Annotated in this window: 57 protein-coding genes (1 of these 57 cut by a window edge); 25 read left to right on the top strand and 32 right to left on the bottom strand. The window is 59.1% G+C overall.

Annotation, left to right across the window (positions count from 1 at the left end; translation table 11 throughout):
• Window positions 1–57 precede the first annotated feature (57 nt).
• From AN476_RS06040 to hpaD, 3 genes are all read right to left on the bottom strand, one after another.
• On the bottom strand, window positions 58–1233 hold the full coding sequence (locus tag AN476_RS06040; protein WP_054460085.1) for a substrate-binding domain-containing protein: 1176 nt from the start codon (window positions 1231–1233) through the stop codon (window positions 58–60).
• Window positions 1234–1425: 192 nt separating this feature from the next.
• Window positions 1426–2835, bottom strand: a complete 1410-nt coding sequence (locus AN476_RS06035) for a pyridoxal-dependent decarboxylase (RefSeq protein WP_054460084.1) — start codon at window positions 2833–2835, stop codon at window positions 1426–1428.
• Between the two features lie 72 nt (window positions 2836–2907).
• On the bottom strand, window positions 2908–3888 hold the full coding sequence (gene hpaD / locus AN476_RS06030) for a 3,4-dihydroxyphenylacetate 2,3-dioxygenase (RefSeq protein ID WP_054460083.1): 981 nt from the start codon (window positions 3886–3888) through the stop codon (window positions 2908–2910).
• A gap of 146 nt (window positions 3889–4034) precedes the next feature.
• On the opposite strand from hpaD, the gene hpaR reads away from it, so the two are divergent.
• A complete protein-coding gene (hpaR, locus tag AN476_RS06025; protein ID WP_054460196.1) occupies window positions 4035–4469 on the top strand; it encodes a homoprotocatechuate degradation operon regulator HpaR in 435 nt (144 codons plus the stop codon).
• Between the two features lie 9 nt (window positions 4470–4478).
• Here the strand turns inward: hpaR and AN476_RS06020 are convergent, their stop codons facing one another.
• Entirely contained in the window at window positions 4479–5741 is a 1263-nt protein-coding gene (locus tag AN476_RS06020; protein ID WP_054460082.1) for a glycerate kinase, read from the bottom strand.
• Between the two features lie 118 nt (window positions 5742–5859).
• Window positions 5860–7416: an alkaline phosphatase family protein gene (locus AN476_RS06015; RefSeq protein ID WP_054460081.1), complete on the bottom strand. Its 1557-nt coding sequence runs from the start codon at window positions 7414–7416 to the stop codon at window positions 5860–5862.
• A 197-nt stretch (window positions 7417–7613) separates the two neighbouring features.
• Between AN476_RS06015 and AN476_RS06010 the strand changes: the two genes are divergently transcribed.
• The 7 genes from AN476_RS06010 to AN476_RS05980 all read left to right on the top strand — a co-directional run bounded on the left by AN476_RS06010 (window position 7614) and on the right by AN476_RS05980 (window position 15929).
• Window positions 7614–8420 carry a DeoR/GlpR family DNA-binding transcription regulator gene (locus AN476_RS06010; RefSeq protein ID WP_054460080.1) on the top strand — a complete coding sequence of 269 codons (807 nt, stop codon included), beginning with the start codon at window positions 7614–7616 and terminating at the stop codon, window positions 8418–8420.
• Between the two features lies 1 nt (window position 8421).
• Window positions 8422–10101: a Na/Pi cotransporter family protein gene (locus tag AN476_RS06005; protein ID WP_054460079.1), complete on the top strand. Its 1680-nt coding sequence runs from the start codon at window positions 8422–8424 to the stop codon at window positions 10099–10101.
• 58 nt (window positions 10102–10159) lie between these two features.
• Window positions 10160–10999, top strand: coding sequence for an EamA family transporter (locus AN476_RS06000; RefSeq protein WP_054460078.1), 840 nt, complete (start codon window positions 10160–10162; stop codon window positions 10997–10999).
• A gap of 321 nt (window positions 11000–11320) precedes the next feature.
• Window positions 11321–12445: an extracellular solute-binding protein gene (locus AN476_RS05995; protein WP_054460077.1), complete on the top strand. Its 1125-nt coding sequence runs from the start codon at window positions 11321–11323 to the stop codon at window positions 12443–12445.
• A gap of 165 nt (window positions 12446–12610) precedes the next feature.
• Window positions 12611–13723 carry an ABC transporter ATP-binding protein gene (locus tag AN476_RS05990; protein ID WP_054460076.1) on the top strand — a complete coding sequence of 371 codons (1113 nt, stop codon included), beginning with the start codon at window positions 12611–12613 and terminating at the stop codon, window positions 13721–13723.
• Window positions 13724–13734: 11 nt separating this feature from the next.
• On the top strand, window positions 13735–14655 hold the full coding sequence (locus AN476_RS05985) for an ABC transporter permease (RefSeq protein WP_054460075.1): 921 nt from the start codon (window positions 13735–13737) through the stop codon (window positions 14653–14655).
• Window positions 14652–15929, top strand: a complete 1278-nt coding sequence (locus tag AN476_RS05980) for an ABC transporter permease (RefSeq protein ID WP_054460074.1) — start codon at window positions 14652–14654, stop codon at window positions 15927–15929. Before AN476_RS05985 ends, AN476_RS05980 begins: the two co-directional genes overlap by 4 nt.
• Before the next feature lie 83 nt (window positions 15930–16012).
• On the opposite strand, the gene AN476_RS05975 is transcribed toward AN476_RS05980, so the two are convergent.
• Window positions 16013–16771, bottom strand: a complete 759-nt coding sequence (locus AN476_RS05975) for an aspartate/glutamate racemase family protein (protein WP_054460073.1) — start codon at window positions 16769–16771, stop codon at window positions 16013–16015.
• A 301-nt stretch (window positions 16772–17072) separates the two neighbouring features.
• On the opposite strand from AN476_RS05975, the gene AN476_RS05965 reads away from it, so the two are divergent.
• Entirely contained in the window at window positions 17073–19235 is a 2163-nt protein-coding gene (locus AN476_RS05965; protein ID WP_054460071.1) for a Hint domain-containing protein, read from the top strand.
• An 87-nt stretch (window positions 19236–19322) separates the two neighbouring features.
• Complete coding sequence (locus AN476_RS05960) at window positions 19323–20246, top strand: DMT family transporter (RefSeq protein WP_054460070.1); 924 nt, start codon at window positions 19323–19325, stop codon at window positions 20244–20246.
• A gap of 7 nt (window positions 20247–20253) precedes the next feature.
• Here the strand turns inward: AN476_RS05960 and maiA are convergent, their stop codons facing one another.
• The 7 genes from maiA to hmgA all read right to left on the bottom strand — a co-directional run bounded on the left by maiA (window position 20254) and on the right by hmgA (window position 27258).
• On the bottom strand, window positions 20254–20895 hold the full coding sequence (gene maiA / locus AN476_RS05955; protein WP_054460069.1) for a maleylacetoacetate isomerase: 642 nt from the start codon (window positions 20893–20895) through the stop codon (window positions 20254–20256).
• 105 nt (window positions 20896–21000) lie between these two features.
• Window positions 21001–21543: a VOC family protein gene (locus AN476_RS05950; protein WP_054460068.1), complete on the bottom strand. Its 543-nt coding sequence runs from the start codon at window positions 21541–21543 to the stop codon at window positions 21001–21003.
• The gene (locus AN476_RS05945) at window positions 21540–21749 is read right to left on the bottom strand and encodes a DUF2783 domain-containing protein (RefSeq protein WP_054460067.1); all 210 of its coding nucleotides are present in this window, start codon (window positions 21747–21749) and stop codon (window positions 21540–21542) included. Before AN476_RS05945 ends, AN476_RS05950 begins: the two co-directional genes overlap by 4 nt.
• Window positions 21750–21755: 6 nt before the next feature.
• Window positions 21756–23378: an FAD-dependent oxidoreductase gene (locus AN476_RS05940; RefSeq protein WP_054460066.1), complete on the bottom strand. Its 1623-nt coding sequence runs from the start codon at window positions 23376–23378 to the stop codon at window positions 21756–21758.
• Between the two features lie 134 nt (window positions 23379–23512).
• Window positions 23513–24463 carry an MBL fold metallo-hydrolase gene (locus tag AN476_RS05935; protein ID WP_009809788.1) on the bottom strand — a complete coding sequence of 317 codons (951 nt, stop codon included), beginning with the start codon at window positions 24461–24463 and terminating at the stop codon, window positions 23513–23515.
• 61 nt (window positions 24464–24524) lie between these two features.
• Window positions 24525–25784: a fumarylacetoacetase gene (fahA, locus tag AN476_RS05930; protein ID WP_054460065.1), complete on the bottom strand. Its 1260-nt coding sequence runs from the start codon at window positions 25782–25784 to the stop codon at window positions 24525–24527.
• Between the two features lie 118 nt (window positions 25785–25902).
• Window positions 25903–27258: a homogentisate 1,2-dioxygenase gene (hmgA, locus tag AN476_RS05925; protein WP_054460064.1), complete on the bottom strand. Its 1356-nt coding sequence runs from the start codon at window positions 27256–27258 to the stop codon at window positions 25903–25905.
• A gap of 70 nt (window positions 27259–27328) precedes the next feature.
• On the opposite strand from hmgA, the gene AN476_RS05920 reads away from it, so the two are divergent.
• Both AN476_RS05920 and AN476_RS05915 read left to right on the top strand, forming a co-directional pair.
• Window positions 27329–27781: a MarR family winged helix-turn-helix transcriptional regulator gene (locus tag AN476_RS05920; protein WP_054460063.1), complete on the top strand. Its 453-nt coding sequence runs from the start codon at window positions 27329–27331 to the stop codon at window positions 27779–27781.
• 55 nt (window positions 27782–27836) lie between these two features.
• The gene (locus AN476_RS05915; protein WP_054460062.1) at window positions 27837–29087 is read left to right on the top strand and encodes an adenylate/guanylate cyclase domain-containing protein; all 1251 of its coding nucleotides are present in this window, start codon (window positions 27837–27839) and stop codon (window positions 29085–29087) included.
• Between the two features lie 39 nt (window positions 29088–29126).
• On the opposite strand, the gene AN476_RS05910 is transcribed toward AN476_RS05915, so the two are convergent.
• The 5 genes from AN476_RS05910 to trmD form a co-directional block, all read right to left on the bottom strand.
• Window positions 29127–29936 (bottom strand): division plane positioning ATPase MipZ, encoded by an 810-nt coding sequence (locus AN476_RS05910; protein ID WP_054460061.1) that lies wholly within the window; start codon window positions 29934–29936, stop codon window positions 29127–29129.
• A gap of 223 nt (window positions 29937–30159) precedes the next feature.
• Window positions 30160–30381 (bottom strand): 50S ribosomal protein L31, encoded by a 222-nt coding sequence (gene rpmE, locus AN476_RS05905; protein ID WP_009810716.1) that lies wholly within the window; start codon window positions 30379–30381, stop codon window positions 30160–30162.
• 11 nt (window positions 30382–30392) lie between these two features.
• Window positions 30393–30767: a 50S ribosomal protein L19 gene (rplS, locus tag AN476_RS05900; RefSeq protein ID WP_054460060.1), complete on the bottom strand. Its 375-nt coding sequence runs from the start codon at window positions 30765–30767 to the stop codon at window positions 30393–30395.
• A 281-nt stretch (window positions 30768–31048) separates the two neighbouring features.
• Entirely contained in the window at window positions 31049–32506 is a 1458-nt protein-coding gene (locus tag AN476_RS05895) for a M20 family peptidase (protein ID WP_054460059.1), read from the bottom strand.
• A gap of 123 nt (window positions 32507–32629) precedes the next feature.
• Entirely contained in the window at window positions 32630–33463 is an 834-nt protein-coding gene (gene trmD, locus AN476_RS05890) for a tRNA (guanosine(37)-N1)-methyltransferase TrmD (RefSeq protein WP_054460058.1), read from the bottom strand.
• Window positions 33464–33519: 56 nt separating this feature from the next.
• Between trmD and AN476_RS05885 the strand changes: the two genes are divergently transcribed.
• The gene (locus AN476_RS05885; protein ID WP_054460057.1) at window positions 33520–34554 is read left to right on the top strand and encodes a phosphotransferase; all 1035 of its coding nucleotides are present in this window, start codon (window positions 33520–33522) and stop codon (window positions 34552–34554) included.
• A 42-nt stretch (window positions 34555–34596) separates the two neighbouring features.
• On the opposite strand, the gene rimM is transcribed toward AN476_RS05885, so the two are convergent.
• From rimM to ffh, 9 genes are read right to left on the bottom strand one after another with little or no spacing between them, the layout of a single operon-like run.
• Window positions 34597–35100 (bottom strand): ribosome maturation factor RimM, encoded by a 504-nt coding sequence (gene rimM, locus AN476_RS05880; protein WP_054460056.1) that lies wholly within the window; start codon window positions 35098–35100, stop codon window positions 34597–34599.
• Window positions 35101–35104: 4 nt separating this feature from the next.
• Complete coding sequence (locus tag AN476_RS23055; RefSeq protein ID WP_172684799.1) at window positions 35105–35245, bottom strand: hypothetical protein; 141 nt, start codon at window positions 35243–35245, stop codon at window positions 35105–35107.
• A gap of 6 nt (window positions 35246–35251) precedes the next feature.
• A complete protein-coding gene (gene bluB / locus AN476_RS05875) occupies window positions 35252–35929 on the bottom strand; it encodes a 5,6-dimethylbenzimidazole synthase (protein ID WP_054460055.1) in 678 nt (225 codons plus the stop codon).
• A 4-nt stretch (window positions 35930–35933) separates the two neighbouring features.
• A complete protein-coding gene (rpsP, locus tag AN476_RS05870; protein WP_054460054.1) occupies window positions 35934–36296 on the bottom strand; it encodes a 30S ribosomal protein S16 in 363 nt (120 codons plus the stop codon).
• Window positions 36297–36337: 41 nt separating this feature from the next.
• Window positions 36338–36664 carry a chorismate mutase gene (locus AN476_RS05865; RefSeq protein ID WP_054460195.1) on the bottom strand — a complete coding sequence of 109 codons (327 nt, stop codon included), beginning with the start codon at window positions 36662–36664 and terminating at the stop codon, window positions 36338–36340.
• Complete coding sequence (locus AN476_RS05860) at window positions 36657–37259, bottom strand: GNAT family N-acetyltransferase (protein WP_054460053.1); 603 nt, start codon at window positions 37257–37259, stop codon at window positions 36657–36659. Before AN476_RS05860 ends, AN476_RS05865 begins: the two co-directional genes overlap by 8 nt.
• A complete protein-coding gene (locus tag AN476_RS05855) occupies window positions 37256–37783 on the bottom strand; it encodes a GNAT family N-acetyltransferase (protein ID WP_054460052.1) in 528 nt (175 codons plus the stop codon). The genes AN476_RS05860 and AN476_RS05855 overlap by 4 nt, the downstream gene beginning before the upstream one ends.
• A complete protein-coding gene (locus tag AN476_RS05850) occupies window positions 37780–38322 on the bottom strand; it encodes a GNAT family N-acetyltransferase (protein ID WP_054460051.1) in 543 nt (180 codons plus the stop codon). The genes AN476_RS05855 and AN476_RS05850 overlap by 4 nt, the downstream gene beginning before the upstream one ends.
• Window position 38323: 1 nt before the next feature.
• Window positions 38324–39853, bottom strand: a complete 1530-nt coding sequence (ffh, locus tag AN476_RS05845; protein WP_054460050.1) for a signal recognition particle protein — start codon at window positions 39851–39853, stop codon at window positions 38324–38326.
• Window positions 39854–40380: 527 nt separating this feature from the next.
• Here ffh and AN476_RS05840 point away from each other — a divergent pair.
• Window positions 40381–42291 carry an elongation factor G gene (locus AN476_RS05840; RefSeq protein WP_054460049.1) on the top strand — a complete coding sequence of 637 codons (1911 nt, stop codon included), beginning with the start codon at window positions 40381–40383 and terminating at the stop codon, window positions 42289–42291.
• A 119-nt stretch (window positions 42292–42410) separates the two neighbouring features.
• Window positions 42411–42938 carry a prolyl-tRNA synthetase associated domain-containing protein gene (locus tag AN476_RS05835; protein ID WP_054460048.1) on the top strand — a complete coding sequence of 176 codons (528 nt, stop codon included), beginning with the start codon at window positions 42411–42413 and terminating at the stop codon, window positions 42936–42938.
• 161 nt (window positions 42939–43099) lie between these two features.
• Here AN476_RS05835 and AN476_RS05830 read toward each other — a convergent pair whose 3' ends face one another.
• Window positions 43100–43681 carry an FMN-dependent NADH-azoreductase gene (locus AN476_RS05830; RefSeq protein ID WP_054460047.1) on the bottom strand — a complete coding sequence of 194 codons (582 nt, stop codon included), beginning with the start codon at window positions 43679–43681 and terminating at the stop codon, window positions 43100–43102.
• Between the two features lie 150 nt (window positions 43682–43831).
• Here AN476_RS05830 and AN476_RS05825 point away from each other — a divergent pair, with 150 nt between their 5' ends.
• Both AN476_RS05825 and AN476_RS05820 read left to right on the top strand, forming a co-directional pair.
• Entirely contained in the window at window positions 43832–44710 is an 879-nt protein-coding gene (locus AN476_RS05825) for a LysR family transcriptional regulator (protein WP_054460046.1), read from the top strand.
• 26 nt (window positions 44711–44736) lie between these two features.
• Window positions 44737–45612 carry a DMT family transporter gene (locus AN476_RS05820; protein ID WP_157063690.1) on the top strand — a complete coding sequence of 292 codons (876 nt, stop codon included), beginning with the start codon at window positions 44737–44739 and terminating at the stop codon, window positions 45610–45612.
• A gap of 10 nt (window positions 45613–45622) precedes the next feature.
• On the opposite strand, the gene AN476_RS05815 is transcribed toward AN476_RS05820, so the two are convergent.
• Together AN476_RS05815 and AN476_RS05810 are read right to left on the bottom strand one after the other, a co-directional pair.
• A complete protein-coding gene (locus AN476_RS05815) occupies window positions 45623–45976 on the bottom strand; it encodes a helix-turn-helix transcriptional regulator (protein ID WP_054460045.1) in 354 nt (117 codons plus the stop codon).
• Between the two features lie 70 nt (window positions 45977–46046).
• On the bottom strand, window positions 46047–46760 hold the full coding sequence (locus AN476_RS05810; protein ID WP_172684798.1) for a sulfite exporter TauE/SafE family protein: 714 nt from the start codon (window positions 46758–46760) through the stop codon (window positions 46047–46049).
• A 325-nt stretch (window positions 46761–47085) separates the two neighbouring features.
• On the opposite strand from AN476_RS05810, the gene AN476_RS05805 reads away from it, so the two are divergent.
• The 5 genes from AN476_RS05805 (at window position 47086) to AN476_RS05785 (ending at window position 49792) form a co-directional block, all read left to right on the top strand.
• Window positions 47086–47430, top strand: coding sequence for an AtpZ/AtpI family protein (locus AN476_RS05805; protein WP_172684797.1), 345 nt, complete (start codon window positions 47086–47088; stop codon window positions 47428–47430).
• Between the two features lie 38 nt (window positions 47431–47468).
• Window positions 47469–48269 carry a F0F1 ATP synthase subunit A gene (locus AN476_RS05800; RefSeq protein WP_054460043.1) on the top strand — a complete coding sequence of 267 codons (801 nt, stop codon included), beginning with the start codon at window positions 47469–47471 and terminating at the stop codon, window positions 48267–48269.
• Between the two features lie 85 nt (window positions 48270–48354).
• Complete coding sequence (locus AN476_RS05795; RefSeq protein WP_008205040.1) at window positions 48355–48591, top strand: F0F1 ATP synthase subunit C; 237 nt, start codon at window positions 48355–48357, stop codon at window positions 48589–48591.
• 87 nt (window positions 48592–48678) lie between these two features.
• Window positions 48679–49227: a F0F1 ATP synthase subunit B' gene (locus tag AN476_RS05790; protein WP_054460042.1), complete on the top strand. Its 549-nt coding sequence runs from the start codon at window positions 48679–48681 to the stop codon at window positions 49225–49227.
• A 4-nt stretch (window positions 49228–49231) separates the two neighbouring features.
• Entirely contained in the window at window positions 49232–49792 is a 561-nt protein-coding gene (locus AN476_RS05785) for a F0F1 ATP synthase subunit B (RefSeq protein WP_054460041.1), read from the top strand.
• Between the two features lie 323 nt (window positions 49793–50115).
• Here AN476_RS05785 and AN476_RS05780 read toward each other — a convergent pair whose 3' ends face one another.
• Both AN476_RS05780 and AN476_RS05775 read right to left on the bottom strand, forming a co-directional pair.
• Window positions 50116–50871 carry an SDR family oxidoreductase gene (locus AN476_RS05780; RefSeq protein WP_054460040.1) on the bottom strand — a complete coding sequence of 252 codons (756 nt, stop codon included), beginning with the start codon at window positions 50869–50871 and terminating at the stop codon, window positions 50116–50118.
• Window positions 50872–51099: 228 nt separating this feature from the next.
• A complete protein-coding gene (locus AN476_RS05775) occupies window positions 51100–51870 on the bottom strand; it encodes a FadR/GntR family transcriptional regulator (protein ID WP_054460039.1) in 771 nt (256 codons plus the stop codon).
• A 213-nt stretch (window positions 51871–52083) separates the two neighbouring features.
• Here AN476_RS05775 and AN476_RS05770 point away from each other — a divergent pair, with 213 nt between their 5' ends.
• The 3 genes from AN476_RS05770 to AN476_RS05760 all read left to right on the top strand — a co-directional run.
• On the top strand, window positions 52084–53283 hold the full coding sequence (locus tag AN476_RS05770) for a PLP-dependent aminotransferase family protein (protein WP_054460038.1): 1200 nt from the start codon (window positions 52084–52086) through the stop codon (window positions 53281–53283).
• Between the two features lie 73 nt (window positions 53284–53356).
• Window positions 53357–53728 (top strand): hypothetical protein, encoded by a 372-nt coding sequence (locus AN476_RS05765; RefSeq protein WP_253279838.1) that lies wholly within the window; start codon window positions 53357–53359, stop codon window positions 53726–53728.
• Window positions 53729–53881: 153 nt separating this feature from the next.
• Window positions 53882–54816, top strand: partial view of a chromosome segregation SMC family protein gene (locus AN476_RS05760; protein ID WP_054460037.1) — the 5' portion only. 2521 nt of this gene lie beyond the right edge of the window; 935 of the gene's 3456 nt are visible here — the first part of the coding sequence; the start codon lies at window positions 53882–53884; the stop codon falls past the right edge of the window.

Genomic DNA, 54816 nt, shown 5'->3' with positions numbered 1-54816 from the left:
AAAACCATGGCCCAAAGACTGTGATCCTTGGGCCATGGGCATTGGGTCGAGACAGGCTTACTGGTTGCGGATCGGGATCGGCATCTCATCGATCGAGAGTTCGCGCACCAGCTCTGGCACCGCCCATTCCACGCCGTCCTGCACCGTCAGCTTGAAGTGGTACATGGTCTGCAACGCCTGGTGATCCTCGGCGCGGAACCGCATGGTGCCCTTGGGGGTCTCCCATTCCATGCCTTCCATGGCGGTGATCAGCGCTTCGGTATCGGTGGAACCTGCCTTGCGGATCGCCTCAACCGCGGCGATGCCTGCAGCCATGCCCCCTGCGGTGAAGAAATCCGGAGGGCTGTCAAAGCGCTCAAAATGGGTTTTCACCAGCCAGTCGTTCACGTCGTTGTCGGGCAGCTCATAGTAGTAATAGGTGCCGCCTTCCATGCCTTCATAGTCTTTGAAACCTTTGAGGGCTGCGAGGATATTACCAACGCCGGCAAATTCGATGCCAAAGCGGCCGGGATCCATGGCGTGGATCTTGCCCAGCGGGTTGCCACCACCGGCCCAGATCACAAAGAGCTTCTTGGGGCCGTCCAGATCTTTCATCGCATTAAAAATGCGTTCGCCTGCGGCAGTGAAATCGGTGGTATCGGTGGGGGCGTATTCCTCGTGGACGATCTCGATCCCCTGGGTTGCCAGCGCCTCGCGGAAGGCAGCGATCCCGTCGCGACCAAAGGCATAGTCCTGCGCCAGGGTGGCGATCTTGACGTTGTCACCGGCCAGCGCGATGGCGCTCGACACAGCGTCCTGCGACGAGTTGCGCGAGGTGCGGAAGATATAGCGGTTCCAGTTGGAGCCGGTGATGCTGTCGGCCACGGCGGGCTCGACAATCAGGATCTTCTCATATTCTTCAGCAACCGGCAGCATCGCCAGAGCCACGCCAGAACTGACCGGACCAATCGCCAGGTCGACTTCGTCGTCGCCATAGGCTTCTTCGAGCAGCGCTTTGCCGTTTTCCGGCTTCAGCTGAGTGTCTTTTTCAATCATCACGATCGGCTCACCATTGATCTCCATGGTGCCGCCGGTGGCATATTCCAGCCCCAGCATCAGACCGTCGTGACTCTGTTTGGCATAGGCCTCAAACGGGCCGGTCTTGCCATAGATATGGGCAATTTTGATATCTGCGGCGGCGGCAGAAGCCAGCGCCAATGCAGAGACCATTCCTGCAAGCAAAGTGCGTTTCATGTCGTTCCTCCCTGAGGGCGCGCCAATTTATAGGGCTGGCGCAGTCTCGCTCCTGTGCCTTCAGGCTAACGGCGGCCTCACGTTTTGGTCAATTGCAGGGAAATACGTATGTCGCAGCTCTCCCACAGCGAGAGGCTTACTTTGCCTCTCCCCCCGCTGCAAGGTGCCGCGAGGGGAGGGTGGGGAAGGCCGTCAGAGAGTGGCGGCGATTTCTGTGATGACCGCATGGGCCATCATCACGTCGGCTTCGGTGGTTTCAAACTGGCCCGCCTGGAAGCGGATCACCAGATCGCCGTCAACCCGTGTCTGGGTCAGATAAATGCGCCCGTCATCATTGATGGCATTGACCAACCGCAGGTTCAGATCATCCAGATCCGTCGCGCCCTCGGGGGCAAAGCGGAAGGTCCAAAGCGACCACATCGGTGGGGTTATGATCTCAAAATCAGGCTCTAATGCAAGCCTATCATGCAGCTTATTGGACCAATTGATGTGATTGCGCAGCCGTTCGCGCAGGCCCTCCAGGCCATAGGTGCGGATCAGGAACCAGATCTTCAGCGCCCGAAAACGTCGCCCCAGCGGCACCGACCATTCCGAGTAGTTGATGATCCCATCCTTGCCGTGGGTCTTCAGGTATTCCGGGCTGATCGCGAGTGTTTGCACCAGATCATCGGGGTTCTTCAGGAAATGTGCCGAGCAATCAAATTGCACGCCCAACCATTTATGCGGGTTGAAGACGATGCTGTCGGCGCGCTCAACCCCCGGCCAATAGTGGCGATACTCAGGACAGATCATTGCCGATCCGGCCCAAGCGGCGTCGATATGGCTGTAAAGCCCGTATTCTTCGGCGATCTGCAGGCATTCATCCACTGGATCCGTGGCGCCGGTCCCGGTGCCACCAACACAAAGGATCAGCCCGGCAGGCTGCAATCCGGCGGCGATATCCGCTTCGATGGCGCTGCGCAGGGCCGCAGGGTCCATGCCGCGCCAGGTGCCTTTGATCGGCACCCGCACCAGATTCTGCTGGCCGATGCCCGCGACCCAGATGGCGCGATCCACCGAGGTATGGACCTCAGAGGAGCAATAGATCCGCAGGGGTTTCTGTGCGAACAGCCCCTGTTGGTTGCCCTGCCAGTTCAGGGCCTTTTCGCGCATGGTCAGTACCGCTGCCAGCGTGGCTGAGGAGGCCGAATCCTGTATGACGCCCTGGAATTCACCGGGCAGGTCCAACGCCTGACGCAGCCAATCCATCATCCGGGTTTCCATTTCGGTCGCCGCCGGAGAGGTCTGCCAGAGCATGCATTGCGGCGCGATGGCCGAGGTCAGGAATTCCGCCAGGACCGAGGGCGCGGCGGCATTTGAGGTGAAATAGGCAAAGAAGCGTGGGTGTTGCCAATGGGTGATCCCCGGCATCACGATCTCTTCAAAATCGGCAAAGATCGCCTCCATACCCTCACCACCTTCGGGCGGCATGGCGGGCAGGGCATTCAGCACATCGCCGGGTTCGGTAGTGGCGCGGACCGGTTTGTCACCAACGGTCAGATGGTAGTCCTGCGCCCAGTCGGCCACGCGGCGGCCCCAGTCCGAGAATTCATCCCATTTCATTTTCAAAACTCCAGTGTTCGGGCCTTGGCCCGGACAGCCCCCTCCCCACGGGGGGGCTGTCCTATGGTCATGTTAGGGTGCAATAATCGGCTGCGCCTTGAGCGCGCTTTCCTGCGGCTCTGCCCCTTCAAAGGTCGAGCCATGCTCAAACCAACTGCGCGGCGCAGGTTCGCCCCAAAGGGTCTGGCGCTGCGGGTCCGTGAGGGACCACTTGATTGCTTCTAGGTCGGGGTCAACGGTCTGATAGTCGGAACAATAGATCTCGATCCGGTGACCATCGGGGTCCAACACATAGAGGAAAAAGGCGTTGGAGATACCGTGGCGACCGGGGCCGCGCTCGATATTGGCGACATAGCCGGTGGTGGACATCAGATCGAGCAGGTCAATGATGTTGAGCGGCGTCGGTACCCAGAAAGCCGAGTGATGCAGGCGTGGCCCGGTGCCATTGGTAAAGGCCACATCATGCACGCCGCCCTTGCGGTGCATCCAAGCCGCCCAGACCTTACCGCTCTCGTCGTCCTCGGTGTATTCCGTCACTCGGAAACCGATCTCGTTGTAAAAGGCGACAGAGGCATCCACATCCGCCGAGAACATGTTGAAATGGTCGATACGCAGAGGTTTTACCCCGTTATAGAGCCTGTATTTCTGGTGGATCGGCTCCAACCGGTCCATCTTGACGTAGAATTCCAGCGGAATCCCCCAGGGATCGCGGGTGCGCAGGGTCCGGCCCATATGGGGGCGTTCAACCCAGTCCACTGGCAGGCCCTTGGCGGCAAAGAAGTCTGCTGCTTTGTCGAGATCGGGATCGTCATAAAGTTTGAAACCCAACACCCCGACCTCGGCCTTTTCAGCCTGTACCAGCACGATGCAGTGATGGCCACGTTCCTCCATGGCGCGCAGGTAGATGTGGCTGTCGTCCTCCTGTGTGACCTGCAGCCCCAGAGTGTCGACATAGAACCTGCGCGAGGCTGCCAGGTCGGTGACGCGGTATTCCACATGGGACAGCCGGACGATGTTGAACGGCGGATAGAGCACGGGGGCGGGAACGGGCATGGGCAGGCTCCTTAGTGATGAGGGGACTGGAGATTGGGGAAACGCACTGTTATTAACATGTTTAGCTTTTCGTGAAAGCTCTGTCAAATGGTGAAAAATCACCGCCGCAATTGCCTTTGGGCAGGAATATGGGTGATAAACGGGATATGAAAAACAGATTGCCCTCGACTGCCCGTTCTTTGCCAATTGCCCTGCTCCGTGCGCGCGAGCGTGTCATGGGGCCGATCCGCAAGCTGCTAAGCGATGTGGATCTGACGGAACAGCAATGGCGGGTTTTGCGGGTGGTGCAGGAAAGCGACGGCATTGATCCCACCGAGATTGCCGATCAGGCCTGCCTGCTGCTGCCCAGCCTGACCCGCATTCTGCAAAAGCTGGACGAAAAAGGTCTGATCAGCCGGGAACGCGACAAGGTGGACAGGCGCCGCCAGATCATCCGTATCACCGCAGCGGGAGAGAAAATCATCGAGGCCAATATCGCCGCGAGCATTGCCATCGTTGACCGCACCCGCGAGAAAATGGGCGAGGAGCGCTATGAGGCGCTCTTGGATCTGCTGAATGATCTGGACGAAATCGAGCTCTAGCCCTGCGCGTTATCCGGCCCGGCGCAAAAACACCTGCACATCAGCCACATTGGTTCCGGTGCCACCGCAGACCAGCAGGGCCTTTGCGGCTTTGAGCGCAGCATAGCTGTCATTATTGGCCAGCAGGGCTTTGGGATCTGCGCCGGTCTTTGCGATATCTGTCCAGGTTGTGGGGCTCGCAAAGGCACCTGCGGCCTCGGTTGGCCCGTCACGCCCATCTGTTCCGCCAGACAGGAACAACCAGTCCCCACTTAGCTCTGTCGCTCCACGCTGGGCCAGGCGCAGGGCCAGCTCTTGATTGCGCCCCCCACGCCCGTCGCCCTCTAGGCGCACGGTGGTCTCGCCGCCAAAAATTAGAGCCAAAGGCTGATCTGCCGACGCAGCTTTGACCGCTTGCAGGATTTCCTCAACCGCCGCCGCCACATCACCAACCAAATGGTCGCTGACCAGTTCCGGCTGCCAGCCCAGAATGCGGGCGTGGTCCATCATCGCAGCCAGACTGTGCCGGTTAGAGCCGATGAGTGTGTTTTGCACCTCGGGCAGAGGGGGGGCATTGGGTGTGGTTGTCAGATGGGTCTGGACCGAAGTGGGAAGGCCTTCCCAGATCCCGGCCTGTTGCAATATGGCACGCGCTGCGGTCCGGTCGCCCAGGGCCGAAACCGTCGGCCCCGATGCAATGGCTCGTAGATCGTCGCCAATGACATCCGACAGAATATAGGCCTGCACCGGTGCCGGTGCCGCATGGCGCAGCACCCCGCCGCCTTTCAACTCAGAAAGCTGCTGCCGCACCAGGTTCATCTCGTTAATGTCGAGCCCGGAAGCAAGCAGCGCCTGACCAACCTGGGCTTTGTCCGCCAGAGTGAGCCCGGCAGCCGGTGCAACCATCAGCGCTGAGCCGCCCCCTGACACCAGCACTGTGACCCGGTCTCGAGCCGTGGTCTGTGCTAGGAAATCAATCACTGCTGCGCCGGCATTAGCGCTTTCCTGATCCGGGACCGGGTGCGATCCGGCCAGAACCTGCGCGCCGGTAAGTTCTGTCAGATTTTCGGGATTGGTAATGACCAGCGCGCGATGTGGGTTGGGGACATGGGTCAGCATCTCGCGCATCATAGGTACGGCAGCCTTGCCCAGGGCCAGCAGGAAATGCCTGCCGTCTGCGTCCAGTGGCTGCACCGGAGAGGACTGAAGCGCCTGACGCAGCGCCATCTGCGGATTGGCACGGGCCACGGCGGCATCAAACAGGGCGGTGGCATCTTGCAAAAGGCTGGTCATCCGGGTCTCCGACTCGCAGTATCACAGGGCGAGGTCTCGCCCTGTTATCGCTAAAGGTGTCGCGGTTGTGCCCGATGCCAGAGGCAGAGGTCAAGGGGGAGGTCTTTCAGAGAGGCGTCTAGCCTCCGGGCCGGGCGCGCTGCTTGAGGTGGGGGCCCTCTGGCGTGATGCTGTAAAGTGACAGGCTGTGATCTGCATTGCGCATCCGGTGGCGTAGCATCTGCCGGCTGAGTCGGGCCAGGTCCGCCTGAAATTCGCCTATTAGAGCCAGATTCTCCATCTCGCCCGCGCCTCTATGATCAAACAAGAGCGGCGGCAAATCAGCGGCAAACTCCACCAGGCTAAACCGGCCATCTCGCAGGATGGCGAGGTTTGATTCAGAGGTGGAGGTGCCCAGCATCTCCTGCCAGAGCGTCGGCACCTCAGGGTCGCCAAAATCCAACTCGGAAAAGGAATAGTCTCGCCAGTCTGCTGGGGTCTCGCCGTGCAGCAGCGGCAGCAGCGAGGCGCCGTCCATCGCATTGGGGATTTCCTGACCGACCCAGTCGAGAATGGTGGGGGTGAGGTCGATGGATTCGGTGATCTCGCGCACCACAGATCCCGCACGCGCCGCATTGCCAGGCATGCGGATGATCAAAGGTGTCTTATATGCAGCATCAAAGACCGTGAACTTACCCCAACTGTGGCGATCGCCCAGCATTTCGCCATGATCGGCGCTCAGAACAACCAGGGTGTTTTCCTCCTGACCGCTGTCTTTCAGGAATTGCATGACCCGGCCGATATGGGCGTCAACCTCGCTTGCCAGCCCCAGATAGAGCGCCCGCAGGGTCTGGATGTTGTCATCCGTTGGTTCCAGGTCCGGAAACCCCAGGACGGCAGAGGCCGGGGTATAGGCCTGGGTTGTGGGGGAGAAAAACGGATGCATGTCGCATTCATCGGCAACTGTCCCGCGCCGGCTGGGCAGTGGCAGATCAGCAGGATCATAGAGGCTGTTAAAGGGGGCTGGGGCCACCAGCGGGGGGTGGGGGCGAATATAGGTGAGATGGGCGAACCAGCTTTGGTCTTGATAGGCCGGGAGTGTGGCCAGAAACTTGTCGGTCAGAAAGGCGGTGTCGCTGTCTTCTGCCCGGTAGGGGGCGGGATCATTCAGTTTGGCCTTGTCGCCAGTCGGCGAGACGGGTTTGTGCAGATCCCAATAGTCGTCGAACTTATATCCTTTGGTGATCAGATCGGAGCGCCACGGGAAGGACATCTCCAGCCGCATTTCCAGCATCTCCTGGAAGCCGTCCATGTGCTGCTCATAGGTGCGAATGGCCGGATCATTGGGGTGATGCACGCGTGGATCGCGCGCGGTATCCGTGTAGCCAAAAAGCATCGGCGTATAGCCTGCCTTGCGCATTTCACCGGGCAGCGTGGGGGTATCATGGCGCAGCGGGGTGCCATTGCGCACCGAGCGGTGGTTCATCGCATATTGGCCGGTCAGGATCGAGGCGCGCGAAGGACCGCAGGGGTTCACCACGGTATAGTTCTGCTCAAATGTCACCGCCTCGGCCATCAGTGCCCGCAGATTTGGCAGGGCGACGTGTTCTGCCAGGGCGCCGCTCAGACAGTCCGCCCGCAGCTGGTCGATCAGAATGAACAATACGTTCTTTTGCTGGGCCGTATCTTTGCTCATGTGCTGACTTCCTTTGACAGATCTGGTGCCTTGTTGGCCACAGATAAGCCTGTGGCTCGTGATTTGGGAAGAGGCATTTCCACCCCGCATGACCGAAATTGACCGCTTTGTTGGAAGTTTGTGGATTATGACTTGCCTTGTGGGCGATAACGCGGCAGTTTGTGCGATGTTTTTGTCATATTGTGGAGTTTTGCCCGATGCCGCGCCCTGCTACGCCATCTCACCGGGAGGTTGAGCTGTTGGAAACCCTGCGGCGGCTGGGGGGATCTGGGCGTAGTGCTGAGCTGGCCTTGATGCTGGATGTCTCAGAGGAAACCGTGCGCCGCACCATCAAGACACTGGCCAAGGCCGGATCGGTGGAGCGGGTACACGGTGGGGCCTATCTGGTGGGGCCGCGCAGCTCTGGTGAAACAGGCCCTAGTTTTTTCCGGCGCATGGGCGAGAACCCGGATGAGAAAGCCCAGATTGCAGCAGCGGTTTTACCAAAGATCGCGGATGGCATGACGGTGTTCCTCGATGTGGGCTCCACCACCTCTTTTGTGGCCGAGGCGCTGCGGCAACGCCGTAATCTGACGGTGGTGACAAACTCTATCGGTGTGGCGCAGCTATTGGCCAATCACAATGGCAACAGGCTGCACCTGCTGGGCGGTGAAATGTGCAGCGATGATCGTGGCACCTTTGGTCCGGTGGCCGAGGCGCAGGCGGGGCGGTTTGCCTTTGATGTGGTGGTCCTGTCCGCCGACGCGCTGTCGCCCAAATATGGATTGCTGTTCCACAATCCAGCCGAGGCAGAGCTGACGCTTGCCGTCACCGCCGCTGCTGAGCAGGTAATCGTGGTAACCACCCATTCCAAATTTTCTGAAAGCGCCCCGCATCGCGGCCCTGCACCGCAGCATTTGAGCCTCCTGGTCAGTGACCGGGAGCCGGGCAAGAAGCTGGCGCGGGCTTTGACGGACTGGGGAGTCGCTTTTGCCCTGGCCAGCCCAGCAGCCGAGGAGGCGTGACATGGCCATTCTGACCTTTCTCATCAGCCTCGCCGGGGCCACGATGTTTCTGCTTTTTGCGGTGCGGATGGTGCGCACCGGTATCGAACGCAGCTATGGGGCTTCGTTTCAACGTCTGCTGACCGGCACCGGCAGTCAGCTGCAGGCCAGTGGCGTCGGGCTGGGGTTGGCGCTGGTACTGCAAAGCTCGGCGGCGGTGACGCTGCTGGTGACGGGGTTTGCCTCCGGTGGCTATCTCGCCTTTCCCACGGGTCTGGCCATTGTGCTGGGGGGGGATCTGGGCTCGGCGCTGATCATCCAAATCCTGTCGTTCAAGTTGGACTGGCTGGTGCCGGTGCTCTTGGCTGTGGGGGGCTATCTCTTTGTCAAAACCGACGGAAAGAAGACCCGGCAGGCGGGACGTATCCTGATGGGCATCGCCTTTATTCTGATTTCACTGCGGTTCCTGCGCGAGGCGATGGATCCGATCCGCGACAGCGCCTTTCTGCCTGCCGTCGCGGGCTATCTGGCGCGCGACTACATCACCGCTTTTCTGGTGGGGGCTGGGCTTGCCTTTGTCATGCATTCTTCAGTGGCGGCAATTTTGATGTGTGTGACCCTGGTACAGATCGGTGCCATCCCGTTTGAGGCCGGGTTATCGCTGGTTTTGGGGGCCAATTTTGGATCGGGGTTCATTCCTGTTTGGCTCAGCCGTGGTATGTGCCAGAGCGCCCGGCGCATTCCCTATGCCAACCTTGGGTTGCGTGGTGCCTGGGCGGTGATTTGCCTTTTGCTGCTCAATACCCCGGTCTCTGGCGATCTGTTGGGCGAGCTGTTTGGCGCCCAGGCGGGTGGCCAAATGCTGGTCTATGTGCATCTGGCCTTCAATAGTTCGCTCTTGGTGTTGGCACTGCCAATCTGCGCGCGGATCGAGCCCCTGATGCGGCATCTGATGCCTGAAACCCCCGCGCCGGACCCCGGTCTGACGGGCAGGCCTGCAAGCGCCTTGGAGCCGGGCATCTATGGTCCTTCGGCGCAGGTTTTGGCCAACCTCAAACGAGAGCTGCTCAGGATGAGCGATCTGGTGGAGACGATGTTTCGCCCGCTGGCCGATCTGTATCAAAGCGGGGACCCGGAGCAGATCAAGGCGCTGCAGGCTCTGGACCTCGAAGTGGACAGCTGCCTGTCAGGAATACGCGCCTATGTGGCAGAGATCCCCGCCGAAGGGTTCAGCCAAGGTGAGTTGAAGCAGGCGCGCGAAATGGTGGAATATGCCATCCGTCTGGAAACGGCCGGCGATGTCGCGGCACGGCGGCTGGCGGTACTGGCGGCACGGTTGAACAAAAAGAACCTGCGGTTCTCAAGCGAGGGCTGGACGGAGATTTTGCATATGCATGAAGCGATCATGGCCAATCTGCGGCTGGCATCGAATGTGCTGATCTCCAATGATTTGGAAAGCGCGCGATTGCTCAACCTGGAAAAAACCGAGTTGAAACGGATGGAGCGCGACAGCCGCAAGCGGCACCTGAAGCGGCTGCAAAACAATAAGCGCCACAGCTTTGACACCTCGGATATTCATCTGGAAACCCTGCGGGCGCTGCGCGAGTTCAACAGCCATGTGGCAGCGGTCTCTTATCCTTTACTCTATCAGAATGGCCAGCTGTTGGAGACCCGATTGATCGAAGAAATGGAAGCCAGCTGATCCAAATTCAGGCTCTAAATAGGCCGAATGACGCCATAACAGAAAGGTTTTCCAAAATATGACGCCCTTTGTCGTCGCGATTATTCTGTCTGCTGCCATGCTGCACGCGGTGTGGAATGCCATTGTTAAAACCGCCTCGGATCGCACCACGACCCTGGGGCTGGTGGCGCTGGGTCATGTGATCCCCGGGGCCGTCATGGTGGCCTATCTGCCGCTGCCCGAACTGGAAAGCCTGGGCTATGTGGCGCTGTCGACACTGATCCATTTTGGCTATTTCTACATGCTGGGGCAGGCCTACAAACACGGTGATCTGAGCGTCGTCTACCCGATTGCGCGCGGCATCGTACCGGCGCTGGTGGCGCTTTGGGCGATGGTCTTTGCCGGTGAGTTTTTGCCTCTGCAGGCCTGGGTGGGCATTGCGCTGATCGGTCTGGGTATCCAGCTGAGCAGCTGGCGGGCGCTGCGCTCTGGGGTGGGGCGCACGGCGCTCTATTATGCGCTGGGCACCGGGTTTTGCATCTCGCTTTACTCGCTGGTCGATGGGCTGGGGGTGCGCCTGTCGGGCAATACGCTCAGCTATTGGGCCTGGGGGGCCTTTGGGCATCTGTTTGTTGCCGGATTTATCGGGCTGCGCAAACGCCAGCAGTTGCATCAGATTCCTGTACGCAGCTGGGCAATTGGTATTGCCGGTGGTTTTGTTTCAATGACGGCCTATGGGTTGGTGCTCTTTGCCAAGAACTTTGCACCGCTTGGGGCGGTCTCTGCCCTGCGGGAAACTTCGGTGATTTTTGCCGCCTTGATTGGGTTTGTTTTTTTGCGGGAAGGCAACTGGATGCGCCGTCTTGGAGCAGCTGTTGTTATGGCCTTCGGCGTGGCTCTGATCGGACTGTCCGTTTGAGCTGCTGGCCAGAGCAGGGTTTTCAGGCTGATGGTTTGGCAGGCATTTTCCCTTGGCCTGCTATCCTGTTGATCTGTTTACATTGACGGAATGGATCTAGGGGCGCACACTCCTGTTACAACACCTCCTTATTCTCCCAGGGTTGAGGGGAATCGAGCGGTGTTGTTCACAAACTGGAGCCATGTTTTGCGATGTTGCGGCATTTTGGCCTTATCAGTTTTTGAAACTGTCACTGTTTGTTGGGCGCAATGCCCCGCACTCTTTTGAGACTAAAAACAATAATAAACGTCACCAACAAACCCAACTGGGAGAAATTTGAATATGACTACCAAATCTAGCGTCACGCGCCGGACCCTGCTGAAAAGTGCCGGTGCGGCTGCTCTTGCGGCACCTCTGTATTCCAAGAGCGCACTGGCGTCTTCGGGTGAAATCAACATTCTGATGTGGTCGGACTACCTGCCACCAGCCTTCATCGAAGGCTTTGAAGCCAAGACCGGCATCAAGGTGAACTACACTGGTATTGGCTCGAACGAGGAAATCATCAACAAGATGAAGGCCACCAAGGGCCAGGGCTTTGACATTGTCTCGCCCACCAACAACCGTTCGCTGCAGTGGGGGCCGCTGGAGCTGCTGAAGCCCTTTGACATGAGCAAGGTCAACATCGACGCGGTGAACCCTGCGATGGCCAAGATCGGCACGGATGCGTGGAACTTTGAAGGGTCCGGCGTGCATTGGCTGCCACATATCTGGGGTACCGAAGGCATTGCTTATCGTACCGACAAATGGCTGCCAGCGGGCGATGCGCCTTCTTACGGTGATGTTTGGTCCGAAGAAAACGCCGGCAAAACCATGGGTCGCGCTCATTCGATGATGTTGGGTGCCGGTCTTTACATGGAAGCCTCTGGCGAGATGGATCAGGGATCTGTCTGGGCGGCCTATGGTGACGAAGACACCATGCGCGAAGTCTGGGGCAAAATCACCGATTGGTGCATGGCGCGCAAAGACCGCATCAAACTGATCTGGAACGATGCTGATACGCAGAAAAACGGCCTGCTGAACGAAGGTGTTGTTGTTGGCCAGACCTGGGATGGTCCGCCACTGGCTCTGAAAGCCGCCGGTGAGCCCGTGCATTATCAAGCCCCTGTTGAGGGTGCGATGGCCTGGGTTGACGGGATGTCCATGCCGGTTGGCGCCAAGAACGAAGAGCAGATCTATGCCTTCATCGACTATGCCTTCCAGCAGGAACCTGCGGGCAAAGCGATCGACAGCCATGGCTATAACTCGCCGGTTCTGGGGGCCGATAGCTTCTCGGGCGACGTCTACAAAAAGAACTTTGCCGAAGCCTATCCTGGCAGCAGCCTGGCCAACCTGAACCCATGGCCTGCTGAAGCGCCCTGGTACGCCGAGGTGCGGACTGAGTTCGTCAACAAATTCAAAAGCGCCTGATCCGTTTTTGACATCAAACTGGTTCCCGGATCTTCCGGGGGCCAGCCTGGGCGCCATGCCATGGATCATGGGGCGCGTGAACACATCTGAATGAACAGAAACAGCCTGTTTGCGCCGGGGGTATTCTCCACCGGGCACGAGAGCTGTGAGCTGAGGAGAGACCACATGAGTGCTGGGGTCGGCGTAGATCTTGAAAACCTCTGGATCCGCTTTGGAGATTTTGTCGCCGTGCGCGACGCAAATGTGCATATCAAGGGGGGCGATTTCTTTTCCTTCCTTGGACCTTCGGGCTGCGGCAAGACCACGATCTTGCGGGCTGTGTCCGGCTTTCTGGACCCCAGTGAAGGCCAGGTGCTGATCGGCGGGAATGACATGAAGGGCATCGGCCCGAACAAACGTCCTACCGCGCTGATTTTTCAGAACCTGGCGCTGTTTCCGCTGATGAAGGTCTGGGAAAACATCACCTTCTCGATGGAGATCAAGGGCGCCTCTGCCAAGGAGCGTCGCAAGCGCGCCGATGAGCTGCTGGACATGATCGCTCTGCCGGGGCAGGGCGATAAGCTGCCTTCCGAGCTCTCCGGCGGCCAGCGTCAGCGGGTTGCGATCGCCCGTGCGCTTTGTGCGGAACCGGATGTTTTGCTGCTGGATGAGCCGCTTTCGGCTTTGGATCTGAAACTGCGCCAGCATATGCGTACCGAGCTACGCGAGATCCAGCAGCGGGTGGGCATTACCTTTATCTATATCACCCATGACCAGGGTGAGGCCCTGACCATGTCGGACAATATCGCGGTGATGCGCGCCGGGGTGATCGACCAGATCGGCGATGGCAAGACCATCTACAACGATCCTTCAACTGCTTTTGCCGCCTCCTTTGTTGGCGAAAACAACGTCTTCCGCGGCACGGTCAAACAGGTGCAGGGCGATACCGCGATGATCTCGACCAATCGTTCGGGTGATTTGCTGGCGCGGATTTCCTCGGCCAACAAGGGCAAGATGAAGCCGGGCGATGACGCCATGATGTTCATCCGCCCCGAGGCCTTTGCGCTGGCCCCCGTTGGCACCGAGGGCGATCACTTTGTCACCGCCACCGTCACCAATGAGGAATTTGAAGGCAATACCTTCAATATCTTCATGGAAGGAGAGGGCGGCAAGGAGATGAAAGTGTCCTTGCCAAATCTTGGGCAGTCTTTTGACAGCCACAAGGGGGAACCGATGACCCTGCAATATGATGTCCAGAACGCTGTGGCCCTGCCCGCTGGCGATCTGGCCACCGAATAGGAGGTGCGGCAATGCCTCGTTTCCTAAAAGAGTTCTTTGACCGCAACGGCTTTGGTATCGGGTCGCTGATGCTGGGGCTGGTGCTGTTCTGGACCGTCGGTCTGATCATCCTGCCGCAGCTGTCGATGCTGGATTTCTCCTTTAGACCCAACCTGCCGCCGCCTGAGATCGGTGGGCCAAAAGACGTCTACACGATGGAGAATTACAAATATCTGGTCTTTGGCCCCGAAGGCGGCAGCCAGGACTACAACGCGGTTGATCTCAAGGTGTTCTACCGCACCCTGATCGCGGCGGTTTTTGTCACCATCTTCAACCTGATCCTATGCTACCCGATCGCCTATTACCTGGCCCAGACCAAGGGCAATCACATCCGCATTTTTGCGCTGATGCTGATCATTCCCTACTGGATCAACGAGATCCTGCGGGCCTTTGCGCTGCGCATCATCTTTGGTGAAACCGGGGTGCTCAACAATCTGCTGGTGGCGGCTGGAATATTCGACACGCCCTTTGACTTTGTCCGCAACGATATCGCGCTTTATGCGGGTCTGGGCTATGCCTATATCCTGTTGATGATCTTTCCGATCTACAACGTCATCGAAAGCCTGGATCGCAACCAGATCGAGGCGGCGCGTGACATGGGGGCCAGCTGGCCCATGATCCATCGTCGGGTGGTCATCCCCTATGCCAAACCGGGGATCAGCTCCGGCTGTACCATGGTGTTTATGCTCTCGGCTGGGGCACTGGCGGCACCGCAGATCCTGGGCGGTCCTTCGTCGCTTTGGTTTACCCAGCTGATCTATCAGCAATTCAACGACAACTCTGACTGGCCACAGGGCGCGGCCTATGCCGTGGTGCTGCTGGTGACCTGTATCCTCTTGGTGCTTGCACTGATGCGAGTCTTCAAGGTGAACATGGGGGATATCGGCAAATGAAGAACCTCTCATTTATGCGTCTGAGCATCTGGATCTATTTGGCGGTCTTCTTTGCCTATCTGCTTGGGCCTCTGGTGATCATGTCTGTTACCGCCTTCAACTCGCCAGAGTTCCCGCGGGCGACGCCCTGGGAATGCCTGACCTTTGAATGGTTCTCGGCGCTGTTTCAGGATGAGCGGATCCTGAACGGTATCAAGAACTCAATCCTTGTTGGGGCTGGCACTGTTGTCTTGTCGGTGGCGATGGGTCTGGCTGGGGCGCTGATGCTGACCCAGATCTGGCCCAAACTGCGGGCGACCTATTACACCATCATCATTGCACCGATCCTGGTGCCGGGTGTGGTCATTGGTATCTCGACACTGGTGTTCTGGGACCGGATCAACCGTATGGTTGGACTGGGGGCAGACAGTTTCCTGTCCAACGGCTTGTTCCTGACGGTGATTGGCCAGTCCACCTTTATTGCCAGCTACTGCATGCTGGTGCTGGTGGCGCGTCTGCAGCGCTATGACACAGCCCTGACCGAGGCGGCACTGGACTTGGGCGCGACCCATGCCCAGGCCTTTCGCAAGGTGCTTTTGCCCTTCATGAAGCCCGCCATCGCCTCGGCTGCGGTGCTGGCCTTCCTGGCGAGCTTTGAAAACTACAACACCACCACCTTCACCTTTGGGGAATACCCAACCCTTACCATCGAACTGGCCCAAAAGGTCCGCTACGGCATCACTCCTGCGATTTCGGCTCTGGCCTTTATCATTGTGTTGCTCACGGTCTTTGCCGCCCTGTTCAACGAGGCCAATATCCGCCGCAAAGAACTGGTGGCCGAGGCCCGCAAAGAGGCCACGGTGGAAGAGCTGAGCTCAGGTCAGTTCAAACTGCCAGGGTTCCTTAGCTCCAACTGGGCGGCTGTTGCCCTGGTGATTGTGGCCTGTGCGACGGTTGCGGTGGTGGGCACAGCCAGTGTCTATAGTCCGCAGCAGTGCATCGCCGATGTTCAGGAGCAAAAGCGCCTGGAGACGGAGCTGCGCATTCAGGAGTTGCAACGCCAGCGTGAACTGCGCCGCCAGCAGCAAGAGGCAGAGCAGGGCAGCAGTACCGCCCCGGGCCAGTCTCAGCCTGCGGATAACAACTCAGGTTTTGGTGGGGTCTTTGCTCCAACCAATCTTGAAGGCGAAGCAGAGACAGAAGCCGAAGACACAGGGAATAACTCTGGTTTTGGTGGTGTCTTTGCGCCCAACAGCCTGAACAGTGAAGAGGAAAGCGAGGGCGCGGGCAACTGATCCTGCACCACCTTTGACCACAAGAAAAACCCCGCCCTGCAGAGATGCCGGGCGGGGTTTGCTATTGCAGATTGTCTGTTGATCTAGGCCGTCAGAGGCTTGGAAAACAAAAGACCCGGTGCATCCTCCGCCAGGGGGGCACCAGAGAGTCGCGCCATATGCCAGGCCAGCGCCTGATTGCTGCTGACCACCGGTTTACCCAGACGTTGCTCCAGATCTGCAATGATGTCCAGCGTGCGCAGATTGGTACAACTGAGGAACACCGCCTCGACCTCTGGGTTTGATCCGACCTCCAGTGCTGCTGCGTGGATCGAGGCGGGATCTATCCGCGCCACATTGGCTTCGACCTCTTCACCAAAGGAGACCATGGCAGGAACGCCATAGCCCGCGGCCTCGAATGTGCGCTGCATGGGGCCTGAAACAGTGTCTATATAGGGCGAAACCAGCCCGATTTTAGAGATTTCAAGCGCCGCAAAAGCCGCGAGTGTGGCGCTGAGCGGTTGGGCAACATGCCGGGTATTCACGGCGCCCTGAACCAATTCGCGTACCCGGTCCACACCGATCAGCGTAGTGCCCGAGGTACAGCCGTAGGCCACGGCGTCAAACTCGGCAGCCTGCGGCAGGAGGGCGGCAGCCGCAGGCAGGTCGCGCCCCATCTGGGCAATGGTATCGGGGGTGAGCTCTGCCCCCGAAGGGATGCGGTTGATATAGAGCGCCACATCCTGCGCCACAAAGAGGCGGCGGAAATCCTGTTCGATGGTCTCGTCCACCTGCAGGGCGATCAGCCCCAGTGTGGCTGCAGAACCGATCGGGCCGGTCAGACGATAGGGGAAATGGCTCATGCTTCGGGCTCCTCAGCGGGGTAGTTGCCAGACAGTTGCCGACAATCTGTGGCTCTGCAAGAGGCAAGCCACCCTGACCCAAATGCCGCTGCAGATCTACGGGGCCCGAGGGGCGCGGGTACTGCGCTTTGCTACAACTTTGGGGAAAAGCCACAGTTTTGCCCTCAGCTGCCTTGTCTTCACCGCAGTTGGGCCGAGTCGTTAACGCTTTCCTATGTCAGGTCTAGCGAATTGAAGCGGATTCCCGGCAAGGCCTGGCACTGGCCCAACGCCGCATTCGCAGGTTAGGGACAAAGTCTTCATGGCTGTTTTGGATAATGCTATCTGGTTGACCGGGGTCAACAGTACTGCTGAAAGCGGGAGTACAACCCTCGTGGAGGCTGGCCATAGCACCACCGTCACCGGCACTTTTACCGAAAAAGCCTGGGACGCCAGCCAGTCAGGCTATGGGGTCTCCGATTTTGGCGCCTTTGGCATTAGCGAACCGATCACGGCGCGCTACGACTTTTCCAATCCGGTGACCTCCCTGTCCTTTGATCTGCAACATGTGAATTCCTCTGGCAGCAGCCATGATGACAAATTCACCCTGCGCATTCTGGATGCCTCTGGCGCTTTGATCCCGGCCGAGCGGGTAATCGCCGGCCTGACCGGCCTGACCCATCAGAGCGTAACGATAAACGCCGATGGCACCGTCACAATCGAAGCCGAGGGCGGCTCTGCCGATACCATTGGTGTCAGTATCGCCGGACCAGTATCACAGCTTTCTGTGACCTACGACAATGGCGGCGACGCTGCTTTGTCTGGGGGGGCGGGGATTTCGGATCTCAGTTTTACGATCCCACCTGCGCTAAACTACATTGTAGAGGGCACCGGCGGCGATGATCTGATTGATGTCAACTATCTGGGCGACCCCGAAGGCGACCAGGTCGACAACAGCGACGCGCTGGACGGGTCGCAGGACGATGTGATCGAAGCCGGGGACGGCAATGACACCGTGCTGGCGGGCGAGGGCAATGATTCAATCGAGGCCGGGGACGGCGATGATTATGTTGAGGGTGGCGAGGGCGATGACACCCTGCGCGGTGGTTGGGGCGACGACACCCTGTATGGCGGCGATGGCAACGACCAGCTCGAGGGCCTCTATGGCAATGATCTGATCTATGCGGGTGCCGGGGATGATCATGTCTTTGGCCGTGATCAGGATGATCTGATCTATGGCGAAGAGGGCAACGATACCCTGATCGGTAGCATGGGCACCGATACGGTCTGGGGCGGCGAAGGCAATGACCTCCTGGCCGGCAGTCAAGGCAATGATGAAATCCACGGTGGCGCTGGCAATGACCTCGCCTTTATCGGCGTCCATGAGGGGTCGGACAGTATCTACCTGGATGAGGGCAATGACTTCCTCGATGGTGGCTCGGCGGGTTCTTCCTTTTATGGCGAGGGCGGCAGTGGCGATGACCGAATGAACAGCGGTGTTGGCGATGACACTCTGTTTGGCGACAGTGGCCGCGACACGCTGCACGGCGGCAGTGGCGCGGATGCGCTGGACGGGGGCAGCGAAGCCGATAGTATTGAGGGCGGCAGCGGGAATGATACGCTGACCGGGGGAACCGGGGCCGATACCCTGTCAGGTGGCGATGACCGCGACCTGTTTCATGGGGGCGCGGGCGATAGCGTTGATGGTGGCGAAGGCGGCGATGACCACGACGTGCTTGATCTGCGCGGAGCGGGGCGCAGCAGAGTCACCTATGACCCGGATGATGGTGAGGCCGGAACGGTCGATTTCCTCGATGATGACGGCACTGTCACCGGTACGCTGACCTTTGAAAACATTGAAGAAGTGATCGAGGAAACCGTAGCCTGCTTTACCCCCGGTGCGATGATCCTGACGCCGCAGGGCGAGGTTGCGGTGGAAGAGATCGAGGTCGGGGATCAGGTGATGACCCTGGATCACGGCGCCCAAACGGTGCGCTGGATTGGCACGCGGCAGTTGCAAGCCGCCGATCTGGCGGCGCGCCCAGCCTTTAATCCCGTGCAAATCGCGGCTGGCGCCTTGGGCGAGGGGCTGCCGAAGCAGGACCTGCTGGTCTCGCCGCAGCATAGAATGCTGCTGAGCAGTGCTCATGCGGAAATGCTGTTTGGTGAGCCAGAGGTGCTGGCCGCCGCCGTCAATCTGGTGAACGAGCGGAGCGTTCGGCGCGCCTACCCGCAGGCGGTCACCTATATCCATCTGATGTTTGACTGCCACGAAATTATCCGAGCCAATGGTGCCTGGACCGAGAGTTTTCAACCCGGTGATCTCACCCTGTCCGGCATGGGGGTTGCTCAGCGGGAAGAGCTGCTGGCCCTGTTTCCTGAGGCGGAGATTTCAGCGCAGGGCTTTGCTGCCGCACGACCTGCGCTGAAAGCCTATGAGACGGAAATCTTGCTGGAGATGGCAGTGGGCACCAGCGGGTCTTGAGGGCAGCCTCCAGGATATGCGCATGAAACGGGTCGTCTATAAGACGGCACTGATCTAGGACAGGGGTACTGTTTCAAGGAGCCCTCCATGGCCGTCCCCTCTTCGCCTGCAATCGATCTTTCCTCCGGCCTGCTTTTGGCAGCTCTGGCGCTTGTCTGGGGGGGATCGTTCTTTTTTGCCGAGGTCGCCCTGCGGGAGCTGCCGCCCCTGACCATCACCCTGTTTCGCGTGGCGCTGGCGCTGCCTGTGTTGTTTCTGGTGGTGCGGCTTAAAGGTATTGCCATTCCGCGTGGTGCCACGATCTGGGGGGCTTACCTTGGCATGGGGGCATTGAACAACGCCCTTCCCTTTTCACTGATCTTTTGGGGGCAGACCCAGATCGAAAGCGGGTTGGCCTCAATCCTCAACGGGACCACTGCGATGTTTGGGGCTGTAGTGGCGGGGCTGCTGCTCAAGGATGAGCCACTGACGCCGCAAAAGCTAGTGGGGGCAGGCCTGGGGTTTCTGGGGGTTGCGGTGATCATGGGGCCAGCGGCGCTGACCTCGCTGGATCCGCGCAATCTGGCACAGCTGGCGGTGCTGGCGGCGGCCTTTTCCTATGCCCTGGCCAGCGTCTGGGGAAAGCTGTTCCTAGGGGGCCAGCCACCCTTGATGAATGCGCTGGGGATGGTGACTGGCAGTACGGTGCTGATGTTGCCGCTGGTGCTCTATATCGATGGCGTGCCGCGCTTTGAACTATCCATTGACGTTTGGGGCGCCTTGCTTGGCATTGCTGTGTTGTCGACTGCCCTGGCCTATCTGATGTATTTTGAGATCCTGCGTCGGGCGGGCTCGGCCAACCTGATGCTGGTGACTCTGCTGATCCCGCCAGTGGCTGTTGCTCTGGGGGCAGGGTTCCTGGGCGAGCAGCTGGGCACCGAGGCCTTTACCGGCTTTGTGATTATCGGGCTGGGACTGGTTGTGACCGATGGCCGCCTGCCCAGATTGTTGCTGGGCAAGCGGTCGGCCTGATCTTGGTTCAGGCGCCTGGGTTCACCGCATCGGGGTGAGCCTTGGCAAAGGCCGGATGTGCGGCGCAGGCTGTCTCAACAGCAGTGATGCGTGGCATGTCCGAAAAATCAGCCCCCCAGCGCCGCGCGTTGTACAGCTGCGGCATCAGGCAGATATCCGCCAGACCGGGCGTATCGCCAGTGCAATAGGGGTTCTGGTCATAGCCCGCCAACAGGGCTTCAAATGCCTGAAGGCCGGGACGGATGAAATGCACCATCCAATTGCCTGGCATGCCCTCTGCACCACCAGAGAGCTGGGTGGCCTGTTTCGCCACCTGCAGGTTGCAGACCGGGTGCAGATCCACCGCAATGGCATGGGCCAGAGCCTGAACCTGAACCCGCGCGGCAGGGTCCTTTGGCAACAGACCCAGGTCGCGGGTCTGATCCAGGTAGTCCAGAATGGCCAGAGATTGCGTCATGCGCAGCCCGTCGATATCGAGCACCGGCACAAAACCCTGCGGATTGCGGGCCAGATGTTCGGGGCTTTTGTGCTCGCCCTTGACCAGATCAATGCTGATGGACTGGTAGTCGATGCCAGCCAGATTAAGCGCAATGCGCAGGCGGTAGCTGGCGGAGGAACGCCAATAGTCGAAGAGAACGGTGTCGTGCATCACTGATCTTTCATGAAAAGGGTCTAACATTGGGAAAATGGGCAACCGAAGCCTCTCCGGTTGCCCATTTTCTGTCAATTCATTTGCCGGTGTGCGGGCCCGGTATCAGACGTCGCTCAGCTCTTTGGCATGCAGCCAATCGGCGTGTTTGGGCGCTTTTTTGGTCTTGGACCATTCTTCCAGCATCTCCCATTTCACCGCGTCCAGCTTCTCTAGCAGCGCCTCTTCCTTTGGATCGGGGCAGGCCAGCTCGACCCGGTGACCGTTGGGATCAAAGAAGTAGATCGAGTGGAAGATCGAATGATCGGTCACACCCAGCACCTCGACGCCATTGGCTTCCAGGTGGTCTTTGAATTCGATCAGCGTCTCACGGTCTTTCACCTTGAAGGCAATGTGCTGCACCCAGATGGGGGTGTTGGGATCACGGCCCATTTCCGGCTTGGTGGGCAGCTCAAAAAACGCCAACACGTTGCCATTGCCTGCATCCATAAAGATGTGCATGTAGGGGTCGGGCTCATGGGTCGATGGGACGTGATCCTCGGCAATCGCCAGGACAAAATCCATCTTGAGCATCTGGTTGTACCACTCGACGGTCTGTTTGGCGTCTTTGCAGCGATAGGCGACGTGGTGGATTTGTTCGATCTTCATGCGGATGTCTCCTCAGTCTTGAGCGCGGCCGCAGCCAGCGCCTGTTTCAGGATCGCGCGGTCTCCAATGTGGTTCGCCAGCACCAGCACCAGACGCGCGTTGAGCGCCTGGCTGTCCTCGTCAGAGAGGCCTTCGTGGGTGGCAATCAGTTCGGCGTAAAAGTCGTCAACGCCATTGATGTTTGCGGTCAGGATCAGATCAGACATGCTCGGTTACTCCTTGCCGGTTGCGCGGCGGATGGCAGCGCGGACCTGGGTCTCGTCAAAGGTTTCACGGCGCGCAGCCACGTGCTGATCTGGGCGGATCAGATAGATGCCTGAGGCGGCCTCGCCGAGATAGCGCTCTTTCAGGAGCATGGAATGATCATCCTTGGTCGAGAGAGCGAGGCGCTTGACGGTGACGCCATCTTCCTCGACTTCCTCGGGGGCGTCTGCGTCAATCGTCAGCAGGATGAAATCATTGCCCAGTTTGGAGAGCAGGAATTCATCGCCCAGCGGCACATCGGGGCAGGGGGAGCCCGGCCGGGTGCGGGCGGGGCCGTCCAGCGCATCGGCGGAGTTCAGCGGCGAGCCATCATAGGTGCAGGGCACTGAAAGGCGACCCGAGTTCACCATCGGACGGGCAAACTCATAGTGTTCGGACAGGGCCAGAACCGAATCCCGCAGAAGGGTCGACATCTTTGATTTTGGCGTGATGAAATCAGTCGAACGGGTGGAATTCAGGATGTTCTCATCGGCACCATGGATGCGCTCGTAATTGTAGCTGTCTAGCAGGCTGTCGGGGGCCTTTCCGGCCATCACCAGCCCCAGCTTCCAGCCCAGGTTGTCCACATCCTGGATGCCCGAGTTGGCACCGCGAGCGCCAAAGGGGGAAACCTGATGCGCAGCATCGCCAGCAAAGAAGACGCGACCATGGCGGAAGCTCTCCATGCGTTTGCACTGGAAGGTATAGATCGAGGACCAGACCATGTCATATTCGACGCCCTTCAGAAAAGCATCAAGACGACGGCGGATGTTTTCCTCTTTCATCTCTTCCTTGCGGTCCACATCCCAGCCGATCTGGAAGTCGACACGCCAGACATCGTCAGGCTGGCGGTGCAACAACATGGAGGCGCCTTCACCATGCGAGGGTTCAAACCAGAACCAGCGCTCAGTCGGGAAATCGACATCGCCCTTCATCTTGATATCGGCAATCAGGAAGCTGTCCTGGAAAACCTTGCCGGTGAAATCATAGCCCAGCATCTCGCGCAGCGGCGAGGAGGCACCATCACAGCCCACCAGCCAGTCGGCTTCCAGCTTGTATGCGCCATCTGGGGTCGAGATCGTCAACACAACGTGGTCGTCTTTTACCTCGACATTGTCGATGCGGTTCTTGCCGCGGATCTCGATGGGGGCACCCTGGGCCTGCAGCTCTTCAAAGCGGTCCAGCTGGAAGCTCTCGTAATAGGGCTGCTGCATGTTGATAAAGGCGGGGTACTTGTGGCCCTCTTCGGGCAGTAGGTTGAACTCAAAGACCTGATCGTCCTTGTGAAAGACCTTGCCGACATTCCAGACAACACCCTTGTCCAACATCGGCTCGCCGCAGCCATAGCGGTCAGCAACCTCAAGGCAGCGCTTGGCAAAACAAATGGCGCGCGACCCCATGCCGACACCTTCGTGGTCATCCAGCACAAGAGTCGGAATGCCCTGCAACCCCAGGTCCAGCGCGGTGGCAATGCCAATTGGGCCGCCGCCCATCACCACGACGGGGTGGCGCACTGGGGTGCTGGTGTCCTGATCGGGGGATTTCTTGTAGGGGTAGCGTTTGTAAGCGAGCGTGTAGCGATCGTCAAACATGGGGTCATCTCCTCCTGATTTCGGGCGCAGGTATCGAAACCACTGCCTCGAGTAGCGCCAATGCAGTCCAATTAAGTGTGTTCTGGCCCCTGTGCGCCTTGTTCTAGATCAGCACACAGGGGGATCAGAGGCAGTTAGCCTTGCAGGGCGGCCCACATCTCCAGATCGCGCTCGGCGGTCCAGATGCGCGGATGGGCAATGCCACGGGCCTCGTCATAGGCGCGGGCGACGTTGAAGGGCAGGCAGTGCTCGTAGATGGCATAGTCCGCAAACTTGGGGTCGCATTCGGCGCGCACCGCATCCCAGGCTTCTTTCAGCGAACCACCACGTGCAGCCACACGGGCGGCGGGCAGATAGGTGCTCTGCACAAAGTCACGGGTGCTCTCGATGGCGCGGTTCACCGCTTCTTTGCCCACCAGGGCACCACCACGACCCGGCGCAATCGCGTCCACGTCATAGGCTTTGATGTTGTCCAGGGTATTACCCCAATCGGCAAAATGCCCATCGCCACAATAGCAGGCCGAGTGATCTTCGACGATATCGCCAGTAAACATGACGTTCTGATCCGGCACATGGATCACCGCGTCCCCAGCCGTATGGGCGCGACCGATCTGCTTGATGTTCACCCGGCGTTTGCCCAGGAACACGGTCATTTCATCGCTGAAAGTGGTGGTCGGCATGGTCAGGCCGGGAATGCTCTCATGGCCCTCAAATAGGCGCGGGAAACGCTGAAATTCGCTGTCCCAGTCTTCCTGGCCACGTTCCAGCACCATGTTATAGGCGGCGTTTGACATGATCACCTGCTGCGCGTTGAAGGCCGAGGCCCCAAGAACACGCACGGCATGGTAGTGGGTCAGCACCACATGGGTGATCGGCTTATCCGTGACGGAACGCACGCATTCGATCACCTTGTTGGCCAGACGCGGTGTCGCCTGGGCCTCAACGATCATCACAGAATCATCACCGATGATCACACCAGAGTTGGGATCGCCTTCAGCTGTAAAGGCATACAGCCCCTCACCGATCTCATCAAAGGTGATTTTCTTTTCGCTCATGTCCCCTTGGGACGCAAATGCCTTGGCCATGTCTCTATCCTTTTGTCGGGTCGAAGGGGGCAGCGCCCCCTTGATAATCAGTGTCTGTTGCTTACTTTGCGGGCCAGGTTTTGGCGGGCAGGATCTTGCCCACACAATCGCCAAAGCCGATGGTGAAACCATCTCCGCGCGCATTGCCGCGCAGCGTCAGGGTATCGCCATCCTCAATGAAGCCACGGCTCTCGCCAGTATCGAGCGTAAAGGGCTCACGTCCGGCCCAGCTCAGCTCCATCAGGGAGCCATATTCAGAGCGCTCCGCCCCGGAAATGGTGCCCGAGCCCAAAAGATCCCCGGTGTTCATCTCACAGCCGCCAATGGCGTGGTGGCACAGCTGCTCAGCCGCAGAATAATACATCCGGTTGTAGTTGGTCTTGGAGACTGAGGTGGCCGCAGGCGCCCCTTCAGGCTGCATCAGAACTTCCAACTCGATGTCATACAATCCGTCCTTGCTGCCATCCAGATAGGGCAGCAGTTCTTTTTCACGCGCAGGGGTTGGCGCCCGAAAGCTTTCCAGCGCCGCAGCGGTCACGATCCAGGGAGAGATTGAGGTGCCAAAGGCCTTGCCCTGAAACGGCCCCAGGGGCTGATATTCCCAGCCCTGGATGTCGCGGGCCGACCAGTCATTCAGCAGCACATAGCCAAAGATCATGGCATCGGCTTCATCCACGGTGATCGGCTGGCCAAACTCGGACCCGGTGCCGACAATTGCGCCCATCTCCAGCTCGATATCCAGACGTTTTGTCGGACCAAAGGATGGCATCTCAGCATCCGGCGCCTTGGTCTGCCCATTGGGGCGATGGATCTCGGTGCCCGAGACCACAACCGAAGAGGCGCGGCCATTATAACCGATCGGTATATGCAGCCAGTTGGCTGGCAGATCCGGCGAGCCACGCAGGATTGCGCCCATGTTTTTAGCGTGCTGCATGCCGGCATAGAAGTCGGTGTATTCTGCCACGGCCATTGGCATGTGCAACTCGGCATTCGCCTGGGCAACCAACAGGGGCTCTACCTTGGCCTGCTCAGCAGCACCTTCAGCCAGCAACGCTGTCAAACGGGCGCGCAGGGCGGCCCAAACTGCAGGGCCCTCTTCCATCATTTCGTTCCAAAACGGCACTTCAAACAGCGGGTAATCCGCCAGCTGCAAAAGGCCTGCTTCTTCAGCGGCCTGACAGTCCAGGATCATATCGCCAATCGCCACACCACAGCGCGGATCGCTGTCGTCGGTGGAGAAAACCCCATAGGGCAGGTTGTTCAGCGGAAAAGGATGTGCGGCGTCATTGGCCGAAGCAACCCAGGATTTCAGAAGCGGCATAGTGCCTCCAATCATGCGAGGCACTTGCGGCCTCATTATCATCTTTCCGGAAAATATTCCGGGGGTGAATGGGCCATTTGAGGCCCAGAGGGGGCAGCGCCCCCGTCTTATCTCTTTGTTATTTCATACCAGGTGTGCCGTCGAACTTCTTCTCGATGTCACTCCAGCAATCGATATAGTCATCCTGCAGCGGCGCCTCCTTGGCGGCAAATTCGGTCAGGTGCTGCGGGAACCGGGTCTCGAACATGAAGGACATGGTGTTTTCCAACTTCTCCGGCCCGAGGTTCGAATTCGATGCCCCCTCAAAGGCATTCTTGTCGGGTCCATGCGGGATCATCATATTGTGCAGTGACATGCCACCAGGCACAAACCCCTTTGGCTTGGCATCATATTGCCCATAGATATTGCCCATCATCTCGGACATGATGTTCTTGTGATACCAGGGCGGGCGGAAGGTGTTTTCTGCCACCATCCAACGATCACGAAACAGCACAAAGTCGATATTGGCGGTGCCCGGCACGCCGGAGGGCGCCGTGAGCACGGTAAAGATCGAAGGATCCGGGTGGTCAAACAGGATGGCCCCAACCGGACAATAGGTCTTTAGGTCATATTTGTAGGGCGCGTAATTGCCGTGCCAGGCCACAACATCCAGCGGCGACTGATCAATCTTGGTCTCATGGAACTGTCCACACCATTTGACGGTCACGGTTGAGGGCACTTCGCGATCCTCATAGGCCGCCACGGGGGCCTTGAAGTCGCGCGGATTGGCCATGCAATTGGCGCCGATGGGGCCACGGCCCGGCAACTCAAACTTTTGACCGTAGTTTTCGCAGACGAAGCCACGGGCGGGACCTTCCAGAACCTCAACCCGGTAGACAAGGCCACGGGGGATAATGGCAATCTCCTGTGGCTCCAGATCAATGATACCCAGCTCGGTAGCAAAGCGTAGGCGGCCTTCCTGTGGCACCACCAGCAGTTCCGAATCAGCCGAGAAGAAATAGGCGTCCTGCATGCTCTCTGTCACCAGATAGACATGGCTGGCCATACCCACCTGAGTATTCACATCGCCCGCGGTGGTCATGGTCTTCATGCCGGTGAGCCAGGTCAGAGCGGCGCCATCATGAGCTACCGGATCCCAGCGATACTGGCCGAGGCTGGCGACATCTGGATCGACGTGGGGCGCGGATTTCCAATAGGGCAGGTCGATCTTGGTATAGCGATGCGAATGTTTTACGCTGGGGCGGATGCGGTAGCACCAGGTACGTTCGGGGGGATCGGCGGTAAAGGCGGTGCCGGAGAGCTGCTCGCCGTAAAGACCGTAGTTACATTTCTGCGGGCTATTCATGCCCTGCGGCATGGCCCCTGGCAGCACCTCGGATTCAAAGTCATTGCCAAAGCCGGGCATATAGCCTTCGTGCGGGCCGGCAAGAGAGGGGGCCTGGATCATTTCCTGTGGATCAGCAGCTTTGTTCATATCGCGCGCTCCTTTTCTGCTTGCGGAATTAATAGTTGATTTTGTAACTAACAAGGAAAAGGAGAGCCCCATGACTGAAAAAGATGATTTTTCGCTGCAGGATTTTTTGCCCTTTTTATTGAACCGCGCAGCCGAGGATTCCTCGCTGGAGTTTCAGGCCCATTACAAGAATCGCTATGGTATGCTGCGCAACGAGTGGCGGGTGCTGTTTCATTTGGGGATCTTTGGCCAGATGACAGCCAAAGATATTGGCGATCGGGCCAAGATCCACAAAACCAAAATCAGCCGAGCTGTGGCCAAATTGGCGGAACGCCGATTCGTTTCGCGCAGCCGTGATGAAAAGGACCGGCGTTCAGAACATTTGCGGCTTACCCCGGCCGGCGAAGCCGCCTATCGTGATCTGCGAAGCCAGGCGCAGAGCTATGATGCGCAGATTGTAGAGCGCTTTACGCCGGAAGAAGTGGCGATGCTGCGCCGAATGCTGCGACAGCTGGCAGGAATAGAAGAGCCCGCATCTAGGTGACTGGACCAGGGCTGAGAAAGGTGCCCAGGGTCGGGGCAGGAAAGGCAGGGCAGAGATGGAATGCATGGACGCAAGAGCGGCGGCGCTGGTTCCCTGGCTTATTGACAAAGGGCTGCGCAGCACTGGGCGTCAGGATCTGCTCAACACCTTCTGTGAAAAGCTGGTTGAAATGGGGGTGCCGCTTTGGCGGTTTCATCTGGCGCAACGGGCCTTTCATCCCAAATTTGGTGGCATCGGCTACAACTGGACACGCTCTGACGGCATCAGTCACGAGCATTACGAGCGCCGTGAAACCCCGCGGGAGGCCTGGCTCAGAAGTCCATTTTACCAGATGCTCGAGCAGGGGTTAGACCGCCTACAGCTGGATCTTACTGGGAACGAGCCGCTGCGGTTTCCGCTGCTGGAAGAGCTGAGAGAGCGTGGAGCCACAGAGTATTTTGCGCTGACGCTGCGCTTTACCGATGATGATTCTGCTGTTGACCCCAATGCCCCCTCCGAGGGAGTTCTGACCTCCTGGACCTCGGATAGCCCGACAGGGTTCTCGGCCGAAGATCGCGCCCTCATTCAGTCGCTCTATCCGATTTTGGGCCTGGCGCTTAAATCCATGTCGAACCGGCAGATGGCCAGTGATCTGCTGCAAACCTACCTGGGGCGAGACCCCGGACAGCGGGTGCTATCTGGAGAATTCCAGCGCGGTTCGTCGACCGAGATTGACGCGGTGATTGGCCTGTTTGACCTCAAGGGCTTTACCAGCCTCGCCGGAGATCTGCCGGGGCAAGAGCTGATCGAGATGCTGAACGACTACTTTGGCATCGCCGTGGCCGCCACCCAGGACCATGGCGGCAATATCCTTAAATTCCTTGGCGATGGCATGTTGGTGATGTTCAATCTGGGCAGTATCGAAAGGGACGCCCAAGCGGCCCTTGCAGCTGCGGCTGAGCTTTGCCGCAACATCGGATTGCGCAACGAAGAGCGCCGGGCTCAGGGGCTGCCCGTCACCGATTGGACATTGGCCCTGCATGCGGGGCCGATCCTCTATGGCAATATCGGGGCTGAGAACCGGCTGGATTTCACCGTGATCGGCCCGGCGGTGAACCAGACAGCGCGGATTGCCGGGATGCATCGGTCAGTTGGGCAGAACCTGATCTTCTCCCAGATCGTGCAACAGGCCATCGTGGGGGATGCGCATGACATCGTGTCCTTGGGGCGCTACATGCTGCGCGGCGTGGCTGAGCCGCTTGAGCTTTACACTGTCTATCGGCCCCATGGAATGTCGCCAGATCTCACCCCTTATGCCGAGGATTAGAGCCTAAAACCCCATGGGATTTGATCCGCGAGGCTGGGGCTAGATGTCGATTTCGACGCCAGGAAGGTTGAGCGCCTTCATCATGTCGCGCAGCTCCTGACGGGCGGCGATATTGGAGATGTTCAGCTGCTTGATGCCGATATCCTTGAGGTCCAGCAGGGTCAGTCCGCGGGGGAACAGTTCGCGGAAAATCACTCGCTCAGAGAAGCCGGGGGCGACACGAAAGCCAATGCGCTTGGACAGCATGTTGATGGCGCGTTCCATCTTTTCCTTGTTGACCATGCGCTGGGTGCCGACCCGGTTGCGGATCACTACCCAGTCGATGGGTTTCAGTCCCGCTTGGGCGCGCAGCTGGCGGGCGTTCCAGACCATCTCAGAATAGACTGAGGGGCCGGTGATTTTCTCGCCCTTCTGATCGGTATGGGCCAGCAGGTCAAAATCGACAAAACTGTCGTTCAGCGGCGTGATCAATGTGTCGGCCAGTGAATGCGCCACCTGGCTGAGGCGGGTATGTGAACCGGGACAGTCAATCAGGATGAAGTCATTGTCCGGCTCCAGGCTGGAGACGGCGGCAGACAGCCGGTGGTCATAGATGTTTTCACCGGGCTGCAGGCTGTCGGGATCAATTTCGGGCAGTTCATGCAGGTCGATCAGGGGCAGATCAAGTGCGGCCTTCCCCATGAACTCCTTGCGGTTTTCAATATAGCGCCCCAGCGAGCGCTGCCGCAGATCCAGATCCAGCACGGCGATCTTGTGGCCAAGCCGGGCCAGGGTTGTCGCCACATGGATCGAGACGGTGGATTTCCCTGCGCCGCCCTTTTCGTTGCCGACGACTATGATATGCGCCATCTTATGGTCCCTTTGGTTCGCTGCGCTGCTCGCGCCCTTCGTTGAGGCCGACTATAGAGACGGCGCGAATCAATGAAAAGCATGCAAATTGCCGGATTGGCCCAAGTTAGGCTCTGTATCAGTTGCATTTGACAGGCCCGCTGCTTGCCTGACGATCCCAAGCCCACAACAAAAAATGCCGCCCCCGAGGGAGCGGCATTTCGAAACCACAAGGGTGGGATGCTTAGAAGCCCAGGCCTTCGTATTTCTTTTTGAACTTGGAGACGCGGCCGCCGGCATCCATCAGACGGGTGTTACCACCGGTCCAGGCAGGGTGCACTGTGGGGTCGATGTCCAGCGCCATCTGGTCGCCTTCTTTGCCCCAGGTGGAGCGCATCTTCAGAACGGTGCCATCGGTCATTTTGACGTCGATGAAGTGATAATCGGGGTGAATATCCTTTTTCATGATACCGCTCCTTAGGCTTTTTTGGCTTTGTAGTTTGCATCTTCACGGATACGTGCGGACTTACCGCGCAGGGCGCGCAGGTAGTACAGCTTGGCGCGACGCACGCGGCCACGACGCACAACGGTGATGCTGTCGATATTGGTGGAATGCAGTGGGAACACACGTTCCACGCCTTCACCAAAAGAAATCTTGCGAACGGTGAAGGAACCCGAGATGCTCGAGCCGTTTTTACGGCTGATGCAGACGCCTTCGTAGTTCTGAACGCGCGAACGCGAACCTTCGGTTACTTTAAAGCCAACACGGATGGTGTCACCGGCTTTGAAGTCGGGGATGTCTTTCCCCAGGGCGGCAACTTGTTCCGCCTCCAGCTGTGCGATCAGGTCCATCTGATCTTCTCCTATTTTGCTCGTGGTTTTCCACGACGTATTTGCGCGTCCTCAGAGCTCTTGGTCTTCACCGGGTCCCGCATCTGCAGCCCGCCAGAGGTTAGGTCGTCTGTTCATTAAGCCGTTGGTTTGGCCCGCGCTGCGATGGCCGAAGAAGGCCGGGCAGGGGTCTGCGGTTCAATACCCAACACCTCGGAAACACAAAATGCGAATCCAAGTAGGCGGTCTGTAGGGGAAATGCGCGCCCGGATCAAGAGGCCTGGGCGCGCTGGAGCTCTTTGTTACTGCTTTTGCAGCAGGGCGCCAAAGAAATTGATGCCGGTCTCCAGGTTTTCGATCGATAGGCGCTCATTGGTGCCGTGAAAGCGCGCCAGATCCGAGCCTTCGATCTTGAAGGGATTGATGCGATAGGCGTTCTTGGCGGCTTTGCCATAGTGGCGCGCGTCTGTTGCGGCAATGGTCAGGCCGGGCACTGTGGCAAGGGGGCCAAAGGCATCCAGGATCGAGGTCTTGATATCGCCATAGCCTGCCGCCGTGGAGGAGGAAACTGGCGAAGCCGGGTTGGCCAGGCTTTCATCATAGCGAATTTCAATTTCCGGATCGTCGATGGTTTTGCGCACATGTTCCACGATATCGGCCACGGTATCGCGGGGGTGGATGCGGAAGTTGATCTTGGCTGAGGCTTCCGCTGCCAGCACATTTTCCTTGCTGGAGCCCGTCAGCATTGTCGGAGCCGTCGTGGTGCGTAGCATGGCATCCGTGGTCGGCGAGCTGGCCAGGATGGATTCCAGCAGCGGCTTGAACAGCCAGCGGTTGGCAAAGACCACCCGTTGACCAAAGGAGAAATGCCGACCCAGCGAGTCAAAGAACTCTTCGGACAGTCCGCTCAAACCGCCGGGCACCGGGGTGTCCTGCAGCCGGGCCACAGCCTTTGAGATCCGACCAACGGCCGTGACCCGAGGCGGCATTGACGAATGCCCACCGGTGGATTTGGCCACCAGTTCGAGCGTCACATAGCCCTTTTCCGACAGGTTGATACTGGCCACGGGCTGATCCAGCCCTGGGATGACCCGGTCCAGCACAAAGGAGCCTTCGTCCAGCATCCAGTCCAATTCGATGCCCAGTTTATTGAAATGCACGGCGACAGCCATGGCACCGAGGCCGCCGACCTCCTCATCGCCACCAAAGCTGAAATAGACGGTGCGTTTGGGGGTGAAACCATCGGCGATCATTTTCTCCGCCGCCGTTAGCATGGCAATGACAGCGCCCTTGTCATCCAGGGTGCCACGCCCCCAGACAAACTCCTCGTCGATGACGCCGGCAAAAGGCTCATGCTCCCAGAGATCATGCGAACCAGGAGCAATGGGCACAACGTCATAATGTCCGGCCAGCAAGATAGGGGCCAGACTTTCGTCGCTGCCTTTCCACATATAGAGCGGCGTTTGCCGCGCCAGCACTTCGCGGCTCATGGTGCTGTGGACCAGCGGGTAGGTCTCTTCCAGGAAAGTCAGGAAGGCGGCAAAATCTGGGTGCTCTAGATCGGTCGAAACGGTGCGGAATTTGACGGCCGCCGACAGATCTCTGGTGGCCTGTTCGATATCAGCGTTCAGATCATAGGGCGTGCCGGTGTCAGCCACGGGCTCTGGCGTGTAGCGCATTGTGTTGAACAGCAGCACGCAAACCAGCCCCACAACCAGCAACAGAAATCCCGCCAAAAGGCGTAGCAATACACGACCCATCAATTCTCTCCCCAGTCTGACCGGCCCTTTGAGGCATCTCAAGAGGGGCAGGCTCAGCCACTATGCAAAATGATTTTTCGCATGATGCATAGAAGACCGGGGACTGTCGTGGCTAACTCTGCGTCACTTCTTTTTGCGCTTTGGGCCTGGGGCCGGGCGGCTTGCCTCATAGGCTTGCCACAGATCAGGGCGGCGGGTCTTGGTGATTTCTTCCGCCATCTCCTGGCGCCACTCGGCCACCTTGCCATGGTGGCCCGACATCAGCACATCCGGAATCTTGCGCCCCTGCCATTCCGCTGGCCGGGTATATTGCGGATGTTCCAACAGGCCGGAGGAGAAGCTCTCTTCCTCGGTCGAGGCCTGGTTGCCCAGCACCCCGGGGATCAGTCGCACGGTGGCATCGATCAAGGCCTGGGCGGCCAGCTCCCCGCCGGTCATGACAAAATCTCCCAGGGAAACTTCCTGAATGTTGTAGTGCTCCAACACGCGTTCATCGACGCCTTCAAAACGACCACAAAGCAGCGTCATGCCATCACAGCGCGCCAGGTTCTGCATCATGGCCTGATCCATGCGCCGCCCGCGCGGTGTAAGATAGATCAGAGGCCAGTTGCCGCCACCTGGTGCGGTGGTGTTTTGCATGGCGTGATCAATGGCATTGCCCAGAACATCGGCGCGCAACACCATACCGGCCCCGCCCCCTGCGGGGGTGTCATCGACATTGCGGTGTTTGCCGACGCCAAATTCGCGCAGATCCACGGTTTCCAGCTGCCACAGTCCCTCCTGCAACGCTTTCCCTGTCAGGCTTTCGCCCAGAACGCCGGGGAAGGCGGTGGGGAAGAGCGTCAGGATCTGGGCCTTCCAGACGCCAGCCAGATCGGGCGTCGGCGTCATCAGCTCGCGCGGTTTCAGGGTCGGGCGGATGGCCTTACGGCCATGGGATTTGTTTGGTGTTGTCATGGCTCCCTTGTTTAGTTCAGATAGAATTACACGCAATACAAAGCTGTGGGGATTGGATGGAAATAGAGCCGGCTGCTGGCGGCACAGGTGAGCAGGCCCAGGCCCAGGCCAAGGCGCTGTGGCCGAAGATTGCAGCAGAACTGGACCTGCCCATCGCAGGTGCCCGGTTTCGCCCCCTGCAGGTCAACAGCCGCAGGCAAGACTGGCGCAGCGTTCTGCTGATCACGCTGCCGCAGGGCGATCGGTTTGTGCTGCGGGCTGATTTTGGCCAGAGCCCCTCGGCCCATTTTTCCGCAAATTTGGACCGGCACAGGGCGGCCGCCTCTGGTTTGCAGGCCCTGCCCGGCGTCTCAGCGCCTGCGATTCTGTGGCAGCATCTCGAACGCCCTATCTATCTGATGGCCTTTGCTCCAGGGGACACGGCGTTTCGCGCTCTGGAGGCCACCACTTTTGGGTTTGGCGACAGGGCCACGGTGCTGCGCCGGATTAGTGCGGCGGTTGCGGCCCTTCACCAGGTCTCTGGGGTTGGGGAGCGTCAATTCTGGCCCAAACCCTTTCTCGTGCGTGTTTCTGAGCGTGCGCAGGCGCTGCGGGACAGGCAAATTGCGCTGCCACGGCGCAATAAGTTCCTAGGGCTTTGTGCACTGTTGCACCGGCTGGCGCGTGCGGCGCGGGGGCAGAGTTTTGATGCTGCTGTCGAACACGGCGATCTGCATCTGCGCAATCTCCTGTTCAGCGACACAGAGGGCGCTGAGGCAGCAGAGATCTCCTTTATTGATTTCTCAAACCACAAAGGCATCTTTCCGCAGCGCGATCTGGCCACCCTGTGGTTGGCAAATTGCCCCGATCATCTGGCGCAAGAAGGACAAACGCCGGGCTATGGGCTGGTGGCGCGGGCGGATTGGGCGGCCTTTGAGCAGGGGTATGGCGCCGATCTGGTGAGCGACCCGGTGTTTCGCTTCTTCTTTGCCCTGCGGCTCTACAAGTCCTGGCTTTTGCTGGCGCAAAGATCGCATCCGCCCGATGCCAAGACAACGCAGCTGGCAGAGCGCTATGCGCAGGTTTTTGAGGCCCTGTTGGCTGAAGAGTAAGCAGGGGGAAATCTGGAAGAGATGGGAGCGGGCGCTTGCGGCCTAAAACAGCCCCTCTGGCGGATCTGCAATGATGCGACCCTGATCCAGATCGACCGTGGGCACCGCTGCCAGGGTAAAAGGCAGAAAAACCGTCCCTTTGAGAGTGTCGCCCTGCAGTTCCAACAAATCGCTGGCACCGTGGTTTTGCACCGATTTCACCGTGCCAAGCAGCGCGCCGCCGGTGTCAAACACCTCGAGCCCGACCAGATCCGTATAGTAGTATTCATCATCCGGCAGCTTTGGCAGCCGATCGCGCGGTGCAAAGAGGCGCAAGCCTTTGACCGCATCGGCCTGTTCCTTGGTCTCTACCCCACCCAGACGGGCACAGAACCCGCCTTTGATGGCCCGTGACAGGGTCAGTGTGTAGCTCTGGCTGCCGTCTTCGGTAGTGAGCGGCGAATAGGTCGCAATTTCTTCGGGATTTGCGCAAAAACTTTTGAGGCGCACCTCGCCGCGCACGCCATAAGACCCCGCGATAGCACCGAGACAAATCAGATCACTCATGGTTTCACTCTCCGACGCAGAACCCGGCGCGTGCCCATTGGCCGCCCGCAGCTGCGCATTCTTCCTTTTGGTGGCTGCGCTCAAACAGAATGCCCGAGATAAAGGCGATTCCGGTAAAAAAGACAAGGCGGATCAGACGTCCCATATTGGCTCAGCGGGTCTCGACGGGCAGGGTGGCGCGCCGGTTTTCCCAGCCTTCGCGCTCCAGCTCGGGGCTGTCAAACAGCTCTTCGGGGTGGCCAATGCAGAAATAGCCAATGAGCTGCCAGCCCTTGGGGGTGTTCAGATCACGATTCAACTGCTCTGGATCAAGCACCGAAACCCAGCCCAACCCGAGGCCTTCGGCCCGCAGTGCCAGCCAGAACAGGGTGATGGCGGTGACCACCGAATAGCGCCGCATTTCCGGCATGGTCGCAGCGCCCAAGCCGTGCCCCTGGGTGGTTTCATCGTCGCAATAGATCGCCAACTGCACCGGGGCATCGCGCATGCCGGAGAGTTTCAGCCCGGCATAGAGCTCGGCTTTTTCTCCTGAGTACCCGGCCAGGGCCTCGGCATTTGCCTGTTCAAAATTCTTTAGGGCGGCGCTGCGGGCGTGATCGCTTTGGATGCGCAGGAGCCGCCAGGGTTCGCTGAGCCCCACCGAGGGGGCCAGCTGAATGGCAGCGAGGCAGCGCGTGAGCACTGCCTCGTCAACCGGATCGCTGCGAAAGCGCCGGACATCCCGGCGCATCCGCATCAATTGGTCGAGCTGAGCGCGGAACACCTTGGGAAAGCTCCCATCCGAGGCTTCTGCCTCGTGCCCCTCAAGGGGCAGGTCCCGCGCGCTCATGCTCTTATTCCGCGTCTGCGTCAGCAGCTTTGGCAGCCTTGGCGGCTTTCTCTTCGGCGCGCTCCTGGGCTTTCTTGCCTGGGGTGCCCTTTTTGGGGTTGTTGCGCTCGGTCTTCTCACGGACGCCAGCAGCTTCCAGCATACGGGCGATACGGTCGGTGACCTGAGCACCCTGGTCGAGCCAGTACTGAACGCGCTCCATATCCATTTTTACGCGCTCTTCGCTGTCTTTAGGCAGCAGAGGGTTATAGGTGCCGAGCTTTTCAACAAAACGGCCGTCACGTGGCATGCGGCTGTCAGCAGCCACGATGCGGTAGAAGGGGCGTTTTTTCGAGCCGCCACGGGCCAAGCGAAGTTTAATAGCCATGGGTCAAGTCTCCTTTGATGGCGTTTACAGGGATTGCCCTGTTATTCCTGGTGTTTCTTGTGGTGTCTGATGACTTCCTGAATGATGAAATTCAGGAAAGCCTTGGCAAAATCGGGGTCCAGGTTGGCCCGTTTTGCCAAATCTTCGAGCCGCGCGATCTGCTTGGCCTCTCGGGTGGGGTCCGAGGGCGGCAGGTCATGTTCAGCTTTCAGCTGACCAACGGCCTGTGTGTGTTTGAACCGCTCGCCCAGCGTATAGACAAGGATGGCGTCCAGCCGGTCGATACTTTCGCGATGTCCCATAAGGATCTCGGCGGCGCGGGCTGCATCGTCCTGATCGGGCGCGGAGGTGTTGGTTGTATCAGTCAAGAGCCCATCCTTTTGGTTTGAACAGCGGGTCAGCATAGTGGCTGATTTCCATCTCGATCCCATGGGCGATCTGGCTGCCCTTCAGCGCCTCTGGGCTGGGATGGCGATAGACCGCGTCATTGCCGTCGATGGTGGTGGCATCGTGATCTTTCACCGCGCCCAAGCGTTCCGCTAAGCGGATCGAATCCAGGTTCTTGGGGTCGAGATAGCTCACAGCCGTCTCCCAGCGCATGGTTTCGTAGAAATAGGCGCGGGCGGCATTGGTGGCTTCCAACGCATAGCCATGGCCTGCTGCATCGGGCCAGATGATCCAGGCGATTTCCCGTTCGGGCCAGCCCGCAGGCATCCAGCCGCCGGCCATGCCATAGGTCTCATCTGTCGCCTTGTCGTGGATCATCCACATGCCAAAGCCGTGGATCTGCCAATGGCCGATTTCGGCGGCATAGAGCATCCAGGCCTCGTAGGCATTCAATGGCCCGCCCATGAAACGTGCGCGATAAGAGGAAAAGGTCGCCTCAAAATCCGGGTAATCCTCGGCCTCGGGGCCGCGCAGCACCAGACGTTTGGTCTCAATCACGGGTATGCTATGGGTCATGCGGCTTCCTCCGCCTTTGGGTGGCGCCAGATTTCACAAGGGGTGCCGCGCAGGTCGCCCAACTCTTCCAGTGTGGCGCCAAGCCGTTGCGCCAGCGCGCGGGAGCGGGCGTTGGTGGGGCGGATATAGCTGATGACGCCATTATGCCCCTGATGTAGCGCAGCATAGCGACGGGCCGCTCTGGCCGCCTCAGCGGCGATGCCCTTGCCCTCGGCCTGCTCAAACAGAGCCCAGCCCAGCTCTGGTTCCTGCCAACCCGGGGCAAAGATAATGCCGGTCCAGCCAACAAAGGCTTTGTTGGCCTTGTCGGTGATATGCCACAGGCCATAGCCATTCAGGGACCAATGCCCCAGACGGGCCACAAGCGAGTCCCAGGCACCGGCCGCGTCGCGCGGACCGCCAACCGTGTGGCTGCGCTCAGTGGTGAAGAAATCCGCCAGGGGTTTCAGATCCGTGCTATGTGGTGCGCGCAGAATCAGGCGATCGGTTTCGATCACCGGGATGGGCAGGGGCATTGCGGTCATGCGTAGCCCTCCATGCCGCCAGATGCGAGGTCATCGGGGCTCATATGCCGCCAGATTTCCAGGGTGCCCATGCGGACATGGGTAAAATCACCATCGCGGCTTGCCCCCATGCGTTGCGCAACGGCGCGCGAGGCGTGATTGCTCGGATCAACCAGACTGATCGCGGTTTTCCAGCCCAGAGTCTCATAGGCATATGTGCGCGCAGCAGTGGCGGCCTCTGTGGCGTAGCCCTTGCCGCCAAAACCCTCGAACAGGTCCCAACCGATTTCCGGCTCGGGCCAGCCTTCGGGATTCCACAAGCCAATGATACCCCCAGCTTTGCCGGTTTCTTTTTCGACCAAAGTCCAGCGGCCATAGCCCAGCATCTGCCAGTGGCCGATTTCCAGCGCCAGATGACGCCAGACCTGTTCCGGCTCCATCTGCCCACCGACGAACTCAGCCCGCTTCGAGGCATAGAAGGCGCAGAGCGGCTCGAAATCGCTCAACTCTGGCATACGCATCACCAGGCGTTGGGTTTCTATGGTGGGAACCTGGATCATGTTACTTCTTTTTGCCAAAGCCAGAGAGACCGCCGGGCAGACCCATTCCACCCATGCCACCCAGACCGGGCAATCCGCCGGGCATGCCCTTGCCGCCACCCATGGCCTTGGCCGCGGCTTCCAGCGCCTTGGGGTCCATCTGGCTGGGGTCCATACCTGCCATATCGCCCATGCCGCCGCCTTTGCCCAGCATGCCCTTCATGGCTTGCTTCAGCATCTTGCCTTTGCCCATCTTGCCCATCTTCTTCATCATGTCCGACATCTGTCGGTGCATTTTCAAAAGCTTGTTGAGATCGGAAACCTGCTGGCCAGAGCCCGCAGCAATACGTTTCTTGCGGCTCGCTTGTAGCAGCGCAGGGTTGGCGCGTTCTTTTTTGGTCATCGACTGGATCATGGCGATCTGGCGTTTGATCACCTTGTCATCCATGCCGGCGTCCTGCACCTGCTTGGCCATCTTGCCCATGCCGGGCATCATCGACATCATGCCCTCCATGCCGCCCATCTGCTGCATCTGTTCCAGCTGCATCTTCAGGTCATTCATATTGAAATGACCCTTCATCATGCGCTTCATCATGCGCTCGGCCTGTTCGGCCTCGATGGTTTCCTGGGCCTTTTCAACCAGGGCAACGATGTCGCCCATGCCGAGGATACGACCTGCGACCCGTTCGGGTTCGAAGGTCTCGATGGCGTCCATCTTTTCGCCCAAGCCCACAAAGCGGATCGGCTTGCCGGTGACGGCGCGCATCGACAGCGCCGCACCGCCGCGTCCGTCGCCATCCATCCGGGTCAGAACCACGCCGGAAATGCCGATCTTGGCGTCGAATTCCTCGGCCACTTCGACCGCAACCTGACCGGTCAGGCCATCGACGACCAGAAGGGTCTCACGCGGTGAGACCACATCGCGGACGTCCTCGACTTCCTGCATCAGGACTTCGTCGATCTGCAACCGGCCAGCGGTGTCGAGCATATAGACGTCATAGCCGCCCAAGGCCGCCTGCTGTTTGGCGCGCTTGGCGATATCGACGGGTTTCTGGCCTGCCACGATCGGCAGGGTGTCTACGCCAATCTGGGTGCCCAGTACCGCCAGCTGATCCATCGCCGCTGGACGGTAGACATCAAGCGAGGCCATCAGCACCCGCTTGCCCTCTTTGTCCTTCAGGCGTTTTGCCAACTTACCGGTGGTGGTGGTCTTACCAGAGCCTTGCAGACCCACCATCAGGATGGGCGCGGGCGGGCTGTCCACCTTGAGCGTGCCGAGATCTTCTTCGCCGCGCAGTACATCCACTAGGGCATCGTGCACGATTTTCACGACCTGCTGGCCGGGCGTCACCGATTTGGTCACCGACTGGCCGGTGGCCTGTTCCTGAACCTTTTTGACAAAATCTCGCGCCACCGGCAGCGAGACATCGGCCTCAAGCAGGGCAACACGCACTTCGCGCAGGGCGGTTTTGACGTCTTCCTCGGACAGGGCGCCCTGTTTGGTCAGCCGGTCAAAGACCCCGGAAAGCCGTTCGGATAGATTTTCAAACATGCTTACGGCCTCCTTCGCCGGTTCCAAAATCAGACAGCCCCAATGTAGTGAGCGGGCTGCCCATGCACAATTGCCCGCTCAGTCCAGATGTCAGTCGTGGGGGCAAGCCAAACGGCTTTGCCCCCACGGGCGTAACACGCTGGTGGAGGGCGATCCCCGACAGGTCAGGGACCGGAAGACTCGAAGATGCTTCCGGATATCGGCCTGTCGTTACGCCGATTGGCTTCTTGAGTCAACGCCATATGGCGCGGCTGAGCCATTGCCCCGCATTCTGACGGGTTTTTGGGGCCTTTGATGGGCGGGGCAGGTGGCCTGGCTTGACAGGCTGCGCCCGGCATAGCGATGATCAGCTAGATGACTGGTTATCCCCTGCGGGGTGAGTCCCCGCAGCTATTGCGGACCTGACCGGCAGTCGTCAGCACAATCTGCGCCATTCGAGGCAGGGCGTATCTCAGGCATTCAGGTGGCACTTTGATCGTGCCATGCCTTTCCCGAGCAGCCATTTCGCTGAGGGAGGAACAGGAGAAATGCGCGTATTTACAATTTTGGGACCGTCGCAGTCCGGAAAGACGACCCTGGCTAGGGCGTTGGCTGGCCTCGATGGGGTCATGGGAAAACGGCAAGAAACGGCAGCGGTTGCAGCGATGCAGCCGTTTTCTTTTATGGGAGAGAACTGGGCCGCGATTGATCTTGCCGGGGGGGCGGAAAATCTGGCCCAGGCGGGACCGGCACTGGCAGCCAGCGATGCGGCGGTGCTCTGTGTGCCTGCCGATCCAGAGGCCGCGGTGCTGGCCGCGCCCTATCTGCGCCAGATCGAAGAGGCGGGTATCCCGGCCTTTTTGTTTGTGAACCGGATAGATCAGGCCAATGGGCGGGTCGCCGATATCATTGCCGCTCTGCAAACCTATTCAAACCACAATATCGTCCTGCGTCAGGTGCCGATCCGCGAGGCAGGACAGGTTGTCGGGGCTGTTGATCTGATCTCGGAACGGGCCTGGAAATACATCGAAGGCCAGCCCTCGGCGCTCATTGAGCTGCCAGTGGAGATGCAGGAGCGCGAGCAGAAGGCGCGGGTTGAGATGCTCGAAGCCCTGGCGGATTTTGATGACCACCTGTTGGAAGAGCTGATCGAGGATCAGACGATTCTGGCGGAAGAGGCCTATGAAATTGCGACCCGGGTGCTGCAACACAACGATCTGTTCCCGGCCTTGCTGGGTGCGGCGGAACATAGCAACGGCATCCTGCGACTGATGAAAAGCCTGCGTCACGAGGTGCCACAGGTTGACGTCACGCGTGCGCGGCTGGCGGAGCTGGGAGACGTGGTGGCCGTAGGTTGCATGGCGGATCAGGTCAAACATCTGGGCAAGACAGTTCTGGTGCGGGCGCTGGATGGCGGGTTGGGCAATGGCAAACCGGTTGCGGGCAGCAGTCTTGGGTCCCTGGCGGTCGTTGTCCCTGGCGCAGGCAATGGTGTCATCTCGGCGGGCGATGTCGGTCAGGCGGTGAAATCGGATCATCTCAACCTTGGGTATTGCTATTCGGCGGAGGGCAGCACCGCGTTGCCCAGTTGGGCCCGCCCCCGTCCCTCGACCTATCGGCGTCTGGTGATGCCGGTGCATGAACGGGATGAAACCCGGCTTTCGGCGGCGCTGGAGCGCTTGGTCGAAATCGACCCGGCGGTCAGGATCGAACAGGATGCGATCTCAGGGCATGCCTTGTTGCATCTGCAGGGACCGCTGCATTTGCGCCGAATCCTGGCGACACTGGAGAACGAGTTTGGTGTCGAAGCGGTGGGCGAGATGGTGCCCCCGGCCCTGTGCGAGACCATCACCAAGACGGTGCAGATACATCACCGCCACCGCAAACAGTCGGGCGGCGCCGGGCAATTTGCCGATGTGGTAGTGGAAATCAGTCCTCTGCCCCGCGGCGGCGGTATTCAGTTCACCGATACGGTCAAGGGCGGCGCGGTGCCCAAGAACAATATTCCCTCGGTTGAGGCCGGGGCCCGCGACGCCTTGAGTGAGGGGCGCAATGGGCATCCTGTGGTGGATGTGGCGATCCTGCTCAAGGATGGCAAACACCATTCGGTGGATAGCTCGGACTTTGCTTTCCGGACCGCTGGCAAACACGCCGTACGCGAGGCGCTGGATCAGGCGGGGCTGGTCCTTTTGCAGCCGATCATGAAGGTGTCGATCCATGTGCCCTCTGTCTTTACGGGGGGCTTGGTGCCGGTGGTGAGCGGAATGAAGGGGCAGATCCTCGGGTTTTCAGCGGATGAAGGCGCGGCCGGTTGGGATGTCTTTGAGACCCTGCTGCCGCTGGCCGCCCAGGATGAGCTGTGCCACAGTCTGGCCAGCGCGACGCGCGGGACCGGTTGGTTTGAGACCGGCTTTGACCACTACGAGGAGGCGCGGCGCGGCGATTTTGAACTGGCCTGAGACCTCGGGGCGGAAAATTTGCCGCATAGCCAGAGTCAGGGGGCGCTTCGCCCCTTGCGCCTTTGTGTTTTTCTGCGTGAATTAGCTGGATTGAAATGCCCCCTGCTCGGAGATCTCAGATGGAAGCTGCCACAGCCGCCACGGATGTACTGCCCCTCAGCCCGGATGCGCTATTGGCGCAGCTGGACGGCTGGGGCATTGCCTATCAGCTGCACGCCCATGTGCCGCTGCGCACTGTCGAGGAGGCCAAGCAGGTCGAAGCGGAGATGGAGCAGCCGGGGGTCACCAACCTGAAGATCAAGAATCTCTATCTGCGTGACCGCAAGAAACGCAACTATCTGATCTCGGTAGAGCAGGATCGCGCGGTGGATCTCAAGGCGCTGGGCAAAGAGATCGACGCGGCGGGTTTGAGCTTTGGCTCTGCGGATCGCCTGATGCAGAACCTCGGTATCAAGCCCGGTGCCGTTAGCCCGCTCGCTATGGTAAATGGGGTGAAGGCCGGGGTGATCTTTTACATGGATGCTGCGGCCAAGGAGGTGGATGCAATCAATATGCATCCGCTGGTCAATGACCGTACGGTGGTGATGGCGCGGGATGACTTTCTGACCTTTATGGAGCGTATCGGCTGCGAGATCCGCTGGGTCTGACCGGGCCTGTGCATGGTCTCAGTGCGCCCTTCAGCCCAAGCAGCTCCCTTTCGCCTTTGACCAGGAGGGGCTGGTTTGCGGGGCTGAGGCTGAGAGCCAATGCGAAACACCGCCCCGGGAAGGGCGGTGTCTGGTCTGGCGGGGCTGGTATTTGGGTTCAGCTAGGCGGCCAGGCCTTCAATGGCGGATTTGGCCCGCGCCATGGAACCTTCGGCATCCATGGACAGCTGATCTGCGGCAACCAGTGCTACGTCGGTGATGCCGATAAAGCCCAGCACGTGGCGCAGATAGGTGGTGGCAAAATCGATGTCGGATCCGGCCTGGGTGCCACCCGAAGCCACCGCGATGATGGCGCGCTTGCCTTCCAGCAGGCCGATGGGGCCGGTTTCGGTGTAGCGGAAAGTGACGCCAACGCGGGCCACCAAATCAATCCAGGCCTTTAGGGTAGAAGGCACCGAAAAATTGTAGATGGGTGTGCCAATGACAATAGTGTCGGCCTGTTTCAGCTCTGCAATCAGTGCGTCAGACTGGGCAAGAAGCGCTTTCTGTGCGTCACTGCGCTGATCGGCAGGTGTGAAATTGGCGCCTACCCAGGCCTCATCCAGCAGCGGCAGCGGCGCGGCGAGATCGCGGCGGATCACATGTTCCGGGGAGAGGCGCGCGGTGATTTCGGCGCTCAGAGAACGGGTGACCGAGTTTTCGGAGCGGGCGGAGGAATCGATATGCAGAACGGTGGAGGTCATGATCTGTTTCCCATTTGGTGTTTCGTCTGCTTCACAAATGGGTTATAGCAAAAATGAACTCAATACCTGTCGCGGCACAGGTTTTGTGCAAAATTGCGCAGGGTGGAAATACAGAGATTTATCAAGCGAATTTCGAGCGAGGGCATTGCCATGGAAAATTGGGATGAAGTCCGCACGGCCTATCAGGTGGCGCGTATGGGCACAGTCAGCGGCGCCGCCGAAGTGCTGGGCGTGCACCATGCTACGGTGATCCGTCACATTGATGCCATCGAGGCACGTCTGGGGGTCAAGCTGTTTCAGCGTCACGCCCGTGGCTATACGCCAACGGAATCGGGCCAGGATCTGCTGCGAGTGGCGCAGGCAACGGATGACCAATTCAGTCAGTTGGTTGGCCGCTTGAAAGGCCAAGGCGATGAAGTCTCGGGCGAATTGGTGGTGACCTCGCTGTCGTCAATGTCGCATCTTCTGGTTCCGGTGTTGACTGAGTTTCAGCAGATGCACCCCGGTCTGGTCATTCGCTATCTCACGGGCGAGCGCCTGTTCCGCCTGGAGTATGGCGAGGCTCATGTGGCCCTGCGGGCGGGCAATGCACCGGATCAGCCCGACAATGTGGTGCAGCCGTTCCTGAAACAGAAAATCGGACTGTTCGCGGCCCAAAGCTATGTTGACCAGCACGGCATGCTGAAGGGAGTGGATGATTTGAAGAACCACCAGTTTGTCGGCGCCGACAATGCCGAAAGTCGCGCCCCCTTTAACAAGTGGTTGCGCGAACACACCACCCAAGAGACCATCATCTTTCGCTGTTCCGATGGTGTCGCGATGCAAGAGGCCATTATGGCAGGGGCCGGGATTGGCTTTATGTCAATGTGGGAGGCCTCCCGCCGCTCAGGGTTGGTCAAAATGATGGATCCTCAGGCGGAATGGGAAGGCAGCCTGTGGCTGGTGACGCATGTGGATCTGCACCGAACCAATAAGGTGCAGAGCTTCCTGTCGTTCTTGAAAGAACGCTCCAAGGAGTGGGGCGCTTGAGCCTGACGTTGCGCGCCCATGGTGCCATGCTTTTGTTTTCGATGCTGGTTGCTGGGTCGTTCTCGCTGGGGGTCTTGATCGCAAATGATATCGCGCCCATGGCTCTGAATGCGGCACGCTTTGTCATCGCTGCCGTGGTTATTGGTCTTGTGGCGGCTATGAGTGGCAAGCTCAAACGCAGCCACTATGCGGCGCCCTGGCGTTACCTTGTGATGGGCGCGCTCTTTGCCAGCTACTTTGTGCTGATGTTTTACGGGTTGCAGACGGCAGATCCGGTCAGTGCTTCAGCTGTTTTCACCCTGACGCCGGTGCTTAGCGGTGTCTTTGGCTATCTGTTGCTGCGCCAAATCACGACGTCGCGCATGGCGCTTGCCCTGGGTATCGGGGCCGCCGGGGCGCTTTGGGTGATTTTTCGCGCCGATCTGGCTGCGCTGCGGGCCTTTGACATCGGCCAGGGAGAGTTGATCTATTTTGTCGGCTGCATTGCCCATGCAATCTATACGCCCGTGGTGCGTCGGTTGAACCGGGGCGAGCCTGCAATTGCCTTTACCTTTGGCACGCTGATTGCCGGAGCGCTGGTGTTGCTGGTCGTTGGTTGGGGCGATATCTGGGCCACTGACTGGGGCAATTTGCCCGTGCTGGTTTGGATTGGCCTGTTTTACGTCGCCATCTTTGCCAGTGCGATGACCTTTGTTCTGCTGCAGTTTGCCACGCTGCACCTGCCTGCGGCCAAGGTCATGGCCTATACCTATCTGACACCCAGCTGGGTGATCGTCTGGCAGATGGCGCTGGGCAACCCAGCCCCGACAGGGTGGATACTGGTGGGGATTGGGCTGACCGTGGTTGCCCTGGTCCTATTGCTCGAAGATGCAGCCAGACCCCCGCGTGCTGCCAAAGCCTGATCGCGAGGCGTTAGATCTCGCTGGGGAGGCTCGCTGCTGGGGTGTCTTTTAACTCGCTTTCCAGGAAACGCTCAAAGGCGTCCAGGTTCACCGGCTCGAACTGGCCAAAGCCCTGCATCCAGACCGATGCGGCGCGCATGGCATCGGGCTGCAGCTTGCACCACTTCACCCGGCCGCGCTTCTCCTGGGCGATCAGCCCGGCGCGGGTCAGGATGGCCAGATGTTTGGAGATCGCTGCCAGAGACATCTCAAAGGGTTCCGCCACATCGGTCACCGCCATGTCGTCTTCCAACAACATGGTGAGGATCGACCGACGAGTCGGATCGGCCAGAGCGGCAAAGACGGTATCAAGTTCGCTGGACATGTGGCGCACAGTATGCGGCTGCGGCGATAAAGAAAAGCAGGGAGCAAGGCGAGGGGGCCTGCGCCGGAGGTCAAACGCCCTGGGCCAAAATGATCGCACCAGATATCAAAAGCAGGAACAACACGGCCTGGCGAAAACGCGCGTCACTGACGCCCCTGAAGGCCCTGACACCGAAAAGTGTCCCGATGACTGTAAATGGAGCCGAGATGGCTGCATAGATCATCAACTCGCTGTCCAGCTTACCGATCACAAGCATGGCGACACTGGCGAAGGCCAGAACCAGAAGATTGAAGGGCTGATACCGTGCCCGCTGTTGACGCGCGGAAAACCCTCTGAGCTGCAACCAGACCAGGGGCAAGACACCGGAAAGCCCGGCAAACCCGCCCAAAACTCCGCTGGCAAACCCGACGGCTCTATCAGCCATCCCTTCAGGAGAGGCAGAGGCGGCTGGCCGTGGCCATCCTGCAAATTGCAAAAGGGTGTAGACCACCAGAAAGCCGCCAATGATGGTTTTGACCAAAGTCGGCTCCATCAGGGTCAGGATGGCCGCGCCAAACGGAACGCCAAGAATGCCCCCGGACAGCAGGTAGCTGCTTTTGCGCCAGTTCAGCTCAACCGACAATTTCAGCAACCCGATGAGCTGTCCAACCAAAGCCGAGATGATGATGAGCGGCGGGACGATATGGGCTGGCAAAACGAGAAACCAGAAGCCGGAGGCCACAAGCGCGGTGCCAAAGCCGGCAAAGCCATTGATAAAGCCAGCCGCCGTTGCGCCCGCCGCCAAGGCCAAGAGTAACTGGATTTCGATCGGACTGCTCCCTGCTCACAATCGCCACCTTCCGCCGGACACGGAGGAATGGCAAGTGGACACAGGATTTTGGGCGCTTGGGGCGTCGGAGTGCAGGTGAATCCAAAATCAACCGAATGGTTGAATAAGCGGAATGGGGCTCTCAACCCGCCACCAGACCCTGTGCGGCGAAGTGACGGACTCCCATTGAGAGATTTAATTGATTATTTTTCAGATACTTAAAGAATTTTCACCTGCGACGCTTGAACAATTGACTCTGAAGCCCCAGCGCCTTAGCACCTCTCATAGAAATCGCGTGAGGATGGCGCCCGTGACAGATGACGACCAAAAGCAGCGCATGGCGCAGCTGGAGGCCAAACTGGCAGCGGCGCGTAAGGCCCAGGAGCCCAAGCCGCGCGCGGATGAGCACTACTCTCTGGCCAATCAGGCCTGGCGGATGGTGATAGAATTGGTAGTCGGTCTTGGGATCGGCTTTGGCATCGGATACGGCTTGGACCGCCTCTTTGGCACCCTGCCGATCTTTATGGTGCTGTTTATACTGCTGGGACTTGCCGCAGGCGTGAAGGTGATGCTTCGCACCGCGCAGGAGATCCAGGAACAGAAACTGGCCGAACAGGCCGATGAAAATGCAAAGGCTCAGGACTGATCGCGTGATCAACACCTGACGACAGGAGAAGCGGAACGATGGGCAAGCTGTTCTTTTACGTAGCATTGGCACTGGTAGTGGTGTCTGGCTTGATTTTTGCACCTGAGCACGCGGCTCTGGCGATCCACCCGATGGATCAGTTCAACGTGGCCTCTCTGACGGGCGGCGCAGTGAGCACCTTCGCAATCACCAATGTGACCCTCTGGCTTGCCCTGGCCGTTGTCTGCGTCTTCCTGCTGATGGTTGTTGGTTCCTCGCGTCGTGCCATCGTGCCCAGCCGGGCCCAGTCGATCGCAGAACTGACCTACGGTTTCATCTACAAAATGGTTGAAGACGTCGCCGGCAAAGACGGCGTCAAGTTCTTCCCCTACATCATGACTCTGTTCATGTTCATCCTGATGGCAAACTTCCTCGGCCTGATCCCGATGTCCTTCACCACCACCTCGCATATCGCTGTCACCGCGATCCTGGCGGGCCTGGTGTTCTTTACCGTCACCATCGTTGGCTTCGTCAAAAACGGTGTTGGTTTCCTTGGCCTCTTCTGGGTGTCGAGCGCGCCGCTGGCATTGCGCCCCATCCTGGCCATCATCGAACTTATTTCCTACTTCGTACGCCCCGTGAGCCACAGCATTCGTCTGGCAGGCAACGTCATGGCGGGCCACGCGGTTCTGAAGGTCTTCGCAGGTTTTGCAGGCGCACTGGGCCTGTTCAGCTTCCTGCCGATCTTTGCCATCACCGCAGTCTACGCCCTCGAAGTTCTGGTGGCCTTTATCCAGGCCTATGTCTTTACCATCCTGACCTGCGTGTATCTGAAAGATGCCCTGCATCCGAGCCACTAAGGTCTAGATCAACAAGTTACCGGATGGCCCAGTCCTGGGTCATTCGGATCCCAAATCACCACATTCCATCGTAAGGAGAATACCCATGGAAGGCGATATCGCACAACTCGGTCAGTTCATCGGCGCAGGCCTCGCAGCAATCGGTTCCGGCGCAGCCGCGATCGGTGTTGGCCACGTAGCCGGCAACTTCCTGGCAGGCGCACTGCGCAACCCTTCGGCAGCCGCCGGCCAGACAGCTACCCTCTTCATCGGCATCGCCTTTGCAGAAGCCCTGGGCATCTTCTCGTTCCTGGTTGCTCTGCTGCTGATGTTCGCAGTCTAAGACCTTAGGACACTTTATCCTTACGGTCGGGCGGTAGGCCCAACGGCCCACCGCCCGATGTAACGGCAAGTTCCCTAGGAGGACGACATGGCATCTAATACGCAAGACGCAGCTCACGGCGCCGCCGAGGCCGCGCACGGTTCTGCTCCGGGCATGCCGCAGCTGGATTTCTCGACCTTCGGGAACCAGATCTTCTGGCTGGCAATCGCGCTTGTCGCGATCTATCTCATTCTGTCGCGTGTCGCGCTGCCCCGCATTGCTGCGGTTCTGGCAGAACGTCAGGGGACCATCACCAACGACCTCGCTGCGGCTGAAGAACTGAAAGCCAAGGCAGTTGAGGCCGAAGACGCTTACAACAAGGCACTGGCTGAGGCCCGCGCCGAGGCACAGCGTATCGCCGCCGAAACACGCGCCGAAATCCAGGTTGGCCTGGACGAAGCGATTGCCAAGGCGGACGAGCAGATTTCGGCCAAAACGGCTGAGTCTGAAAAAGCCATTGGCGAGATCAAAGCTGGCGCGCTGGAAAGCGTGAAAGTTGTGGCCGCCGACACCGCCGAAGCTCTGGTTACAGCGCTTGGTGGCAAAGCAGATGCAAAAGCAGTCGCCGATGCGGTTGCCGATCAGTTGAAAGGATAAGGACATGCGCACAGTTCTGGCAATTGCCCTCACCCTTGGTGCCACAAGCCCCGCCTTTGCGGCTTCTGGTCCTTTCTTCTCGATGAGCAACACCAACTTTGTTGTGCTGCTTGGCTTCCTTCTGTTTGTTGGCATTCTGCTTTTTGTCAAAGTGCCGAGCCTGTTGGGTGGCCAGCTGGACGCCCGCGCCGAAGGCATCCAAAAAGAGCTGGACGAAGCCCGCGCCCTGCGTGAAGAAGCCCAGACCATTCTGGCGTCTTATGAGCGCAAGCAGCAGGAAGTTCAGGCTCAGGCGGATCGCATTGTGGCTGCGGCGCGTGAAGACGCAGCTGGGGCGGCGGAAGCTGCCAAAGCGGATCTGGACACTTCCATCGCGCGCCGTTTGGCCGCTGCCGAAGAGCAGATTGCATCTGCAGAAGCATCGGCTGTGAAAGAAGTGCGTGATCAGGCGGTTTCGATCGCTGTTGCGGCGGCGGATCAAGTGATCGCCAAGCAAATGACCGCGACGGAGGCAAACAAGCTGATCGACGCGGCCATCACCGACGTCAACGAAAAGCTGCACTGATCCAACCGATCCCTGCGCTTGACGGTCAAAGAACCCGGCCCCAGTGGCCGGGTTTTTTCGGTTTGCAGATCATTTGTTTCCAGACCTGCTTTGGGAGCTGTTGCTGAAGTTCGGCAGAGCGCGGCGAAGCTGCCAATGGACTGTTTCAGAAAACCACCGCGTCCGAACCGAGGGGCAAGAGTAGCGTTGGCTCCGTGGGGGCGGTTCGGGCGCTGCCAAAGCGGCGCATTGGCAATGGGCGAAACGTTCGAATTCGACGGTTTTCGAAGGTCTACTTTGCGGACGAAGTTGTCGCTGGCCACTCATTGGCCAACGACAGAACTTTAAAGTAGCCGGGTCGCCATGCCGCCATCAACTGCCAACGGTGCGCCGGTGACAAAGCTTGATCGATCAGACAGCAAAAACAGAGCTGCCTGAGCAATCTCTTTCGGTTCCGCCATCCGTTTGATGGGATGCAAACCAGCAATGAAGTCGTGCGTTTCTTGGTCGTCACCTGCCATGTCCGTCTTTGTGCCACCCGGCAAAATCGAGTTGATGCGAACGCCTTGGCAGGCGTGGTCGGATGCCAAAGACTGTGTCAGTCCTATCAACCCAGCCTTGGATGCAGCATAGGCTCCCATGCCCGGCATTCCACCATTACTGAAGCCGACAAATGTTCCCGTAAACACCATGGATCCGCCGCCTCGTTTTTCCATCGCCGGAAGCTGCGCCTTGGCCGCGAAGAATGCACTCGATAGATTGGTTGCAATGACAGACTGCCAATTCGCGGTTTTCATCTCAGGAATTGGGCCCATATCACCCATCATCCCTGCATTGTTGAAGGCACCATCCAGACCGCCGAAACGCTGTTCCGCCAATGCGACAAGCGCCAATGCATAGTCTTCATTCTGCACGTCTCCTGCAAGGCAAGCGGCTTTCCCGTTACTTTGGGTGATTTGGTCAACCAGCGTGTTCAATTTCGTTTCACGCCGTGCGCCAAGCACAACTTTTGCGCCTTCTTGCGCAAACAACAAGGCCGCTGCTGCGCCAATACCACTGCTCGCGCCTGTGATGATGATTGTTTTGTCTTTGAGTTCCATGTGCATGCCTTTCACTAATTGCGTGCGAAGCATCTAGTGAGTTTGATGACGATGCAGCGACCCGTTTCATGCTCTTGTAGTCAGCGAAAATTCGAAACAGCAAGATACGGATCAGGTGAGTGGTCAACTTGAAGCCGCTGTTCATACTTCGTACAACACCAGTGATGACGGGCTCTAGTGGGCCATCGTTTCTGCGGATAGCCTGGCGGCTCTGGGGTGATGCGCAGACTACCTTTTACCGCTCTCGTGCTCCAGGCGTTGCTGGGCGATTTCGGCGTTGCGTTCGGTGCGCTGGTGATCGATGAGCGATTGCTTCACATAGTCCAGATGCGCTTCGACGGCAGCGCGGGCGCCCTCAGGGTCACGAGCCTGCAGTGCGGTGTTAATGGCGCTGTGCTGGCTCAACAGCACTTCATAGGTGGTGTGGCGGCTGAACATGATGCGGCGGTTATAAAACACGCCCTCGTGCAGCAGGTCAAACATCGAGCGCATCATATGCAGCATCACCACATTGTGGCTGGCGTCCATGATGGCAGAATGGAACTGCGCGTCCAGACTGGCGGCCTCATCCGAAACCGAGGGGTCACCTGCCGCGACCATTTTGTCAAAAATCGTCTGGATCAGTTTCAGATCGGCATCAGAGCCAAACTGTGCCGCGCGCTCGGCCGCCAGCCCCTCCATGTCGCGGCGAAAGCTGAGGTAGTCAAACACCGCCTCGTCATGGCGGGCAAAGAGCCGGATCAGCGCGGGCGAGAAGGCCGAGCCCAGAACGTCGGCCACAAAGATTCCCGAGCCTGCCTTGGCGGTGAGCAGGCCGCCTTCTTGCAGCTCGGCGATGGCATCGCGCAGCGAGGGGCGCGAAACACCCAGCCGCTCGGCCAGTTCCCGTTCCGAGGGCAAGCGCTCGCCAGGAGACAGGATGCCCCGCAGGATCAGCTGTTCTATCTGGCGCACCACTGAGGCGGAGAGTTTCTCGGGCTGAACTTTTTGAAACGGCATTGGGAGCCTCTGGCTGATCATGTAACGCGGCAGGGGCAGTAAGAACTGCGTGATTGGTGAAAACATAGGACCGCGCCCAGTGCAAGGCGGCAAGTGCTACGCAGGATTGGGAAAGAAAAATCACATCTGTTGAAATATTAGGTCAGCAATATTGACATTAATCGCAACTTTCCTACTTTGGCCGAAGATGATGACCCTGAAAGGAGGCTACATATGTTGCTGCAACAGCTCTTTGCGACCCGAACACACCGGATGAAAGCCTCTGAAATTCGGGAGCTTCTGAAGCTGCTGAACCGGCCTGGGCTATTGTCCTTTGCCGGCGGTATCCCTGACCCGGATCTGTTCCCGGCCGAGCAGTTTTCGGAAGCCTTTCAGGCGGCGCTGGAACCGGCGTATCAGGCTCAGGCGCTGCAATATTCGGTCAGCGAGGGCTATCTGCCGCTGCGTCAGTGGATTCAAGGGGAGATGGCCCGCATGGGGGTCGCCTGCGAGACCGACAACATTCTGATCACATCGGGCTCGCAGCAGGCACTGGACTATTTGGGCAAGTTGTTCTTGTCGCCCAATGATACTGCTCTGGTTGGCTGGCCGACCTATCTGGGAGCTCTGGCCGCTTTCAACGCCTATGAGCCGCGCTATGATCAGCTCAATCCTGGTGGAAATCGCTCGGCGCTTAGCTATGCTGAGGCCGCAGAGGCGGCGGGTAGCAGGGTGAAATTTGCCTATCTATCCCCGGATTTCGCCAACCCCACCGGAGAAACCCTGTCCCTGGCGGGACGCAAAGCTCTGCTGGAGATGGCGGAGGAGTTGGACTGCGCTGTTCTCGAGGATGGGGCCTATCAGGCGCTGCGCTATGATGGCACCGCTATCCCCTCAGTTTTGGCGCTTGAGATTGCGCAGAAGGGGACAATCGAAGCCTGTCGGACGGTCTATTGCGGCTCCTTTTCCAAAACCCTGTCTCCAGGGCTGCGCATGGGCTGGGTGGTGGCCTCTCAACCGGTGATCGCGCAAATGGTGCTGCTGAAACAGGCCGCTGATCTGCATTCTCCAACTCTGAACCAGATGGCAGTGCATCAGGTGGCAGAACGGTGTTTTGACGCCCATGTGGCGCGTTTGCGCCAGGCCTATGGCGCGCGTCGAAATGCCATGCTTGCTGCGCTGCAGGCGTTTATGCCCAAGGGGGTGAGCTGGACCCATCCCCAGGGCGGTATGTTTGTCTGGCTGACGCTGCCAGAGCATATCGACTCCGCAGATCTGCTGAAACGGGCGCTGGAGCAGGAAAACATTGCCTTTGTTCCGGGACAGGCATTTTTTGCTGATGGCAATGGTTGCAATACCCTACGGCTGAGCTTTTCGGTGCTGGATGAGGAGGAGATCCGCACCGGAATTGAGCGGTTGGGACGTTTGCTCTGACCCAGCAGTGACACACTCAGAATTGTTTGTCCGATTAGAAATCCCCTATGGGGTGTGCTATGGTGGTCGAGACATGCGCAATCAAATGATCTTTTTGCTTTCCCTGTTGGGGGCCTGCGCGGAACCGCAGGGCCATTTTGCAGCCGCTCCGGTCCAGAGGGTAACCGTCGATGGCGCGGTTTTTGACATCCGCCTGCGCGGCAATCTGGCAGAGGCGACACGGGTGAACCCGCAATATGCCCCCCGCCTTGGGCCGCTGCGCGTGCAGGCTGCGGAGGCGATGGCTGCTGTCAGTGGCTGTAGGGTCACTGGGGTATTGGGGGATCAGGCCCTGATGACGGGTGTGCTGGATTGCTCTGAACGCAGCAAAGAGGAGAGGGCAGAGGAGGGGCCAGCCCCTCTGTGTCTGCGACACATTCACCCCGGAATATTTTTAGAAAGGTGAAAGCGGGGGAGGGAAGGCCAAGGAAATTTGCAATTATCCACAAGATATGGTGGTGCTGGGGCGTAGTCTCGCTGTCATTGGGGTGGTTGGCGTTGACTCGGTGGTCAAGAAGCTGCTGCAGTCCTTGGCAAGAAGAATCACTCAGGGGCAGCTTTGCGCTTTTCCAAACTCAGGCTTACTGGCTTTAAAAGCTTTGTCGACCCGACCGATTTGATTATCGGGGACGGGCTGACAGGCGTTGTCGGACCCAATGGCTGTGGCAAGTCCAATCTGTTGGAGGCGTTGCGCTGGGTGATGGGGGAGACCCGAGCAAAGGCCATGCGCGGCGGCGGCATGGAGGATGTGATCTTTGCCGGCACCACTTCGCGCTCGGCACGCAATTTTGCCGAGGTGAACCTGCTGATTGACAATTCGGACCGGCTGGCGCCTTCGGGGTTCAACGAGGCGGATCAGCTGGAAATTGTGCGTCGGATTACGCGCGATGCGGGCAGTGCGTATAAATCCAACGGTAAAGATGTTCGGGCGCGCGATGTTCAGATGCTTTTTGCCGATGCCTCGACTGGGGCGCATTCGCCGGCGCTGGTGCGGCAGGGACAGATTTCGGAGCTGATCAACGCCAAGCCCAAGGCGCGGCGCCGTATTCTGGAGGAAGCGGCGGGTATTTCGGGCCTCTATCAGCGCCGCCACGAGGCTGAGCTGAAGCTGAAGAATACCGAACAGAACCTGTTGCGGGTGGATGACGTGGTGGAGCAACTTGCCGGTCAGCTGGGGCAATTGGCGCGTCAGGCCCGCCAGGCGCAGCGCTACCGGGATATTGGGGAGAAGCTGCGGCTGGCCGAGGGGATGCTGCTGTATCGGCGCTGGCGTGAGGCAGATGAGGCACGGTTGACGGCCGAGCAGGATCTGACCATTCGTTTGACACAGGCGGCCAAAGGGGAGGCTCTGTCGCGGGCGGCCGCCAAGAACCGGGCTGAGGCCGAAGAGGCGCTGCCGCCGCTGCGCGAGGAGGAGGCTGTTGCGGCAGCCATTTTGCAGCGTTTGATGGTGCAACGAGACTCGCTGGGCGATCAGGAGGCCCAGGCCCGTCA

The sequence above is a fragment of the Phaeobacter sp. 11ANDIMAR09 genome, from assembly GCF_001294455.1.
Classification (GTDB): domain Bacteria; phylum Pseudomonadota; class Alphaproteobacteria; order Rhodobacterales; family Rhodobacteraceae; genus Pseudophaeobacter.
The sequence above is the reverse complement of the archived record's forward strand: the minus strand, read 5'-3'. Positions and strand labels throughout refer to the sequence as shown.

Excerpts from the sequence above, each read along its gene's own strand:
- AN476_RS05920 (WP_054460063.1), top strand. The coding sequence starts at position 27,329 with ATGACTGAAAAAGATGATTTTTCGCTGCAGGATTTTTTGCCCTTTTTA.
- AN476_RS05770 (WP_054460038.1), top strand. The coding sequence starts at position 52,084 with ATGTTGCTGCAACAGCTCTTTGCGACCCGAACACACCGGATGAAAGCC.
- AN476_RS05915 (WP_054460062.1), top strand. The coding sequence starts at position 27,837 with ATGGAATGCATGGACGCAAGAGCGGCGGCGCTGGTTCCCTGGCTTATT.
- AN476_RS05985 (WP_054460075.1), top strand. The coding sequence starts at position 13,735 with ATGCCTCGTTTCCTAAAAGAGTTCTTTGACCGCAACGGCTTTGGTATC.
- AN476_RS05990 (WP_054460076.1), top strand. The coding sequence starts at position 12,611 with ATGAGTGCTGGGGTCGGCGTAGATCTTGAAAACCTCTGGATCCGCTTT.
- AN476_RS05850 (WP_054460051.1), bottom strand. The coding sequence starts at position 38,322 with ATGATCCAGGTTCCCACCATAGAAACCCAACGCCTGGTGATGCGTATG.
- AN476_RS05950 (WP_054460068.1), bottom strand. The coding sequence starts at position 21,543 with ATGAAGATCGAACAAATCCACCACGTCGCCTATCGCTGCAAAGACGCC.
- AN476_RS06020 (WP_054460082.1), bottom strand. The coding sequence starts at position 5,741 with ATGACCAGCCTTTTGCAAGATGCCACCGCCCTGTTTGATGCCGCCGTG.
- AN476_RS05995 (WP_054460077.1), top strand. The coding sequence starts at position 11,321 with ATGACTACCAAATCTAGCGTCACGCGCCGGACCCTGCTGAAAAGTGCC.
- AN476_RS05820 (WP_157063690.1), top strand. The coding sequence starts at position 44,737 with ATGCTTTTGTTTTCGATGCTGGTTGCTGGGTCGTTCTCGCTGGGGGTC.
- fahA (WP_054460065.1), bottom strand. The coding sequence starts at position 25,784 with ATGCCGCTTCTGAAATCCTGGGTTGCTTCGGCCAATGACGCCGCACAT.
- AN476_RS05940 (WP_054460066.1), bottom strand. The coding sequence starts at position 23,378 with ATGTTTGACGATCGCTACACGCTCGCTTACAAACGCTACCCCTACAAG.
- AN476_RS05800 (WP_054460043.1), top strand. The coding sequence starts at position 47,469 with ATGGGCAAGCTGTTCTTTTACGTAGCATTGGCACTGGTAGTGGTGTCT.
- AN476_RS06005 (WP_054460079.1), top strand. The coding sequence starts at position 8,422 with ATGGCCATTCTGACCTTTCTCATCAGCCTCGCCGGGGCCACGATGTTT.
- AN476_RS05885 (WP_054460057.1), top strand. The coding sequence starts at position 33,520 with ATGGAAATAGAGCCGGCTGCTGGCGGCACAGGTGAGCAGGCCCAGGCC.
- AN476_RS05840 (WP_054460049.1), top strand. The coding sequence starts at position 40,381 with ATGCGCGTATTTACAATTTTGGGACCGTCGCAGTCCGGAAAGACGACC.
- hpaD (WP_054460083.1), bottom strand. The coding sequence starts at position 3,888 with ATGCCCGTTCCCGCCCCCGTGCTCTATCCGCCGTTCAACATCGTCCGG.
- AN476_RS05855 (WP_054460052.1), bottom strand. The coding sequence starts at position 37,783 with ATGACCGCAATGCCCCTGCCCATCCCGGTGATCGAAACCGATCGCCTG.
- AN476_RS05945 (WP_054460067.1), bottom strand. The coding sequence starts at position 21,749 with ATGTCTGATCTGATCCTGACCGCAAACATCAATGGCGTTGACGACTTT.
- maiA (WP_054460069.1), bottom strand. The coding sequence starts at position 20,895 with ATGCACGACACCGTTCTCTTCGACTATTGGCGTTCCTCCGCCAGCTAC.
- AN476_RS05965 (WP_054460071.1), top strand. The coding sequence starts at position 17,073 with ATGGCTGTTTTGGATAATGCTATCTGGTTGACCGGGGTCAACAGTACT.
- AN476_RS05830 (WP_054460047.1), bottom strand. The coding sequence starts at position 43,681 with ATGACCTCCACCGTTCTGCATATCGATTCCTCCGCCCGCTCCGAAAAC.
- AN476_RS06040 (WP_054460085.1), bottom strand. The coding sequence starts at position 1,233 with ATGAAACGCACTTTGCTTGCAGGAATGGTCTCTGCATTGGCGCTGGCT.
- AN476_RS05795 (WP_008205040.1), top strand. The coding sequence starts at position 48,355 with ATGGAAGGCGATATCGCACAACTCGGTCAGTTCATCGGCGCAGGCCTC.
- AN476_RS05935 (WP_009809788.1), bottom strand. The coding sequence starts at position 24,463 with ATGGCCAAGGCATTTGCGTCCCAAGGGGACATGAGCGAAAAGAAAATC.
- AN476_RS05805 (WP_172684797.1), top strand. The coding sequence starts at position 47,086 with ATGGCGCCCGTGACAGATGACGACCAAAAGCAGCGCATGGCGCAGCTG.
- AN476_RS06000 (WP_054460078.1), top strand. The coding sequence starts at position 10,160 with ATGACGCCCTTTGTCGTCGCGATTATTCTGTCTGCTGCCATGCTGCAC.
- AN476_RS06035 (WP_054460084.1), bottom strand. The coding sequence starts at position 2,835 with ATGAAATGGGATGAATTCTCGGACTGGGGCCGCCGCGTGGCCGACTGG.
- AN476_RS05960 (WP_054460070.1), top strand. The coding sequence starts at position 19,323 with ATGGCCGTCCCCTCTTCGCCTGCAATCGATCTTTCCTCCGGCCTGCTT.
- rpmE (WP_009810716.1), bottom strand. The coding sequence starts at position 30,381 with ATGAAAAAGGATATTCACCCCGATTATCACTTCATCGACGTCAAAATG.
- AN476_RS05825 (WP_054460046.1), top strand. The coding sequence starts at position 43,832 with ATGGAAAATTGGGATGAAGTCCGCACGGCCTATCAGGTGGCGCGTATG.
- AN476_RS05765 (WP_253279838.1), top strand. The coding sequence starts at position 53,357 with ATGCGCAATCAAATGATCTTTTTGCTTTCCCTGTTGGGGGCCTGCGCG.
- hpaR (WP_054460196.1), top strand. The coding sequence starts at position 4,035 with ATGAAAAACAGATTGCCCTCGACTGCCCGTTCTTTGCCAATTGCCCTG.
- rpsP (WP_054460054.1), bottom strand. The coding sequence starts at position 36,296 with ATGGCTATTAAACTTCGCTTGGCCCGTGGCGGCTCGAAAAAACGCCCC.
- AN476_RS05780 (WP_054460040.1), bottom strand. The coding sequence starts at position 50,871 with ATGGAACTCAAAGACAAAACAATCATCATCACAGGCGCGAGCAGTGGT.
- AN476_RS05785 (WP_054460041.1), top strand. The coding sequence starts at position 49,232 with ATGCGCACAGTTCTGGCAATTGCCCTCACCCTTGGTGCCACAAGCCCC.
- rplS (WP_054460060.1), bottom strand. The coding sequence starts at position 30,767 with ATGGACCTGATCGCACAGCTGGAGGCGGAACAAGTTGCCGCCCTGGGG.
- rimM (WP_054460056.1), bottom strand. The coding sequence starts at position 35,100 with ATGAGTGATCTGATTTGTCTCGGTGCTATCGCGGGGTCTTATGGCGTG.
- AN476_RS06015 (WP_054460081.1), bottom strand. The coding sequence starts at position 7,416 with ATGAGCAAAGATACGGCCCAGCAAAAGAACGTATTGTTCATTCTGATC.
- hmgA (WP_054460064.1), bottom strand. The coding sequence starts at position 27,258 with ATGAACAAAGCTGCTGATCCACAGGAAATGATCCAGGCCCCCTCTCTT.
- ffh (WP_054460050.1), bottom strand. The coding sequence starts at position 39,853 with ATGTTTGAAAATCTATCCGAACGGCTTTCCGGGGTCTTTGACCGGCTG.
- AN476_RS05910 (WP_054460061.1), bottom strand. The coding sequence starts at position 29,936 with ATGGCGCATATCATAGTCGTCGGCAACGAAAAGGGCGGCGCAGGGAAA.
- AN476_RS06010 (WP_054460080.1), top strand. The coding sequence starts at position 7,614 with ATGCCGCGCCCTGCTACGCCATCTCACCGGGAGGTTGAGCTGTTGGAA.
- AN476_RS05980 (WP_054460074.1), top strand. The coding sequence starts at position 14,652 with ATGAAGAACCTCTCATTTATGCGTCTGAGCATCTGGATCTATTTGGCG.
- AN476_RS05835 (WP_054460048.1), top strand. The coding sequence starts at position 42,411 with ATGGAAGCTGCCACAGCCGCCACGGATGTACTGCCCCTCAGCCCGGAT.
- AN476_RS05975 (WP_054460073.1), bottom strand. The coding sequence starts at position 16,771 with ATGAGCCATTTCCCCTATCGTCTGACCGGCCCGATCGGTTCTGCAGCC.
- AN476_RS05895 (WP_054460059.1), bottom strand. The coding sequence starts at position 32,506 with ATGGGTCGTGTATTGCTACGCCTTTTGGCGGGATTTCTGTTGCTGGTT.
- trmD (WP_054460058.1), bottom strand. The coding sequence starts at position 33,463 with ATGACAACACCAAACAAATCCCATGGCCGTAAGGCCATCCGCCCGACC.
- bluB (WP_054460055.1), bottom strand. The coding sequence starts at position 35,929 with ATGAGCGCGCGGGACCTGCCCCTTGAGGGGCACGAGGCAGAAGCCTCG.
- AN476_RS05860 (WP_054460053.1), bottom strand. The coding sequence starts at position 37,259 with ATGACCCATAGCATACCCGTGATTGAGACCAAACGTCTGGTGCTGCGC.
- AN476_RS05775 (WP_054460039.1), bottom strand. The coding sequence starts at position 51,870 with ATGCCGTTTCAAAAAGTTCAGCCCGAGAAACTCTCCGCCTCAGTGGTG.
- AN476_RS05790 (WP_054460042.1), top strand. The coding sequence starts at position 48,679 with ATGGCATCTAATACGCAAGACGCAGCTCACGGCGCCGCCGAGGCCGCG.
- AN476_RS23055 (WP_172684799.1), bottom strand. The coding sequence starts at position 35,245 with ATGGGACGTCTGATCCGCCTTGTCTTTTTTACCGGAATCGCCTTTATC.
- AN476_RS05815 (WP_054460045.1), bottom strand. The coding sequence starts at position 45,976 with ATGTCCAGCGAACTTGATACCGTCTTTGCCGCTCTGGCCGATCCGACT.